The 41,245-nt window shown below is 72.1% G+C and carries 35 protein-coding genes (1 of these 35 cut by a window edge); 21 read left to right on the plus strand and 14 right to left on the minus strand.

The window, feature by feature from the left end; genetic code table 11:
- Window positions 1-461: the 3' portion of a CGNR zinc finger domain-containing protein gene (locus ACTYVM_RS20340; RefSeq protein ID WP_445527269.1), read on the plus strand. 46 nt of this gene lie to the left of the window's left edge; 461 of the gene's 507 nt are visible here — the last part of the coding sequence; its start codon lies off the left edge, out of view; it ends in the stop codon at window positions 459-461.
- 119 nt (window positions 462-580) lie between these two features.
- On the opposite strand, the gene ACTYVM_RS20345 is transcribed toward ACTYVM_RS20340, so the two are convergent.
- On the minus strand, window positions 581-1,924 hold the full coding sequence (locus ACTYVM_RS20345) for a UDP-glucose dehydrogenase family protein (RefSeq protein WP_445527270.1): 1,344 nt from the start codon (window positions 1,922-1,924) through the stop codon (window positions 581-583).
- Window positions 1,925-2,096: 172 nt separating this feature from the next.
- Here ACTYVM_RS20345 and ACTYVM_RS20350 point away from each other — a divergent pair, with 172 nt between their 5' ends.
- Both ACTYVM_RS20350 and ACTYVM_RS20355 read left to right on the plus strand, forming a co-directional pair.
- Window positions 2,097-3,269 carry an acyl-CoA dehydrogenase gene (locus tag ACTYVM_RS20350; protein WP_445527271.1) on the plus strand — a complete coding sequence of 391 codons (1,173 nt, stop codon included), beginning with the start codon at window positions 2,097-2,099 and terminating at the stop codon, window positions 3,267-3,269.
- Window positions 3,270-3,596: 327 nt separating this feature from the next.
- Window positions 3,597-4,139, plus strand: a complete 543-nt coding sequence (locus tag ACTYVM_RS20355) for a carbonic anhydrase (RefSeq protein ID WP_445527272.1) — start codon at window positions 3,597-3,599, stop codon at window positions 4,137-4,139.
- Between the two features lie 79 nt (window positions 4,140-4,218).
- Here the strand turns inward: ACTYVM_RS20355 and ACTYVM_RS20360 are convergent, their stop codons facing one another.
- On the minus strand, window positions 4,219-5,229 hold the full coding sequence (locus ACTYVM_RS20360) for an ArsR/SmtB family transcription factor (protein WP_445527273.1): 1,011 nt from the start codon (window positions 5,227-5,229) through the stop codon (window positions 4,219-4,221).
- 162 nt (window positions 5,230-5,391) lie between these two features.
- Between ACTYVM_RS20360 and ACTYVM_RS20365 the strand changes: the two genes are divergently transcribed.
- Window positions 5,392-5,835 (plus strand): hypothetical protein, encoded by a 444-nt coding sequence (locus tag ACTYVM_RS20365; protein ID WP_445527274.1) that lies wholly within the window; start codon window positions 5,392-5,394, stop codon window positions 5,833-5,835.
- 523 nt (window positions 5,836-6,358) lie between these two features.
- On the plus strand, window positions 6,359-6,721 hold the full coding sequence (locus tag ACTYVM_RS20370; protein ID WP_445527275.1) for a four-helix bundle copper-binding protein: 363 nt from the start codon (window positions 6,359-6,361) through the stop codon (window positions 6,719-6,721).
- A 111-nt stretch (window positions 6,722-6,832) separates the two neighbouring features.
- Here the strand turns inward: ACTYVM_RS20370 and ACTYVM_RS20375 are convergent, their stop codons facing one another.
- On the minus strand, window positions 6,833-8,128 hold the full coding sequence (locus tag ACTYVM_RS20375; RefSeq protein ID WP_445527276.1) for an LCP family protein: 1,296 nt from the start codon (window positions 8,126-8,128) through the stop codon (window positions 6,833-6,835).
- A gap of 119 nt (window positions 8,129-8,247) precedes the next feature.
- Here ACTYVM_RS20375 and ACTYVM_RS20380 point away from each other — a divergent pair, with 119 nt between their 5' ends.
- Window positions 8,248-8,805: an acyl-CoA thioesterase gene (locus ACTYVM_RS20380; protein WP_445527277.1), complete on the plus strand. Its 558-nt coding sequence runs from the start codon at window positions 8,248-8,250 to the stop codon at window positions 8,803-8,805.
- A gap of 40 nt (window positions 8,806-8,845) precedes the next feature.
- Here ACTYVM_RS20380 and ACTYVM_RS20385 read toward each other — a convergent pair whose 3' ends face one another.
- Window positions 8,846-10,336 carry an LCP family protein gene (locus ACTYVM_RS20385; protein WP_445527278.1) on the minus strand — a complete coding sequence of 497 codons (1,491 nt, stop codon included), beginning with the start codon at window positions 10,334-10,336 and terminating at the stop codon, window positions 8,846-8,848.
- A 125-nt stretch (window positions 10,337-10,461) separates the two neighbouring features.
- On the opposite strand from ACTYVM_RS20385, the gene ACTYVM_RS20390 reads away from it, so the two are divergent.
- A complete protein-coding gene (locus ACTYVM_RS20390; RefSeq protein WP_445527279.1) occupies window positions 10,462-11,490 on the plus strand; it encodes a glycosyltransferase family 2 protein in 1,029 nt (342 codons plus the stop codon).
- A gap of 57 nt (window positions 11,491-11,547) precedes the next feature.
- Here ACTYVM_RS20390 and ACTYVM_RS20395 read toward each other — a convergent pair whose 3' ends face one another.
- The 3 genes from ACTYVM_RS20395 to ACTYVM_RS20405 form a co-directional block, all read right to left on the minus strand.
- On the minus strand, window positions 11,548-13,194 hold the full coding sequence (locus ACTYVM_RS20395) for an LCP family protein (protein ID WP_445527280.1): 1,647 nt from the start codon (window positions 13,192-13,194) through the stop codon (window positions 11,548-11,550).
- 93 nt (window positions 13,195-13,287) lie between these two features.
- A complete protein-coding gene (locus ACTYVM_RS20400; protein ID WP_445527281.1) occupies window positions 13,288-15,042 on the minus strand; it encodes an LCP family protein in 1,755 nt (584 codons plus the stop codon).
- Window positions 15,043-15,540: 498 nt separating this feature from the next.
- Window positions 15,541-16,296, minus strand: a complete 756-nt coding sequence (locus tag ACTYVM_RS20405) for a TIGR03089 family protein (protein WP_445527282.1) — start codon at window positions 16,294-16,296, stop codon at window positions 15,541-15,543.
- On the opposite strand from ACTYVM_RS20405, the gene ACTYVM_RS20410 reads away from it, so the two are divergent.
- On the plus strand, window positions 16,240-16,683 hold the full coding sequence (locus ACTYVM_RS20410) for an N-acetylmuramoyl-L-alanine amidase (protein WP_445527302.1): 444 nt from the start codon (window positions 16,240-16,242) through the stop codon (window positions 16,681-16,683). The genes ACTYVM_RS20405 and ACTYVM_RS20410 overlap by 57 nt on opposite strands.
- Window positions 16,684-16,774: 91 nt before the next feature.
- Entirely contained in the window at window positions 16,775-17,857 is a 1,083-nt protein-coding gene (gene manB, locus ACTYVM_RS20415) for a mannose-1-phosphate guanylyltransferase (RefSeq protein WP_400032119.1), read from the plus strand.
- A 163-nt stretch (window positions 17,858-18,020) separates the two neighbouring features.
- Here manB and ACTYVM_RS20420 read toward each other — a convergent pair whose 3' ends face one another.
- The 4 genes from ACTYVM_RS20420 to ACTYVM_RS20435 all read right to left on the minus strand — a co-directional run bounded on the left by ACTYVM_RS20420 (window position 18,021) and on the right by ACTYVM_RS20435 (window position 22,039).
- The gene (locus tag ACTYVM_RS20420) at window positions 18,021-19,022 is read right to left on the minus strand and encodes a DNA-3-methyladenine glycosylase family protein (protein ID WP_445527283.1); all 1,002 of its coding nucleotides are present in this window, start codon (window positions 19,020-19,022) and stop codon (window positions 18,021-18,023) included.
- A 46-nt stretch (window positions 19,023-19,068) separates the two neighbouring features.
- Complete coding sequence (locus ACTYVM_RS20425) at window positions 19,069-20,415, minus strand: coenzyme F420-0:L-glutamate ligase (protein WP_445527284.1); 1,347 nt, start codon at window positions 20,413-20,415, stop codon at window positions 19,069-19,071.
- 2 nt (window positions 20,416-20,417) lie between these two features.
- Window positions 20,418-21,395: a 2-phospho-L-lactate transferase gene (gene cofD, locus ACTYVM_RS20430; protein WP_445527285.1), complete on the minus strand. Its 978-nt coding sequence runs from the start codon at window positions 21,393-21,395 to the stop codon at window positions 20,418-20,420.
- A gap of 104 nt (window positions 21,396-21,499) precedes the next feature.
- Window positions 21,500-22,039 carry a cysteine dioxygenase gene (locus ACTYVM_RS20435; RefSeq protein WP_445527286.1) on the minus strand — a complete coding sequence of 180 codons (540 nt, stop codon included), beginning with the start codon at window positions 22,037-22,039 and terminating at the stop codon, window positions 21,500-21,502.
- 659 nt (window positions 22,040-22,698) lie between these two features.
- Here ACTYVM_RS20435 and ACTYVM_RS20440 point away from each other — a divergent pair.
- The 3 genes from ACTYVM_RS20440 to ACTYVM_RS20450 all read left to right on the plus strand — a co-directional run bounded on the left by ACTYVM_RS20440 (window position 22,699) and on the right by ACTYVM_RS20450 (window position 28,668).
- The gene (locus ACTYVM_RS20440) at window positions 22,699-22,962 is read left to right on the plus strand and encodes a WhiB family transcriptional regulator (protein ID WP_003975777.1); all 264 of its coding nucleotides are present in this window, start codon (window positions 22,699-22,701) and stop codon (window positions 22,960-22,962) included.
- Window positions 22,963-23,278: 316 nt separating this feature from the next.
- On the plus strand, window positions 23,279-27,139 hold the full coding sequence (locus tag ACTYVM_RS20445) for a glycosyltransferase family 2 protein (protein WP_445527287.1): 3,861 nt from the start codon (window positions 23,279-23,281) through the stop codon (window positions 27,137-27,139).
- Entirely contained in the window at window positions 27,136-28,668 is a 1,533-nt protein-coding gene (locus ACTYVM_RS20450) for a DUF5719 family protein (protein WP_445527288.1), read from the plus strand. Before ACTYVM_RS20445 ends, ACTYVM_RS20450 begins: the two co-directional genes overlap by 4 nt.
- A gap of 61 nt (window positions 28,669-28,729) precedes the next feature.
- Here ACTYVM_RS20450 and ACTYVM_RS20455 read toward each other — a convergent pair whose 3' ends face one another.
- Window positions 28,730-29,179 (minus strand): metallopeptidase family protein, encoded by a 450-nt coding sequence (locus ACTYVM_RS20455; protein WP_445527303.1) that lies wholly within the window; start codon window positions 29,177-29,179, stop codon window positions 28,730-28,732.
- Window positions 29,180-29,487: 308 nt separating this feature from the next.
- Between ACTYVM_RS20455 and ACTYVM_RS20460 the strand changes: the two genes are divergently transcribed.
- The 6 genes from ACTYVM_RS20460 to ACTYVM_RS20485 all read left to right on the plus strand — a co-directional run bounded on the left by ACTYVM_RS20460 (window position 29,488) and on the right by ACTYVM_RS20485 (window position 35,323).
- Complete coding sequence (locus ACTYVM_RS20460; protein ID WP_445527289.1) at window positions 29,488-29,910, plus strand: DUF3499 domain-containing protein; 423 nt, start codon at window positions 29,488-29,490, stop codon at window positions 29,908-29,910.
- Window positions 29,911-30,020: 110 nt separating this feature from the next.
- A complete protein-coding gene (locus ACTYVM_RS20465) occupies window positions 30,021-31,385 on the plus strand; it encodes a phosphomannomutase/phosphoglucomutase (RefSeq protein WP_445527290.1) in 1,365 nt (454 codons plus the stop codon).
- 140 nt (window positions 31,386-31,525) lie between these two features.
- On the plus strand, window positions 31,526-31,696 hold the full coding sequence (locus tag ACTYVM_RS20470; protein ID WP_100570979.1) for a Trm112 family protein: 171 nt from the start codon (window positions 31,526-31,528) through the stop codon (window positions 31,694-31,696).
- A 91-nt stretch (window positions 31,697-31,787) separates the two neighbouring features.
- Window positions 31,788-32,915 carry an SIS domain-containing protein gene (locus ACTYVM_RS20475; protein ID WP_445527291.1) on the plus strand — a complete coding sequence of 376 codons (1,128 nt, stop codon included), beginning with the start codon at window positions 31,788-31,790 and terminating at the stop codon, window positions 32,913-32,915.
- A gap of 138 nt (window positions 32,916-33,053) precedes the next feature.
- Window positions 33,054-34,205, plus strand: coding sequence for a mannose-6-phosphate isomerase, class I (gene manA, locus ACTYVM_RS20480; protein ID WP_445527292.1), 1,152 nt, complete (start codon window positions 33,054-33,056; stop codon window positions 34,203-34,205).
- Window positions 34,206-34,342: 137 nt separating this feature from the next.
- Window positions 34,343-35,323 (plus strand): cation diffusion facilitator family transporter, encoded by a 981-nt coding sequence (locus ACTYVM_RS20485; RefSeq protein ID WP_445527293.1) that lies wholly within the window; start codon window positions 34,343-34,345, stop codon window positions 35,321-35,323.
- Between the two features lie 58 nt (window positions 35,324-35,381).
- On the opposite strand, the gene lepB is transcribed toward ACTYVM_RS20485, so the two are convergent.
- A complete protein-coding gene (gene lepB / locus ACTYVM_RS20490) occupies window positions 35,382-36,056 on the minus strand; it encodes a signal peptidase I (protein ID WP_445527294.1) in 675 nt (224 codons plus the stop codon).
- 283 nt (window positions 36,057-36,339) lie between these two features.
- On the opposite strand from lepB, the gene ahcY reads away from it, so the two are divergent.
- Window positions 36,340-37,797, plus strand: a complete 1,458-nt coding sequence (ahcY, locus tag ACTYVM_RS20495; RefSeq protein WP_445527295.1) for an adenosylhomocysteinase — start codon at window positions 36,340-36,342, stop codon at window positions 37,795-37,797.
- Between the two features lie 176 nt (window positions 37,798-37,973).
- On the plus strand, window positions 37,974-38,591 hold the full coding sequence (locus ACTYVM_RS20500) for a hypothetical protein (RefSeq protein WP_445527296.1): 618 nt from the start codon (window positions 37,974-37,976) through the stop codon (window positions 38,589-38,591).
- A 16-nt stretch (window positions 38,592-38,607) separates the two neighbouring features.
- Here ACTYVM_RS20500 and ACTYVM_RS20505 read toward each other — a convergent pair whose 3' ends face one another.
- Window positions 38,608-39,657 (minus strand): RDD family protein, encoded by a 1,050-nt coding sequence (locus ACTYVM_RS20505; protein ID WP_445527297.1) that lies wholly within the window; start codon window positions 39,655-39,657, stop codon window positions 38,608-38,610.
- A gap of 131 nt (window positions 39,658-39,788) precedes the next feature.
- On the opposite strand from ACTYVM_RS20505, the gene ACTYVM_RS20510 reads away from it, so the two are divergent.
- Window positions 39,789-40,796 carry a stage II sporulation protein M gene (locus tag ACTYVM_RS20510; protein WP_445527298.1) on the plus strand — a complete coding sequence of 336 codons (1,008 nt, stop codon included), beginning with the start codon at window positions 39,789-39,791 and terminating at the stop codon, window positions 40,794-40,796.
- The last annotated feature ends 449 nt before the right edge of the window (window positions 40,797-41,245 follow it).

Below are 41,245 nucleotides of genomic sequence, written 5' to 3' on the forward strand. Positions count from 1 at the left end.
CCCTGGTGAACACGCTGGACATTGAGACGGGCGCCGACTCGCTCGACACGGCGGAAGGCCGGGAGCGCCTGGGTGTCCCCGAGGCGGAACTGCCGCAGGCGCGCGAGCTGCGCGAGTCGCTGCGGGCGGTGCTGCTGGCCCACGCCGGCCACCCGCCGCACCGGACGGTGACCCCGCTGGGTGAGCTGCTGGCGGGGGCGCCGCTGCTGGTGACCGTCGACGCCCGGAACGGGTCCGCCAGGCTCGCGCCCGCCGACGACGGCCCCCTGCTCTCGCGGGTCGCGGCCGCCGTCGCCGAGGCCCTCGTCGCGGGCACCTGGACCCGGCTGAAGGCCTGTGAGGCGGCCACCTGCCACTGGGCGTTCTACGACCGCAGCCCGGGCGGCCGCGGCCGCTGGTGCTCGATGCGGGTGTGCGGAGCGCGCGCGAAGATGCGCCGCTACCGGGCGAAGCAGACCTGATCCACGGGGAGTTTCGCCGTTCACACCCGGCCCCGGTGGTGCACAATGCGGACAGACGCCGGTTCGGCCGACTGAGCCTCGGCCGAACCGGCGTCGCCCGTCTGCCGGCGCGCGGGGGCCTACGCGGTCGGGCGTCCCATCGCCCGGTACGTCCATCCGGCCCGCCGCCACAGCTCCGGGTCCAGCGCGTTGCGCCCGTCGAGGACCACCCGGGCGGCCGCGACCTCGCCCAGCGCGGCCGGGTCCAGCTCGCGGAACTCCCGCCACTCCGTCAGGTGCAGGACGATGTCCGCGCCCCGCACGGCCTCCAGCGCGGAGCCGGCGTACCCGAGGGTGGGGAACACCCGCCGGGCGTTCTCCATGCCCTTGGGGTCGTAGACCGTCACCTGGCCGCCCTGGAGGTGTATCTGACCGGCGACGTTGAGCGCGGGGGAGTCCCGTACGTCGTCCGAGTCCGGCTTGAAGGTGGCGCCGAGCACCGCGACCCGCCTGCCGAGGAACGGGCCGCCGCCCAGCGCCTGCCGGGCCAGCTCCACCATCTGCCCGCGCTGACGCATGTTGATCGAGTCGATCTCGCGCAGGAAGGTCAGCGCCTGGTCCGCGCCCAGCTCGCCGGCGCGCGCCATGAAGGCCCGGATGTCCTTGGGCAGGCAGCCGCCGCCGAAGCCGATCCCGGCCCGCAGGAACTTCCTGCCGATCCGGTCGTCGTGTCCGATGGCCTCGGCCAGCTTGGCCACGTCGCCGCCGGCGGCCTCGCACACCTCGGCCATCGCGTTGATGAAGGAGATCTTCGTGGCCAGGAAGGAGTTCGCGGAGGTCTTCACCAGTTCCGCGGTGGGGAAGTCGGTGACCACGAACGGGGAGCCCTCGGCGACCGGCGTGGCGTACACCTCGCGCAGCAGCTTCTCCGCCCGCTCGCTGCGCACGCCGACCACGATCCGGTCCGGGTGCAGCGTGTCCTGCACGGCGAAGCCCTCGCGCAGGAACTCCGGGTTCCAGGCCAGCTCCACGTCCGTGCCCGCGGGTGCGAGTTCGGCGATCGTACGGGCCAGGCGGTCGGCGGACCCCACGGGCACGGTCGACTTGCCGACGACGAGCGCGGGACCGGTCAGGTGCGGGGCGAGCGAGGTGACGGCGGAGTCGACGTAGCTCATGTCGCAGGCGTACTCGCCGTGCTTCTGCGGAGTGTTCACGCACACGAAGTGGACGTCGCCGAACGCGGCGGCCTCGGCGTAGTCCGTCGTGAAGCGCAGCCGCCCGGTCGAGCCGTCGATCCCGGCCACGTGCTGGCGCAGCAGCTCCTCCAGGCCGGGCTCGTACATCGGGACCTCGCCCCGCCGAAGCGTCTCGATCTTCTCGGGGACGACGTCCAGACCCAGCACCTCGAACCCGAGTTCGGCCATGGCTGCGGCGTGCGTGGCGCCGAGATAGCCGGTGCCGATCACGGTGATCTTGAGGCTCATGGGGGGCTCCAGGAGAGACGACGGTGATGCGGTGCCCGAGCATATCGGGGGCATGCGCGGGGCCTTCGCCGGGCAATGTCCCAGCTGTCGCCAAGCTCACGTATCCCGCGCGTGGGCGGGCGCCTAAAATTCGGGTTACTTAACGGTAATTAGCGTTGGAGCGTGAGAGACCTTGGCCGGATCGGCTGACTTCGACCTGTACCGCCCGTCCGAGGAGCACGACATGCTCCGCGACGCCGTCCGCTCGCTGGCCGAGGCGAAGATCGCGCCGTACGCCGCCGCGGTGGACGAGGAGGCCCGTTTCCCCCAGGAGGCCCTGGAGGCGCTGGTCGCCAACGACCTGCACGCCGTGCACGTGCCCGAGGAGTACGGCGGCGCGGGCGCGGACGCCCTCGCCACGGTCGTCGTGATCGAGGAGGTGGCCCGCGTGTGCGCGTCCTCCTCCCTCATCCCGGCCGTGAACAAGCTGGGCTCGCTGCCGGTGATGCTCTCCGGCTCCGAGGAGCTGAAGAAGAGGTACCTGGCCCCGCTCGCCAGGGGCAACGCGATGTTCTCGTACTGCCTGTCCGAGCCGGACGCCGGTTCCGACGCGGCCGGCATGAAGACCAAGGCGGTCCGCGAGGGCGACACGTACGTCCTCAACGGCGTCAAGCGCTGGATCACCAACGCGGGCGTGTCCGACTTCTACACCGTGATGGCCGTCACCGACCCCGACAAGCGCAGCAAGGGCATCTCGGCGTTCGTCGTCGAGAAGTCGGATCCCGGGGTCTCCTTCGGCGCCCCGGAGAAGAAGCTCGGCATCAAGGGCTCCCCGACCCGCGAGGTCTACCTGGACAACGTCCGCATCCCCGCCGACCGCATGATCGGCGCCGAGGGCACCGGCTTCGCCACGGCCATGAAGACGCTGGACCACACCCGCATCACCATCGCGGCCCAGGCCCTCGGCATCGCCCAGGGCGCCCTGGACTATGCCAAGGGCTACGTCAAGGAGCGCAAGCAGTTCGGCAAGCCCATCGCGGACTTCCAGGGCATCCAGTTCATGCTGGCCGACATGGCCATGAAGGTCGAGGCCGCCCGCAACCTCACCTACGCGGCCGCCGCCACGTCCGAGCGTGTCGCCGCCGGAGGCAGGGACGAGAACCTCACCTTCCAGGGCGCCGCCGCCAAGTGCTTCGCCTCGGACGTCGCCATGGAGGTCACCACGGACGCCGTCCAGCTCCTCGGCGGCTACGGGTACACCCGCGACTACCCGGTCGAGCGCATGATGCGCGACGCCAAGATCACGCAGATTTACGAGGGCACGAACCAGGTCCAGCGGATCGTGATGGCAAGGAACCTTCCCTAGCAGGGTTTTTGCAGGTCAAAAGCTGTTTGAGGGCCCGGCGGGTCCTCCGGGGCTTCCCGTCCGTCCGGGCCCTGCGGCCCCCGGTGCCTTCGGCGCGCACCGGGGGCCGTTCGCGTGGGGCCGTCGAACCCGGGAAGCTCTCCCGTGCCGGGCGAGCCCGCCTGGCGAGTGATCCCCTCGTGGGTGATGGTGGGACGAGGGGGGGCTTGCTCGCCTGCCTGCGGTTCATGGCCGAACGGGCCGGCTCGCGCATCGCGGAGACCGGCGGCGCGCACGCGGTGCCGGTCTCGCAGTCCCGGGCTGCCACTGCCTCCTGGAGGAACAGCCATGTCGAACTTCGCCCCGTACCTGGAGTACAACCGGGCTTTCGCGGCCTCCGGTGCCCAGGCCGACGTCCCTGAGGTCCCGTTCGTACCCTTCAAGCAGCTGTACCTGATCATCTGCATCGATCCGCGGGTGGAGCCAGCGGCTGTGCTGGGCGTCCGGCTCGGAGAGGCGATCGTCGCACGTAACGTCGGCGGTCGTGTGACGCCGGCGGTCATCATGGACCTCGCCTGGATCGTGCACCTGCACGAGAACAGGACCCCCGACGCGGACTGGTTCGAGATCGCCCTCGTCCACCACACCGACTGCGGCTCGTCACTGCTCGCCGACGACGATCTGCGCGCCGGCTTCGCCGCCCGCGGCGGCTGGGACGAACGGACCTCCCTGGAGATGGCCGTCCTGGAGCCGTCCGAGACGGTTCAGAAGGACATCGCCACGTTGCGCTCGGCACCCGTGCTCGCGCCGAGCATCGGCAACATCAAGATCGGTGGCTACGCCTACGACCTGGGGACCGGGAGGATGACCACCGTCGTGCAGCCCGGCTGAACAAGGAACCTTCCTTGACGCGACGCTCTCGTCCGCGTGAACGCCGACGGTTCAGGCCTGGCACCGCTGCTCTCCGAGCTTATGCCCGGCTGCGCCGTGCCCCACCGCGCTGACCGGGGTTGGCGTGCAGCAGCGCCGCGCCCAGCGGGGTGAGGGTGTGGAGTACGGCGCTGCCCGTGCGGGTGGAGGTGGACAGGCCCGCCTCCCGCAGCACGGTGGCGTGTTCGCTGGCCGTCGGCGGGGCGACACCGAGACGCCGGGCCAGCTCCCCGGTGGTGCAGCCGTCCTCGATCGCGTGCAGACAGGCGGCCCGCGTGGGCCCGAGCAGGTTCCCGAGGTTCCGGCGCCTGGTGTGGCCGGGGGCGGCCCACCAGCCCGGCCCACGGGAGAGCGGGTAGACCAGCACGGGCGGCAGGGAGGGGTCGATGAGCGTGACCGGCAGCCGCCAGCAGAACACCGAGGGCACCAGCACCAGGCCGCGCCCGGCCAGCCGGATGTCGTGCTCGACGGGGTAGTCCACCTCCAGCACCGGCGGCCGCCACCGCATGGTCGGCCCCAGGCAGGACAGGAGTCCCTCGCCGCCGCGGTCGAGGACGGAGCGCGCCCGCTTGGCCCGCTCGGCGTCGACGAGTGCCTGGACCCGCGGCCAGTAGGGCGCGATCGCGGAGCGGTGGTAGGTGCGCAGTGCCTGCCCGAGCGCGGCCAGCGTCTCCAGGGACCCGTCGGCCAGCGGACGCGACCACGACGGCGCGGTGGGCAGGACCTGAAGCTCCCGGCGTAATCGGCGGCGCGGCGTGGACAGCATCGCGTCGATCCCCGCCTCCATCCCCTGGGACGCCTGCGGCGGGGTCAGGAAGTCGGGGAAGTCGCCCACCGGGGGCGCGAGATGGCGCAGCAGCCTCATCGGCCACGCCGGCGTCCGGCCCAACCTGGCGCGTACGCGTGTCCGCCACGGGTCGAAGACGGCCCGGCCGTGGGCGTTGCCCAGCAGATGGACGCTGAGCACGGTCTCCCACATCGGATCGGGTCTCTCGGCGAACCGGACCCGGTTCAGATCCTCGCTGGTGAAATGCACTCTCAGCACACGCACCCCGTATCCCCCTTACGGTCCCGGTCAGTTTCGCACGGCGCAAACCGCTCGTGACGTGCCTTTTTAGGTCAGATCCGAAGGGCGTGGTGCGTGGCGCCGGCGACCGGCGAAGCTGTGACCGCAAACGGGGGCGGTTCCCCGGAGACAGAGCGGAGGACAGACATGACACTGCGTCACGTGAGGGGCCGGAAACTGGTGACGGCGGCGGCGATGGGGGCCGCGGTGGTGGCCACGAGCGTTCTGGCCGCGGGGCCGGCGGGTGCCGCCACCCCGTGGTGGGGGGACCCGAACAGCTGCACCAATACGGGCACCGCGCGGTCGTCCAACATCAGCAACCGTACGGTCGAGGTCCGTTACGGCACCTGCGGCGGTGCGCAGTACGGCTGGGGCCGCATCACCGGCTACAAGAGCGGGGACTACATCCGCTTCGAGGTCGACACCAACGGCGACCGCAAGCAGGACGGGGCCAGCTGGTACCCCGTCTCCGACCGCAACTACACCGCGGGCTACCCCACGAGCTCGAGCTCGAACCGCGCCTTCCGGGCCTGTTTCGTCACGAGCCAGACGGCCGTGTGCACCGCCTCCAACTCCACTCCCTGGTGGTGACAGGAGCGACGTGACACACGGCGGGCCAGGCAGTCTGCGACGGCCTGGCCCGCCGTGCCCGGCGTCGCCGCACCACGGCGGCGACGTGGGGTTCGGACCGGGCGGTGGACGGCACGCGGCGCGCGGAAGACATGCGTTCGGGCCGAGCTGTGTCAATCAGCGTGGCCCGGCGCAGGCCTGACGCCATGTCCGGCCTTTCGCGGACCCGTGACGGCCGAGCCGCGCGCATCGCCCGGTCGCGCGGCCGCGTGTCGCACTCGGGGCGGATCCGCGGCGGCCCCGTCCAGCGGCCGGATCGCCTTCCCGACCGGTGCACGCCGATTTCTCCGGCAGCCGTCCGGCCGTCTCGTGGCCGCGCGGAGGCCGAAGATCGTCGCCGTCACCCGCGCCGCGGCGGCGTCGGCGGTAAGCCGAACGGGCGTGGCACGGTCCGGTTCTGTGCGGGATGGCGCCGGGCGGCGGGCGGGCGTACGACAGAAGGGAACGGGGCCGCCCCGGGCCCCTTCGCCTTCCAGGAGGAGCCATGACCCAGCCCGGAACCATGACCCCCATGAGCAAGGAGATGCAGGACTGCGTCCAGGCGTGCATGTCGTGCCACACCATCTGCGAGGAGGCCATGAGCGGCTGCCTGCAGATGGGCGGCCAGGTACAGATGCAGATCATGCGCGCGCTCATGGACTGCTCCGAGATGACCCGCATGTGCGCGGACATGATGATGCGCCGCTCGCCCATGGCGGCGGAGATGTGCGCGATGTGCGCCAAGGCGTGTGACATGTGCGCCGAGGCGTGTATGTCCATGCCCGAGGACAAGATGATGAAGCGCTGCGCGGAGGCGTGTCGCCGCTGTGCGCAGATGTGCCGCGCCATGTCGGGCGCCAGGGCGTGACCTGAGTCCGGCCGGACGGCGAGAGTCCCGCGGTGCCGGCCGGCACCGCGGGACTCTCCGGGGTACGGGGTACGGGGTACGGGGTACGGGGTACGGGGTACGGGGTCCGGGTCAGTTGCCCGTGACCGTGACCTTCTGGTCGTTCTTCAGTTCGTCGACGAGCGTCTTGACCTTCGCCTTGTCCCAGACGAGGTTGCCGCCGACGGAGCCGGAGATCGGCATGTTCAGGGAGGTGCCGTCGCCGCCGTTGACGTTCTTCATCGCCCAGAACATGGAGGCCAGGTTCCACAGGCTCATGTCCTTGTCGACGATCAGGGAGTCCAGGCCCGCGCCCATCGTCGGGTAGAGCTTGAACGGGTTCAGGACGGTCGAGGGGGTCGCCACCTCGTGGGCCAGGGCGGCGAGGAACTTCTGCTGGTTCTTCGTGCGCTCCAGGTCGGAGGCGGCGAAGGCGTGCCGGGTGCGGACGAAGGCCAGGGCCTGCGGGCCGTCCAGCTTCTGCTTGCCCGCCTTGAAGTCGGCGCCCGAGTACTTGTCCTTGAAGCCCTTGTCGATGGTGATCTCCACGCCCCCGACCGCGTCCACGATGTTCGCGAAGCCGGAGAAGCCGATCTCCACGTAGTGGTCTATGTGCAGGCCGGTGTTGTACTCGATGGTTCGCACCAGCAGCGTCGGGCCGTCGAAGGCGTAGGCCGCGTTGAGCTTGTTCTGTCCGAGCGGGCCCTTGATCTTGCCGGACTCCGAGCCGCGGAACTGCGGGATCGTGACGTTGGAGTCGCGCGGCAGGGATATCAGCGTGTCGCCGTTGTCACCGACGTGCAGGATCATCATCGAGTCCGTGCGCTTGCCCTCGGCGGACCCGGTGTGCAGCTCCTTCTTCTGCTCCGCGGACATGCCCTCGCGGCTGTCGGAGCCGACGATCAGGTAGTTCGTGCCCTTGCCGGTCTCCGGCCGGTCGATGACCTTGGACAGGTCGACCTCGCGGCGGAGCTTGGAGTCGGCCCAGAAGTAGGTCGCGACCGAGGTCACCACAAGCAGGGTGACCAGGGTGATCACGGACCACTTGAAGCGGCGGCCCCAGTTCGGCGCGGGACGGGGGGCGCGCGCGCCACCGCCGCCCGGTCCCCCCGGTCCGCCGTAGACGTGGCCGGAGCTGTAGCCGTTGTCGTACCCGTCGTAGCCGCCCGGGTCGTCGTATCCGCGGCCGTCGGTGTACGACGGTTGCTGCGGGACGCCGTACGGCGGCGCCGAGGGACCGGGGCCGCCCGGCGGGTACCCGCCGCCCCCCGGGGCGCCGCGCCGTACCTGGCGCATCACACGCGCCCCTTCCGGCGCCGCGCCGGCGCTGCCGCGTCCGTATCGGGGTCCGCGGTCGCCGCCGGACCGTCCCTCGGGCCAATCAGTCATGCGCCCCAGTGTGCAGGGCACCGGTGTGTGCCTTACAAGGGCCGTCAGGAAATCAGGGCACCGCTGTTGCCAAGCTGACACAAACTCCCCGGATGCGGCCTCGGCATAAGGTAGGGGTCATGACAGAGCAGGCCTCCATCGCGGAATCTGATATTCCGGACATTCCGGGCAAACCGACTTCGGCGTCCAGGACCACCCTGAGCCACATCATGACCCACAACGACACCAACCTGCTGGGGACGGTGCACGGCGGTGTGATCATGAAACTGGTCGACGACGCGGCGGGCGCGGTGGCCGGCCGGCACAGCGGCGGGCCCGCCGTCACGGCGTCCATGGACGAGATGGCGTTCCTCGAACCGGTCCGGGTCGGCGATCTCGTCCACGTCAAGGCCCAGGTCAACTGGACCGGCCGGACCTCCATGGAGGTCGGCGTGCGGGTCCTCGCCGAACGCTGGAACGAGTCCACCCCGACCACCCAGGTCGGCTCGGCCTACCTGGTCTTCACCGCCGTGGACGCCGACGGCAGGCCGCGCGCCGTGCCGCCGGTCATACCCGAGACCGACCGGGACCGGCGGCGCCACCAGGAGGCCCAGATCCGCCGCACCCACCGCCTGGCCCGCCGCCGCGCCATCAGGGAACTGCGCGAGAAGCGCGCGGCCGAGGGCTTCGAGGACTGACGCCGGCCCCCGACCGTCACCCCGCCAACGCGTCACCCCGTCAGCCGCACAGCACCTCGTCGCCCGTCACGACCGTCGCGGCACCCTGATCCGGGTCCTCCACCCGCACCGGACGCACCTGGCGGTAGTCGCTGCCCGCGATCACCTTGAGCGTGGCCCCCTGCCCCGGCACGGCCCGCAGCTCACTGCCCGGAAGCGCTGCGGCGAGCGACTTCGCCGAGCGGTCCCAGCGGGGGTCGTACTGCACGACGGTCCGCGCCACGGTGCGCTGCCCGGCGTCCGCGGGCGCCCCCGTGGTACGGAACCCGGCCGCCGCCAGCGCCTGGTCCACCCGCTTGCCGAGCCCGGCCGCGCCGGTGCCGTTCTCCACCGCGACGCGGATCTGCTGCGGCGCGACCTGCACGGTCGCGGGAGGGTGCGCCGGCCGCGGCCGCCGTACGGTCAGCGGCCGGTCCTCGCGCAGCGCCTCGAAGAGCCGGTCGGCCTTGGCCCGGTCCCACTTCACCGTCGAACCGACGCCCTTGACGGGGAAGGACGGCTCGGCGATCGGGACGGTGGTGAACTCCGAGGAGGACGGGGAGAAGTTGCGCATCGCCCGGCCCAGGTCCAGCAGCTCGTCGGTGTGGAAACCCTGGTCCGCCCGCACCGAGCCCAGCACGGTCAGCGCCACGTTCCGGAACTTCATCGGGTTCAGCAGCACCCGGGAGGAGGTCGCCCGCTCGATCAGGGCGGCCAGGAAGCGCTGCTGGCGTTTCATCCGGCCGAGGTCGCTGGCCCCGTCGACGTGCCGGGAGCGGACGTACTGAAGGGCCTGGCCGCCGGAGAGCGTGTGCGTGCCCGCGGCCAGGTCCAGGCCGGAGTAGCTGTCCTTCATCGGCTCCGCGGTGCAGATCTGCACCCCGCCGAGGACGTCCACGGTCCGCATGAAGGTGCTGAAGTCCACCTCCAGGTAGTGGTCGATCTTCAGCCGGGTCAGGTCCTCGACCATGCGCACGGTCAACTGGGGCCCGCCCTCCGCGTACGCCGCGTTGAGCTTGCCGGGGTGCGGTCCGTACCGCCGGCCGGTGTTCCCGTCGACGCGGTCGGGCAGCTCGGCGTAGGTGTCCCGGGGCAGACTCACCACGCTGGCCCGCTGCCGGTCCTGCGACACGTGCACGATCATCATCGTGTCGGTGCAGTGGCAGGCCTCGCCGCCCAGCCGGTACTGGCGCCGCTCCTGCTCGGTGATCCGGTCCCGGCCGTCGGTGCCGACCAGCAGGACGTTCATGCCGTGGCCCGCCCGCGGGCGGTTCTTCATGTCCTTGAAGGGGTCGACCCGGGCGATGTCCGCGTCCAGGCTGGAGACCACCGCGTGCCCGATCCCGGCGGAGGCGAGCACCACCACCGACAGCGTGGTCGCCGCCCGCATGGCCCAGCGCGGCCTCCGGCGCGGTACGGACGCGGACGGGACCCGGGCCGGCCGCGGCGGTGCGGTGCGGGGCCGCGGGGCGCGCGGCGACCGCGGGCGGGGCCGGGACGGCGTGGTGGGCATGGGGACACCTCCGCGTAGGCGTGGGTGGGCACCGTGAGCACCGTAGGGCCATACGATCTGCTGACCGGCGCAGTGACTCCCGCGGCGCGCACCGGTGTCCCCCATTCGCGGTAACGTGAGGACCGATGAACGCCAAGCCCGACGTGCGGCTTCCCGCCGTTTCTGTGATCATGCCCGTCCTCAACGAGGAACGGCACCTGCGCGGAGCCGTCGAAGCGATCCTCGCGCAGGAGTACGGCGGCGAGATGGAGGTGGTGATCGCCCTCGGCCCCTCCGCGGACCGCACGGACGAGATCGCCGCCGAACTCGTGGCCGAGGACCCGCGCGTGCACACGGTCCCGAACCCCACCGGCCGCACCCCCGCGGCGCTCAACGCCGCGATCAAGGCCTCCCGCCATCCGATCGTGGTCCGCGTCGACGGCCACGGGATGCTCTCGCCGGACTACATCGCCACGGCGGTACGCCTCCTGGAGGAGACCGGCGCGCAGAACGTCGGCGGCATCATGCACGCCGAGGGCGAGAACGCCTGGGAGCACGCCGTCGCCGCCGCGATGACCTCGAAGATCGGGGTGGGCAACGCCGCCTTCCACACCGGTGGCCAGGCCGGCCCGGCCGAAACGGTCTACCTGGGTGTCTTCCGCCGCGCGGCCCTGGAGCAACAGGGCGGCTACAACGAGGAGTTCATCCGCGCCCAGGACTGGGAGCTCAACTTCCGCATCCGCGAGGCGGGCGGCGGGATCTGGTTCTCGCCCGAGCTGCGGGTGTCCTACCGGCCCCGCCCGAATGTCAGGGCCCTCGCCAAGCAGTACAAGGACTACGGCCGCTGGCGGCACGTCGTCGCCCGCTACCACCAGGGCTCCATCAACCCGCGCTACCTCGCCCCGCCGGTCGCGGTGTGCGCCATCGCGGCCGGGATCGTGGTGGGCGCGGCCCTGACCCCGTGGGCCCTGGTCGTCCCCGGCGGCTACCTGGCGGCGATCGTCGCCGGATCGGTCCCCGCGGGCAAGGGCCTTCCCCTGGCGGCACGGCTGCGCATCCCGGTGGCCCTCGCCACCATGCACATGTCCTGGGGCTGGGGCTTTTTGACCAGCCCCAAGTCGCTGGCCAGGAAGGTCATCGCCGCCCGGAGGCCGGCGGTCACCACCGCCGGCTGAGCGTTCGCGCCGAGACGTCCGAGGGCCCCTCTCCCCGGGAGAGGGGCCCTGTTCGCGCTACCAGCGGTAGGGCGCGTACACGTCCATGCACTGGCTCTTGTCCGAGCCGTTGATGGCGTCGGAGTTCTCGGGCAGGTCGCCGGCCTTCGGGGTGGCCTCCTTCGGATAGGTGCTCCCCGTACGCCAGTCGGCGCCGACGACGACCGTGACACCGGAGACGTCGGTCGACTTCCGCACCGAACTCAGCGGAATCCCGAGGGCCTTGGCGACGCTCTGCGCGTCGCCCTCCAGGTCGCCGCTCGGGTAGCGCACGAGCGTCTCCTCCTCCGACAGCGCCGGCGAGGTGTCCGCGGCGGCCCGGGTGAAGCCCTTGCCCGCCAGCTCCTGGACGATCTCACGCGCCCGGCCGCCGACCGGGTCCTGCGTGGCGGTGCGGGTGGCGTTCTGCACCAGGACACCGAGCCGGTCGGCCGGGACCGAGGGGGTCCTGTCCGCCGCGCTCCCGTCCGTCCCCTTCTTCGCGTCCGGCGCCGGGCCCTTGTCGTCGAAGGGCACGTCGTCGCGGAGCATCTTCCACACCTTCGTGGCGGCGGCGCCGTCCGGGAGGACGTGGTTGTCGTCCTGCGGGTCGGGGACGTTGGGCATCGTCGTCATGGTGATGCGGTCGGTGGGGACCGTCTTGAGCTGCATGGCCAGGTGGTACAGCTTCTCGACGGTGCCGATCTCCTCGGAGACCTCGAGCGACTTCGTGGCCGCCTCCGCCAGGCCCATCAGCCGGCCGGAGTCGGTGAAGACGTTCTGGCTCTGCAGGGTGCGGATCATCGAGTTCATGTACATGTGCTGGGCCCTGGCCCGCAGCAGGTCGCTGCCCCAGGCGTGCCGGGTGCGCAGCCACTGGAGGGCCTGTTTGCCCTTGACCTTGTGCTTGCCCGCCGTCAGCTTCAGACCGGAACCCCCGGGAGCCGCGGGCGTGGGGTGGTCCCACACGTTCTGGTTCACACAGACCTCGACGCCGCCGATGGCGTCCGCCATCTTCACCACGCCCGCGAAGTCGATCGTCATCCAGTGGTCGATGTACACACCGGTGAGGCTCTCCCAGGTGGCGAGCGTGCAGCCGGAGCCACCGCGGGCCAGCGACTCGTTGATGATGGCGTTGACCGGCGGATAGACCTTGCCGGTCTCGGGGTCGGTGCACTTGGGGATGGCGACCCGGGTGTCCCGCGGGATGCTCACCACGGCGGCGCTCTTGCGGTCCGCGGCCAGGTGGATGAGCATCTGCACGTCGCCCCGCGGCGGGGTGCCGCGGGTGTTCCGGCTGCCGCCCAGCGCGACGTTCGCGTCGGAGTTGCGGCTGTCAGAGCCGATCAGCAGGATGTTCACGGGGGTCTGGCCGGCCGCGTTCGGCTGCGTCCTGTGCGCCTTGGAGTCACTGCTGCTGCGCTCGCCCTTGCGGATGTTGCCGTTCAGATGCTGGTAGTAGAGGTATCCGGCGCCGGCCGTGCCGAGTATGACCAGCGCGAGCACCGTCGACGACCAGCGCAGTACGCGCCGTACGGGGCTCCTGCGCCCGGCAGCGCGCTTCCTCCCGCCGCGTCCCCCTCCGCCGTGCCGGCGACGGCCGTCCGGTGCCCTGCCCTTGGGTGGCGCGGTGGGTATCGCTTCCTCGACCGCCGACCCCTCCCCGCGCAGACTGCTCTGCGTCACTCCCCGTCCTCCCACCCAGGTGCCATGCCATGAAACAGGCCTGTCATGCGCGGTGTTAGACGCATGACAGGCCCAAAAGGTGGTGCTGTGCGCTCAACTTGCGCACTGAATCTTGTCCGCCGTGGACTTGTCCTCGACATCCGGGGCCTTCGTCGGAGCGGTGAGCGGTACGCCCGCCCCCTTGAAGTCCTTGCCCAGCGTCAGCGTCATCGTGGGCATCCCCTGGGAGTTGGTGAAGCTCTTGCCCGGCTTCAGCGCGGCCCCGGACAGTCCCATGAGGGCGGCGAGCTTGCGGGCCTGCGGCGCCTGGTCGGGCGCGTACTCGAGCGTGGTCTTGGGGATGTCCGTGGGCGCGTTGGCCGCGTTCTCCGACTTGAGTACGCCCACGGAGGTCTGCAGCCAGGTGACGGTCTCACCGGCGGAACCCTGGGCGGCCCCTCCGTTGAAGACCCGGACCCGCACCTCGGAGGCCTCGGACTGGGTGCCCTTGAGCCGGGCGGCCGCGGCGCTCTTGTCGGCCTTCTGCTTCTTCTTCACCGCGGTGAAGGAGACGTCGTTGTTGATGGCGTCGAAGATCTCCGGGGCGGTGCTCTTGTTGACGATGACCGTCGCGCGGACCTTTTCGGCCGGGTTGTCGAGCACCGGCACCGTGAGGAAGGTGATGTTCTTCGTCGGCACCTTCTTCAGCTCCAGCGCCACGTCCTTGAGGGTGCTGACCTTGCCGATGCCGGTGTCGACGGTCAGCGCCTTGGTGGCGGCGTCGGCCAGGTCGTACAGCTTGGTCGGGTCGGTGAGCGTGTCCCCGGAGGCCATCTTGCGCATCAGCGAGCTGAGGAACTGCTGCTGCACCTTGATGCGGTCCAGGTCGCCCTTGTTGCCCCAGGCGTGCCGGGTGCGCACGAAGGCCAGTGCGTCCTCGCCCTCGACAGTGGACTCACCGGCGGGCAGGTCCAGGTGCGAGGCCTTGTCCTTCACCGCGTGTTCGAGGCACACGTCGACCCCGCCGACCGCCGTGGTCAGCGTCTTGACCGCGTTGAAGTCGGCCATCATGAAGTGGTCGGGCTGAATGCCGGTGACCTCTTTGACCGTGCGCATCGTGCAGCCCGGGTCGCGGCCGAACTGGCCGAGGCTCGTGTTGAAGCGCTCGTGGTCCGTTCCCGGGATGACCTTCGTGCTGCCGTCGGGCTGCTTGGTCGGGCAGTCCGGCACGTCCACGATCATGTCGCGCGGGATGCTCAGCGCGGTCGCGTTCGTACGGTCCTTGGAGACGTGCAGCAGGACGTTGGTGTCGGCATGACCGATGCTGCCCTTGTCGCCGTAGCCCTCGTTGCCCTTCCCGGTGCGCTTGTCGGTGCCGATGATCAGTATGTTGAAGGCCTCGTCCTTGCTGAAGCCGTTCTTGCCCGCGCTGCCCACGTCGGTGGTGGTGACGTTGCCCTCGAGGTGCCTGAGGACCAGATAGCCGGCCGTGCCGACGCCGATCAGGACGAGCGCCATGGTGCCGCCGGTCCACATCAGGACCTTCTTGGTCTTCGTCTTCTTCTTCTCCGGCCGGCGTCCCCGCCGTCCGGGCGGCGGCTCGTCCGGCGGCGCCGACCGGCGGCGGCGCGGTGCGGGCACCGTCTCGGCGGGGGCGGCCTCGCGAGCCTGCTGCCGTCCCGGTGCTGCCGGGTGCCGCTCGGACGCCCTGCCCCCGCCCCTGCCGGCGGAGGGTCTACGAGGTCCCGGGACCGCCGACTGCGGAGCGGAAGAGCTCAGTCGCAGTTCGTATTCACCGGTGTCCGGATTGAGTACCCACTGGTCTGCGGGGTCGATGTTGTCCGCCCGCCCACGGCCTTGCGCGTCCACGGTTGTCCGAATCCTCCGTCGGGGCCACGCGGCGCCTTGCCCCTCTTGGCGCCAGGTCTGCTTCGCACAGTGCGCGACCCCAGGAAGACCTCGCGGCCAGCCGCACCGGATCGCTCACACTATCCGGCTGATTCAACATCGAGCGACGGCGGTGACAAATTCCACTTCCCTACAAGGGGGCAATCCGCCCATTTCCGTGGACAGAAGTTCGCCTTTGGCCGTGGCTTTACCCGCAGAGGCCCGAGTGGGCGGTGGTCGCCGGTCGAACGACGCCGTCGGCGAGGGTGCGCACCGCGCATCGCCGGAGCTTCCGGGTGCGGTGTGCGCAACTCCGCGGGAAATACACACCGTAGTCGTGCGGCTGCGCACGCGAATCCCTTTCCGGTCCGGAATCGGAATCGCGGCGGCCGAATTCGCGCCGTTCGCCCCGAATCCCGCATTCAGTGGGATTCGGGGCGAACGTGGTGTGCGGAGAGCCGGGGGCGGAGCCCGGTCGTGTCATCTGGCCGTGGCCGTGACCCGTTCGGAATCGATGCGCTTGGCCAGGGCGTCCTCGGGGAGACGGTCGAGGTTGCGGCACAGGACCACCGAGGCGCCGGCGGTGAGCGGCGCGTACAGGCCCGCGCTGAGGCCCTCCCAGGTGTCGTACGGCAGCGCCGACAGCAGGCGGGAGCCGGGCCCGGTCAGGTTCAGCTCCGGGGCGTCGCCGCGGGCCCGCTCCACGACCTCAGCCGCCGTGTACTCGGCCCCGGCCACGATCAGCGCCGGCTCCTCCGGGTCCACCGGTGCGAAGGGTGCGAACGCGTCGCCCTGCCCCGGCACCTCGACGGCGTAGTCCAGGAAGCCCTCCGGCGGCTGCGGGAACCGCCCGCCCAGCGGCCGCAGCGCCAGCGCCACCCGCTCACCGGAGCACGCGCGGGCCGCGTCCAGGGTGTCCGGTCCGCTGACCACGACGTCGGCCGCGCCCGCGGTCCCGTCGACGTCGGCCACCACGCCCACCGACGCGCACGCCAGCAGCCACACCGCCGTCTGCCAGTGCGCCGGCAGCATGAGCGCGACCCGGTCGCCGGGTCCGGCGCCGAGGTCCCCCTGGAGGAGGTTCGCGGTCTTGGCCACCCAGTTGGAGAAGGTGGCCACGGACAATTCGACGCGTTCACCCGTGGCGTCGTCGTAGAAGGTCACCAGCGGGCGTCCGGGATCCGCGGCGAGCGCGGAACGCAGCAGGTCGGCAGGGGTGCGTTCGGTGGCGTTCACCCGGGCAAGCGTACGCGGCGCCGGTCCCGCCCACCGCGTGGCGGGCCACGGGCGGGTGAGCGGCGGGCACCGGACACCAGGGGGTTCAACAGCGACAGCATGGGGATCGCCGTCCTCGGCACCTACAGCACGTCCAAGCCCTCCTCGGCCGCCGTGACGGCCCTCGCACGGCTGACGGCGTGGAAACTCGGCCGCTACGGGATGAATCCGCGCGGAAAGACATATCTGACGTCCGCGGGTGGCAACCTCTACCAAAAAGGAAAGAGGGTACGCCTGAACGTGATCTCCGGCCACCGGGACGCCCTCCGCACCGACTGCCCGGGACGGCGGCTCTACGGCAAGCTCGGTACGGTCCGCTCGGCCGCGGCGCGCTACCAGGGCCGCTGAGGCCGAACGACGACGTACCGAGGACGGACCGAGGACGGACCGAGGACGGACCGAGGACGGACCGAGGACGAACAGGAAGCGGAGACAACAGGTGACAGAAGCGATCCTCCTGGTCGGCGGCAAGGGCACCCGGCTGCGCCCCCTCACGGTGCACACGCCGAAGCCGATGGTGCGGGCGGCGGGGGTGCCGTTCCTCACCCACCAGTTGGCGCGGGCGAGAGCGGCGGGCGTCGAGCACGTCGTGCTCGCCACCTCCTACCTGGCCGAGGTCTTCGAGCCGTACTTCGGCGACGGCTCCTCGCTCGGGCTCCACCTGGAGTACGTGACGGAGGTGGAGCCCCTGGGCACGGGCGGCGCCCTCCGCAACGTCGCCTCGCGCCTGCACTCCGGCCCCGACGAGCCGGTCCTGATCTTCAACGGCGACATCCTGACCGGGCTGGACATCCGGGCGCTGGTGCGCACCCACGAGACGACGGGCGCGGACGTCTCCCTGCACCTGACGAGGGTGCCGGACCCTCGCGCCTACGGGCTGGTCCCGACCGACGGGACCGGCCGCGTCCTGGCCTTCCTGGAGAAGCCGCAGACCCCCGAGGAGATCGTCACCGACCAGATCAACGCGGGGGCGTACGTCTTCCGGCGCTCGGTCATCGACGCGATCCCGCAGGGCCGGCCGGTGTCCGTGGAGCGGGAGACGTTCCCCGAACTGCTCGCGGCGGGCGCCCACTTGCAGGGCATGGTCGATTCCACCTACTGGCTGGACCTGGGCACCCCGGCCGCCTTCGTACGCGGCTCCGCCGACCTGGTCCTCGGCCGCGCGCCCTCCCCGGCCGTACCCGGTCGCTGCGGCGACCGCCTGATCCTGCCCACGGCCGTCGTCGCCCCCGGCGCCAAGCTGACCGGCGGCACGGTGGTGGGCGAGGGCGCGTTCGTCGCCGAGGGCGCGCGGGTGTTCGGCAGCGCGATCCTGCCCGGTGCCGTCATCGAGCCCGGTGCCGTCGTCACCGATTCCCTCATCGGCACCGGCGCCCGCGTCGGCACCCGCTCCGTCCTCAACGGCACGGTCATCGGCGACGGCGCGGTGGTCGGCGCCGACAACGAGCTGAGGGACGGCGCGAGAGTGTGGTGCGACGCGAGGATCCCGGCCGGGTCCGTGCGGTTCTCCTCGGACCAGTAGCCGACCGGGGGAGGGGAGAAGGGGAGGGGGAGGGGAGCGGGACGCGTCGAACACGACCCGGGTGTCTGCCAACGCGGGCCTGCGACGCGGGCGTCTGCCCGAGGGGACTGCGACGCGGCTGTCCGCCCACGCGGGTGAGCCGCCCGGCTCACCCGCGCCCGGCTCACAGGCGCCCGATGTCACCCTTCGGCATGCGCGGCGCCCGCCGGGGCGGCACCCGCCCGCTCATCAGGATCAACCGGGCCGCCCGGTGCCGCTGTCCGGCGTACGGCTCCAGCAGGCGCAGCATCTTTGCGTCGTCCGCGTTCCGGTCCCCGGCCAGCGCCCACCCCACGATTCCCGGCAGATGCAGATCGCCGGCCGTCACGGCGTCCGGCGCGCCATGACTGCGCTGCACGGTCTCCGCCGACGTCCACGGCCCGATGCCGGGCACCAGCTCCAACCGCTCCCGGGCCCGCGCCGGAGGCATCCGCGCCGCCTCCTCCAGTCGCGCGGCGACCCGCACCGCCCGCAGCACGGTCGACGCCCGCTTGTCGTCGACCCCGGCCCGGTGCCACTCCCACGACGGGATCAGCGCCCATGTCCGCGGCGCCGGCATGACGTACATGTGCGCGGGGGCGGGTCCGGGCGCCGGCTCCCCGTACGTGCGCACCAGCGCGCGCCAGGCGGCGTACGCCTCGAGCGTCGTCACCTTCTGTTCCAGGACCGACGGGATCAGCGACTCCAGCACCAGCCCGGTCCGCGTCAGCCGCAACCCCGGCCGCCGGTGCCGGGTCAGCGCGAGGAACCGGTGCCGCGGTACGAACGCGGACGGGTCGTCGGCCGCCCCGAGCAGCTCGGGCAGCTGCTCCAGCAGCCATGCGGCTCCCGGCCCCCAGGCCTCGCCGCGCACCTGCCCGTTGCGGGCGGACACGCGCAGCGTCCCGGGCCCGAGCGGTGTGCGGCCGGTGCGCCATACCGAACCGTCGGGCGTCGCCCGGAACGTCGGATCGCCCGGCCCCCGCCGTAGCGGTCCGAGCACGAGCCCCAGGTCCAGCGGCCCGTCCGGCGTCCAGGCGCGGACCCGTCCCGGCGTCGCGGCCTGCCGGGGCACGGCCGCGGGCACGCCGGCCCGCCCGCCGCGCACGGTCGGACGCGGGGGCCGCGGAGCGAAACGTCCTGCCACGAATAAGATCCAGGGTTGCCTTGAGGTGCCGTACGAGCCTATGCGCTCACAGGGACACGACGAACGCCTCCGCGTCGCGCTCCGGCCGCGGTCCCGGCCGCTCCGCCGGATGCCCGACGGCGACCGCCCCCATCGGATCCCAGTCCGCGGGCAGCCCCAGCACCTCGCGCACCACGTCCCGGCAGAACATCGTCGAGGACACCCACGCCGAGCCGAGCCGCTCCCCGGCCAGCGCGACCAGGAAGTTCTGCACCCCGGCCCCGGCGGCGACCACGAACATCTCCCGCTCGGCGCCGTCCCGCCGCTCGTCGCCGTACGCGTGCGAGCCGTCCATGACGAGGCACGGCACCACGAGGTACGGCGCGTTGCGCAGCACGTCCCCGCGCCGGATCCGCCGGGCGATCGACTCCTCGCTCTTTCCGTCCCGCCGCAGGTCCGCGATCCAGGCCTCGCGCATCGCGTCGAGCAGCCGGGTGCGCGACCGCGCGGACTCCAGGAGCACGAACCGCCATGGCGTGGTGTGGTGCGGCGCGGGCGCGGTCACCGCCGCGGCCACCGCCCGCCGTACCGCGCCGGGGTCGACGGGCTCGTCGGTGAAGGACCGCACGGTACGCCGCTGGGTCACCGCCTCCCGCACGGCCTCGGAGGTCCCCAGCCGGAACATGTCGTCGCGGGCGTCACGCACCATGGCCCGCGCTCCTTCCCCGTGCTCCCCGCCTTCCCCGTCGTCCTCGACCACCACGTGCCGCAGCCCGCGGACCACGGCGACGGGCAGCCCGGCGGCCTTGCCCTTGACCAGGTCGCCCGCGGCGGCGAGTTCGTCGGCGGTGGCGACGACGGTGGCGCTCAGCGGGTTGCCGTGCGCGTCCGCGCCGCCGCGCAGGTCGTCCAGCACGCGTACGCCCGCGGCACCGATGGCGACGTCGGTCAGTCCCGCGCGCCAGGGCCGCCCGAAGGTGTCGGTGACGAGCACGCCGACGCTGACGCCGAGGGCGTCGCGCAGCCCGTCCCGGATCGCGCGCGCGGACGCGTCCGCATCCTCCGGCAGCAACAGGACCGTGCCGGAAGGGGTGTTGGACGCGTCGACTCCGGCGGCCGCCATCACGTGTCCCTGCCGGTTCTGCACGATCCGCAGTGGTCCGCGCCGGGCCACGACCCGTACGGTCTCGGCGTCGATCGCGGCCTCCCGGTCGGCCGCCCGGACCAGCCGCCCCTCGGCCTTGGAGACGATCTTCGAGGTGACGAGCAGCACGTCCCCGTCGGCCAGAGCAGGCTCCGCGCCGGCGATCAGCTTGGCCAGATCGTCCCCCTGCGCGACCTCGGGCAGCCCGGGCACCGCCCAGACCCGGAACTCCGGCGCGGCGGCCGGCGACTCCTCCGTCGTGCCGCTCATGCTCAGCGCACCTCCTCGGCCAGCGCGAGCGCCTCGCCCGCCATCCGGGCGGTGGCGTCGACGTCGGTCATCATCAGCGGCACCGCCCTGCACCGGATGCCCGCGGCCTCGACCCGCTCGACCGAGGCCTCGTCGACGGTGTCGACGAGCCAGCCGTCCAGCAGTCCCGAGCCGTAGTGCTCGGCCACCGCCGCGGCCGTGGACTCCACGCCGACCGCGGCGAGGACCTTGTCGGCCATGCCGCGCACGGGCGCGTCCCCGACGATGGGCGACAGGCCGATCACCGGTACCCCGGCCTCGGCGATGGCCTCCCGGATACCGGGCACCGCGAGGATCGTGCCGATGGAGACGACGGGGTTGGAGGGCGGGAAGAGGATCACGTCGGCCTCGGCGACGGCCTCCAGCACGCCGGGCGCCGGCTTGGCCTGTTCCGCGCCGACCGGCACCACCGCCTCAGCCGGCACCGAGGCCCGCAGCCGCACCCAGTACTCCTGGAAGTGGACGGCCTTGCGCTCGCCGGAGCCCGGGGTGGCGCCGCTGTCGGGCAGAGTGACCGCGACATGCGTCTCCACCCGGTCGTCGGTCATGGGGATCAGCCGCACCCCCGGTTTCCACCGGTCGCACAGCGCCTCGGTCACCGCGCTGAGCGGATACCCGGCGCCGATCATCTGGGTGCGCACGATGTGCGTGGCGAAGTCGCGGTCGCCCAGGCCGAACCAGTCCGGTCCCACGCCGTACGCCGCGAGTTCCTCCTTGAGATGGAAGGTCTCCTCGGCCCGTCCCCAGCCCTGCTCCTCGTTGATGCCGTCGCCGAGCGTGTACATCACCGTGTCCAGGTCCGGGCAGATCTTCAGCCCGAAGAGGTGGATGTCGTCGCCGGTGTTGCCGATGACCGTGACGTCCGCGTCCGGCACGGCCCGCTTCAGACCGCGCAGGAACCGGGCACCGCCGATGCCGCCTGCCAGAACCACAATCCGCATGGAAACAGTGTGTCAGCCGCCGGGCCGACTCGTTGCGACCTGTGGACGAAGCACGGAGCACGGAGCACGGAGCACGGAGCACGGTGGCGCGTCTCCACCGCGGTTCAGGCGCCGGCCGCGCCCGCCGGGTCGGAGGGGACGCCCGCGCACCGGGCGGCGGTGCGGGCCGCCCCGGCCGAGGAATGGGGATGCATGGGCATCTCGGTCAGACCGGGGAAGTACACGTGCAGGCTGACCGCCGGCTCCAGCGTGTCGTTGACGACCTCGTGCGCGTACCCGGGAGCGAGCACGTGCTGCGTGCCCACGCCCAACGTGCGCGTGGCCCGCGCGGTGCGCTCGGTCAGCTCGCCGTCCAGGACCGTGAGCACACCGGAGGAGGGGCCGTGGTCGTGCGGTCCGCTGCCCTGTCCGGGCACCCAGGACAGCAGCCACACCTCGTAGCCGGGCCCGGTGCGCAGCCGGTGGTACCAGCGGGTCGTCGCGTCGTAGCGGACGAGGTGCGCCCACTGGGCGCGGTCGGCGGCGATGGACCGGGCCAGGCCGACGAAATCGGCCACGGTGGAGGGGTGTTCGCGGGGAGCCTGGAGCAGGTGCGGGACTTCGAGGATGTCGCCGGCGATCTTCAGGTCGCTGTCGCTGTTCATGACGGTGGGGTGGTTCCTCGGTGAAAGGAGGTCAGAGGGCACGGGTGCCGGAGCCAGGGGCCCGGACGACGGCTGGAGCACGCGTGACGCGCGTGGGGCTCAACAGCCGCAACAGCGACAGCCGCAGCGAACGTGGGCAGCACCGAGGGACCCGGCGGTGCGGGTCGTGGTGAGTACCGAGTTCGCGAGCATGCCCTCTAGGACAGCGGCTCACACCCCCACTGTCAACTTGACGCCCGGAATGTGGGACACGGTTCACCTCATCCGGTTCATCTCACCGCTGAAAGGTTTGCTCGCGGGGGTACCAGGACACATGGCGTCCATGCCGGGCACGCGAGCCGCCGTTGCGATCCCGTGATCAGACCGTGATCCAGGTCGCTTCGGTGTATGTGTCGGAACGAGATCGAAGTCCAGGCCGTCCTTCTCCGTGCGGGCTCCGTGCGGAGCGCGAGGCCGTCGGGGCCTCGATCATGTGTCAGGGTTTATCCCGATTTGAACACTTTCCGCATGGGCTTGGTTCCGCAGAGTGAATAAGGGGCTCAATAGCAGATCTCGGCTTGACTCGCCCGGAGCAGCACACTTGTAATTTCACTCGTGTCGTTCAGCCGGACAGATAACGGCTGCATCACGGGGACGCGAAAGACAGACGAGGGGCGCACATGACCGAGCTGGTGCAGCAACTGCTGGTCGACGACGCGGACGAGGAACTCGGCTGGCAGGAGCGCGCGCTGTGCGCCCAGACCGACCCCGAGTCCTTCTTCCCCGAGAAGGGCGGCTCCACCCGCGAGGCCAAGAAGGTCTGCCTCGCCTGCGAGGTCCGCTCCGAGTGCCTTGAGTACGCCCTCGCCAACGACGAGCGCTTCGGCATCTGGGGCGGCCTGTCCGAACGGGAGCGCCGCCGCCTGAAGAAGGCGGCCGTCTGACCGCGACCCCCCTGGCCCGTGCCGCCCTCGACCCCGTCCGAGACGGCGTCGAGGGCGATGTCGTTCGGGCGCGGGCCGAAGTCCCCGTGAGCCTGCCACGATGACCGCCGGAGCACGGCTCTTGACGCCGAAGGCCGCGCAGACGGCGCGCAGATGGGGTCCGCACGGTGGCCCGGCTGATGCGCGCCGGGTTGTCCACAGGCGGCGGACCGCCGTCGGGGCCAGCCGATAGTGTGGTGGCTCGTCCGACACGCCCCCCTGCCCCCTTTGGGTACGGGCGTCCACCGCAGTCCACCGAACCGGGGCCCGTATCTCGATGTCCGTGCACAGCCATGCGGCAGCCCACTACGACGGCGCTGCCCCAGCGCCCGACCCCGCGCCCGCGACGGCGTCCGCCCAGGCCGGCACACCGGAGTACCCGCGCCACGTCGTGACCGCCGTGCTCGTCTCCCACGACGGCGCACGCTGGCTGCCCGACGCGCTCGCCGGCCTGCTCGGCCAGGAGCGCCCCGTCCAGTACGCCGTGGCCGCCGACACCGGCAGCGCGGACGAGTCCGCCCAGGTGGTCACCGACGCCCTCGGCGCCGACCGCGTACTGCACCTCGCCCGGCGCACCGGCTTCGGACAGGCCGTCGAGGAGGCCGTCCACAGCGCCCCGGTCCTCACCCCGGACGACCTGCCGTACCTCAAGCGCCCCAGCAGCTGGGACCCCGTCACGCGCACGTGGCGTGACGATGCCTACGACCTGCCCGAACTGCCCCACGGGGAGCCGGTGCAGTGGCTGTGGCTGCTGCACGACGACTGCGCTCCCGAGCCCGAGGCCCTGACCCAGCTGCTGCGCGTCGTGGAGAACGAGTACGAACTCGGCCGCGACGACGTGGCCGTCGTCGGCCCCAAGCTGCGCGGCTGGTACGACCGCAGACAGCTCCTCGAAGTGGGCGTCAGCATCGCCAACTCCGGCCGCCGTTGGACCGGCCTCGACCGGCGCGAGCAGGACCAGGGCCAGCACGACCACGTACGGCCCGTGCTGTCGGTGTCCACCGCCGGAATGCTGATCCGGCGTGACATCTTCGAGGAGCTGGGCGGGTTCGACCGCCGGCTCCCCCTGATGCGTGACGACGTCGACCTGTGCTGGCGCGCCCACTCCGCCGGCCACCGCGTCCTGATCGCCCCCGAGGCCGTCGTACGGCACGCCGAGGCGGCCTCCCGCGAGCGCCGCACCGTCGACTGCGTCGGCCGTACCGCCGCCTCCCCGCACAAGGTCGACAAGGCCGGCGCCGTCTACACCCTGCTCGTCAACACCCGTACGGCAGCACTGCCCTGGGTGCTGCTGCGCCTGGTCCTGGGCACCCTGCTGCGGACCGTCGCCTACCTCGTGGGCAAGGTGCCGGGACAGGCCGTCGACGAGATCCGCGGCCTGATGGGCGTCCTGCTGCGCCCCGAGCGGATCATCGCGGGCCGCGGCAGACGCGGCAGGCCGCAGATCGACAAGGGCGAACTGCGGGCGCTGCTCCCGCCGCCGGGCGCCACCATCCGCGCCACGGTGGAGCAGGTCGCCGGAAACCTGACGGGCGGCTCCGACGCCGAGGCGTCCTCGGCCGGCCGGCACGGCGGCGCGATCGAGTCCGGGCCCGGCGGCGACGACGCCGACTTCCTGGAGATCGAGCAGTTCGCCCGGCTCAAGCGCATCGCCCGCAAGCCCGGTCCGGTGCTCTTCCTGGTGCTGCTGCTCGTCTCCCTGGCCGCCTGCCGCGGCCTGCTCGGCGGCGGCGCGCTCTCGGGAGGCGCCCTGCTGCCCGCGCCCGCGGACTCCGCCGAACTGTGGTCGCGCTACCTCGACTCCTGGCACCCGGTGGGCGCGGGCGGCACCCCGTCCGCGCCGCCGTACCTGGCGATGGTCGCGACGCTCGCCTCCCTGCTGCTCGGCTCGACCGGCCTCGCGGTCACCGTCCTGCTGGTCGGCTCGGTGCCGCTGGCCGGGTTCACGGCGTACTTCGCCGCCCGCCCGCTGGTCCCCTCCCGCCTGCTGCGCGCCTGGGCCGCCGTCGCCTACGCCTTCCTGCCCGCCATCACCGGCGCGCTGGCCGGCGGCCGCATCGGCACCGCCGTGCTGGCCGTGCTGCTGCCGCTGATCGCCCGCGCCGGCGTCGCGGCCGGCGGCCTTGCCAAAGCCCCCGGCAGCCGCGGCAGTTGGCGTGCCACCTGGGCGTTCGCCCTGCTGCTGACCGTCACCACCGCGTTCACTCCGATCGTGTGGCCCATCGCGTTCCTGCTCGGCCTCGCCGTGCTGGTCGTGCGCCGCGACGACATCGTGGCCCACGGGCTGCGTTTCCTGGCCCAGTTGGGCACCCCGCTGCTGGTCCTCGCGCCCTGGTCGCTGTCGCTGCTGCCGTTCGGCTTCTTCCACGAGGCCGGCCTGGAGTACGGCGCCTCCGCCGCCTCCGCGCTCGACCTGCTCGGTGCCGGCCCCGGCGGCCCCGGCACGATGCACGGGCTGATGCTCATCGGCATCGTCCTGGCCGCGCTGGCCGCCCTGCTGCGCTCCGAGCGTCAGTTCGCGATCTGGACGGCCTGGGTGGTCGCCCTGGTGGCGCTCGTCTTCGCCGTGCTGTCCAACGGCTCCACCTGGGCCGGCCCGGCCACCCTCGTCTACGGCCTCGCCCTTCTCGCCGCCGCCGTGCTCGGCGCCGACGGGGCACGCGCGCGCGTGGCCGAGCAGAGCTTCGGCTGGCGCCAGCCGGTCGCCGCGCTGATCGCCTTCGCCTCGGCCGCTGGGCCCCTGCTCGTCGCCGCCGGCTGGATGATCCGCGGCGCCGACGGCCCGGTGGAGCGACGCGACCCCGTGCAGGTGCCCGCGTTCGTCGCCGAGGAGAGCGGCACCCGCGACCAGGCCCGCACCCTGGTCCTCGACAGCCACTCGCCCGCCCACGTCGGCTACATGCTCGTACGCGGCTCCGGCGCCCGCATGGGCGACGCCGAACTCGCCGCGGTGAACGGCGGGAACAAGCAGCTGGACAAGGTCGTCGCCAACCTGGTCGCCGGCTCCGGCGCCGACCAGACCGGCCAGCTCGGCGGTTTCGCCGTGCGCTACGTCCTGGTCCACAAGGGCGCGCCCCGCGACATCAGCCGCGTCCTGGACGCCACACCCGGCCTGACCCGGCTCAGCCAGCAGGACGGCAGTGCCCTGTGGCGGGTGAACCAGGAGGTCTCGCGCGCCGCCATCGTGTCCGCCGCGGACTCCGGTGCCACCCAGCCCGTCGCCGCCGGACCCGTCGAGATCCACACCACGATCCCGTCGGGGTCCGAGGGCCGCGTGCTGCGCCTGGCCGACTCCGCCGAGGCGGGCTGGACGGCCACCCTGGACGGCAGGCCGCTCACCCGCACCACTGTCGACGGCTGGGCCCAGGGCTTCCAGCTCCCCGCCTCCGGCGGCAGGCTGGACGTCACCTTCGAGGACCCGTTCAGCCACACGGCCTGGCTGTGGGCCCAGGGCGCCCTCGCCGTCGTCCTCGTCGTACTCGCCCTGCCCGGCCGGCGCCGCGACGTCGACGACGACCTGCCCGAGGAGGAGCTCGTGCCCGCCCAGGCCGTCGCCGGCGAGGGCCGCCGGGCCCGCAGGCTGCGGGCCCAGGCCGAGGCCGACGCGGCCGGACACGAGGGGTTCGCACCGGAGGAGCCCGGAGACGAGGGGTTCGTACCGGAGCCCGGACACCAGGGGTTCGTACCGGAGCCCGGACACCAGGGGTTCGTACCGGAGGACTCCGTCCAGCAGGAGTTCGCGCCGGAGCCGGGCGCCGTGCCGCCCCCCGCCCCGGACGAGGCGCCCGCCGCAGTCCCGCACCAGCAGTCCTACGACGAGTGGGACACCAGCGCCTACGCGGGAGCCGCGAACGAGTACGGCGCCTACGGCGAGGGCCAGTTCCAGGGCGACGGCCAGTTCCAGGGCGAGGCCCAGTACCAGGACGACGGCCGGTTCCAGCAGTACCCGGCGGGCGGCTACGACCCGGCGTACCAGGCCGACCCCTACCAGGGCGGCCAGTACGGCTACGGCGGCCAGCCCCCGGCGGCGCCCTACGACCAGACGACCTACCACCAGGGATACGAGGAGCCGTACGACCCGGCTCAGCACCACCCGCACGGCAACGGCAATGAGCGCCCCGACGGGAGCCAGCAGTGAACCGCACGACCCTGTCCCTGATCGCCGGCGTGACCGCGCTCGCCGCCGTCACCGGATTCGCCGCGCTGGACACGCCGGACGCCGCGGGCGCCGGCACCGCCACGGCGGCCGCGCAACTGCCCGTCGAGCGCACGACCCTGGTGTGCCCGAAGCCGAGCAGCTCCGAAATAGCCGACACCACGTACACGTCCTTCACCCCCGCGACGACGGGCACCGGCGGTTCGGGCAAGGCCCAGCTCCTGCCCGCCAGCGAGCAGTCGGACACGGGCGACGGCACGGACAAGGCCAAGGACGGCTCCACGGGCGCGACCAAGGACGGCGGAAAGAACAAGGCCGCCAAGTCCGTCCTGGAACCCAAGGAACCCGGCACTCCCGTCACCCGCGACACCTCGGGCAGTGACGCGCCCGCGCTGATCGGCACGGCCGAGGGCAAGTTCGCGCCCGGCTGGGCGGTGCAGCAGACCACCGAGGTCGCCGCGGGCGCCGGCCGCGGAGTGCTGGGCGTGACCTGCATCGCGCCGGACACCCAGTTCTGGTTCCCCGGTGCGAGCACGGCCGCCGCCCGGGCCGACTACATCCACCTGACGAATCCGGACGACTCCCCGGCCGTCGTCGACATCAGGCTCTACGGCACGGAAGGCGTCGTGAAGTCGGCCGCCGGTGAGGGCATCACCGTCCCGGCGCACTCCAGCGAGCCGATCCTGCTGTCCACGCTCGCCGACTCCCCGCAGGAGGACCTCACGGTGAACGTGAGCGTGCGCAGCGGCCGGGTCGGAGCCGCGATCCAGGCCCTCGACGACCGTCTGGGCGGGGACTGGCTGGCGGCGTCCGCGGACCCGGCGGGCAGCCTCGTGCTCCCGGGCATCCCCAAGGACGCCACGGACGTGCGGCTCGTCGCCTTCACGTCCGCCGACTCCGACGCCGACCTGAAGGTGCGCCTCGCCTCCCCGTCCGGGCTGATCACGCCCGCCGGGCACGAGACGGTCCACCTCAAGGGCGGGATGACGATCGCCGTCGACCTCGGCGAGGTCACGCGCGAGGAGGCGGGGTCGCTGGTGCTGACCCCGACCTCGCGGTCCGTGCCCGTGGTCGCGGCACTGCGGGTCCTCCGGGGCAAGGGCGACCGGCAGGAGACGGCGTTCATCCCGGCGACCGGCCCGGTCATGACCCGGGCGACCTCGCCCGACAACAGCGCCAAGGGCTCGACGCTGTCGCTGACGGCTCCCACCGCCACCGCACAGGTCAAGGTCACCGCGTCGGCGGGCAGCGGGGGCGGCACGGCCGTCTCGAAGACGTACACGATCAAGGAGGGCACGACCCAGGACATCGCCCCGTTGGTGCCGTCCGGTCTGAAGGGGACGTACGCACTCACGGTGGAGCGGATCTCCGGCGGCCCGGTCTACGGGGCGCGCACCCTCACGGCGTCGGGGGAGAGCAACCCCGGCTTCACGATCCAGACGCTGCCGGACGACCGGGGGATGGTGGCGGTGCCGCACGCGGAGCAGGACCTGTCGGTGCTCCAGAAGTGAGCCGGGCGGTCCGAGGGCGCCCCGGCGGTGTGCTGGGGCGGTCCTCGCCGTGCCGGGGCGGTCAGTCCTCGCCGTACCGGGGGTCGACCGTCTCCGGGGTCAGTCCCAGCAGCTCGGCCACCTGCTCGACGACGATCTCGTGCACCAGGGCGGCCCGCTCGTCGCGGCCCTTGGTGCGGATCTCCACCGGCCGCCGGTAGACGACCACACGCGCCCGCCGCCCCTCACGCGACGCGACCGTGCCCCCGAGCGGCACCGCCTCGTCGTTCCAGGTCTGCCCGGGACCGTCCAGCCGCGGCACCTCCACCACGAAGAAGTCGATGTCGGCCAGTTGCGGCCAGCGCCGCTCCAGGCGGTCCACGGAGTCCTGCACCAGATCCGCGAACGCCTCGGCGCGGCTCGCGGCGAGCGGCACCTGCGGCGGGGCGATCGGTCCGCGCATGCCGCGGCCGTGGCGATCACGTCGTCGGGGCCCGGGGCCGGCGGCACGGGGCGGTACACGGTTGTCCATCACTGGTGAAGGGTAGTCCCCGGCGTCCCCGCGCGCCCGGTCCCGCGCGTCATCCCGGACACGGCGCCACGGGCCGCGCCGGACGGTGTGCCACGGCCTGTGTCCAAGTGAGCATTTCGGCCAAGCTCGGGCTCGATTCCGTATCTCTCCGGAGCCGTCAATATCAAGGGGATTGACTGATTTTGTGCCTGGTCGTGACCGGATCCGGCGGGCTCGAGATCCCGACCGGAGGCGTCCATGCAGGTCAGCGAAGTGTGACAGAAGGTGCGTCCGGGGCGTTTCGTGCCGCGACACGGCTGAGTGACCTGATGGAGAGTCGTCGCGGCCCGCTCAAGAGTGCGGTACCGTCCAACGTCGTGAGCCTTGTACGTCGCTGTTCGCGCACCGCTTGCGGCCGTCCCGCCGTAGCGACGCTGACGTACGTCTACGCCGATTCGACCGCCGTCCTCGGCCCGCTCGCCACCTACGCCGAACCCCACTGCTACGACCTGTGCGCCGAGCACTCCGAGCGTCTCACCGCCCCCCGCGGCTGGGAGGTCGTCCGGCTCCTCGACGGCTCGGCTCCCGCGCGGCCCAGCGGTGACGATCTGGAAGCGCTAGCCAACGCCGTGCGCGAGGCGGCCAGGCCTCAGGAGCGGGCGGCCGGGGCCGGCGGCGGCGCGCGGAGCGCCGACCCGATGGAGGTCGCTCGCCGCGGCCACCTGCGCGTGCTCCGCTCGCCCGACAACTGACTCCCCCGCCGCGAAACCCCTCCGTCACCCGGGCCCTCGCCCTCCGCTGCCTCGTGTTCGCGCGCCGGCGGTAGTTTGTGGTGACCGATGGGACCTCAGAAGGGCTGGCCGTGACTGCTGATCTGTCGCAGATCGTGAAGGCGTACGACGTACGCGGAGTGGTCCCGGACCAGTGGGACGAGTCGCTGGCCGAACTCCTCGGGGCGGCCTTCGCCCAGGTGACCGGCGCCGACGCCCTGGTGACCGGCCACGACATGCGGCCCTCCTCGCCGGGCCTGGCCCGTGCCTTCGCCCGCGGCGCGGCGCGGTACGGCGCCGACGTCACCGAGATCGGGCTGTGCTCCACGGACCAGCTGTACTACGCCTCCGGCGCCCTGGACCTGCCCGGCGCGATGTTCACGGCCTCGCACAACCCGGCCAGGTACAACGGCATCAAGATGTGCCGCGCGGGCGCGGCCCCCGTCGGCCAGGACTCCGGGCTGGCGGAGATCCGCGAACTGGTCGAGCGATGGCTCGCCTCCGGCGCCCCGGAGCCGGCCGCCCGGCAGGGAACGGTCGGCCACCGCGACACGCTGCACGACTACGCGGCGTACCTGCGCTCCCTCGTCGACCTGGACTCCCTGCGCCCCCTCAAGGTCGTCGTCGACGCCGGCAACGGCATGGGCGGCCACACCGTCCCGACGGTCTTCGACGGCCTGCCCGTCGACCTCGTCCCGATGTACTTCGAACTGGACGGCACCTTCCCCAACCACGAGGCCAACCCGCTGGACCCGGCCAACCTGGTCGACCTGCAGCAGCGGGTCCGCGCGGAGGGCGCCGACCTCGGCATCGCCTTCGACGGCGACGCCGACCGCTGCTTCGTGGTCGACGAGCGCGGCGAGCCGGTCTCCCCCTCCGCGATCACCGCGTTGGTCGCCGCCCGCGAGCTGGCGAAGAACGGCGGCAAGGGCGTGATCATCCACAACCTCATCACCTCCTGGTCGGTCCCGGAGGTGGTGAAGGAGAACGGCGGCACACCCACCCGCACCCGCGTGGGCCACTCCTTCATCAAGGCCGAGATGGCGAGGACCGGCGCGATCTTCGGAGGCGAGCACTCCGCGCACTACTACTTCAAGGACTTCTGGAACGCCGACACCGGCATGCTGGCCGCCCTGCACGTCCTCGCGGCCCTGGGCGGCCAGGACGGCCCCCTGTCGGCCCTCGTCGCCCAGTACGACCGCTACGCCGGTTCCGGCGAGATCAACTCCACGGTCGACGACCAGGCGGCACGCCTCGCCGCCGTCAGGTCGGCCTACGCCGGCCGGGCGGACGTCACCCTCGACGAACTCGACGGGCTCACCGTCACCGCCGCCGACTGGTGGTTCAACGTCCGCCCGTCCAACACCGAACCGCTGCTGCGGCTGAACGCCGAGGCACGCGACGAGACGACGATGGCCAAGGTGCGGGACGAGGCCCTGGCGATCATCCGGGGCTGAGAAGCCTTCCACCCCCCACCAGGGCGGCGGCGCGGCGTGCGGGCCCCGGCCCGGCCCCGTCACGCCGCCTCCACCGGCGGTACGCTGACCAGGCACGTACGACCGCACCGACGCATACCCGCCCGCCGAAGGGAAACCCCATGCCGCTCGAAGCCGGCCTCCTGGAGATCCTCGCCTGCCCGGCCTGCCACGCCCCGCTCAAGGAGCAGGAAGCCGAGCTGGTCTGCACCGGGCAGGACTGCGGTCTGGCCTACCCCGTCCGCGACGGCATCCCCGTCCTGCTCGTCGACGAGGCCCGCCGCCCCGCGTGACGCGGGCTCCTCCGGAAGAGGCCCATCGCCTCGCCCGCCGCCCGCACGAAGACGACCCGGCGCTCGGTGCCCGATCGGGAGGCTGCCGCCCATGCTCGACGAATCGCTGCTCGACGCCCCGGAGGGGCTCGCCGAAGCCGACCGCCGCGGACTGCTCCGCGGTGCCGCCGAGGCCGGCGCCCGCGTCCGGACCGCCGCCCGGAACGCCGCCGAGGCCGGCGTGCGGGGCCTCAGGCCCGACGGCCGCCCCCGGGCCGTCCTGATCGCGGGACCCGGCGCCGCCGCCACCCACGCCGCCGACCTGCTCGGCACGCTCGCCGGCGCCGGCAGCCCCGTGACCCGGCTGGCGCCCACGGGCGTGGCCTCGGCCGCCGGAGCCCTGCGCTGGGAACTGCCCGGCTGGGCCGGCTCCGTCGACCTGCTGCTGATCGCCACCCCGGACGGCACCGAGCCGAGCCTGTCCCTGCTCGCCGAGCAGGCCTACCGGCGCGGCTGCACGGTCGTCGCCGTGGCCCCGGCCGGGACCCCGCTCGCCGAGACCCTCGAGGGCGCCCGCGGCCTGTTCATCCCCATGGCCACGGCCCCCTACGACCACGGCGAACCCCTCGCCGGATCCGCCCCGGGCGTTCTGTGGGCACTGCTCACCCCGCTGCTGGCCCTCCTGGACCGTGTGGGCCTGCTCAGCGCGCCCCCCGACGCCCTGGAGAAGGTCGCCGACCGGCTGGACCACATCGCCGAGCGCTGCGGACCCGCCATCGTCACCTACAGCAACCCGGCCAAGACCCTCGCCGCCGAACTCGCCGACGCGCTGCCGGTCATCTGGACCGAGGGCGACTCCGCGGGCCCCGCGGGACGCCGGTTCGCCGCCGGACTCGCCGAACTGTCGGGCATCCCCGCGATCGTCGCCGAACTGCCCGAAGCCCTCGCCGCGCACAGCGCGCTGCTCGCCGGTCCGCTGGCCGCCAGCGCCGACCCGGACGACTTCTTCCGTGACCGCGTCGAGGAGCGGCCCGCCCTGCACGCGCGCGTGGTGCTGCTGCGGGACCGCCCGCTGGGCGGCCTGACCGCCGCGCCGGCCGCCCGGGACCTGGCCCTCAGCCACGACACGCCGATCAGCGAGCTGGAGCCGGACCCCGGCGACGAGATCGAGACCCTCGCGGAACTGATCGCCGTCACGGATTTCACCGCCGTTTACCTGGCGCTCGCCTCCGGCACCTGATCTGTCCTTGAGCGCAGACGACAACAGCTCAGAACAGAGAACAGCCAAGAACAGCCGAGAACAGCTCAGAACGGCTGAGCACAGCTGAGAACGCCGAGCACAGCCCAGAACCGCACAGAGATCCGCAGAGAGAAGCGCATGGACCGCCTCGACAACACCATCCGCCCCTACGCCTGGGGCTCCACCACCGCCATCCCGCACCTGCTGGGTGTCGAGCCGAGCGGCGAACCCCAGGCGGAGCTGTGGATGGGGGCCCACCCGGGCGCACCCTCCCGCACCCCGCGCGGCACCCTCGCCGAGGTCATCGAGGCCGGCCCGGAGGAGGAACTGGGCGCCAGGACGGTCGCGAAGTTCGGCCCGCGCCTGCCCTTCCTGCTCAAGATCCTCGCCGCCGGAGCCCCGCTCTCCCTCCAGGTCCACCCCGACCTGGAACAGGCCAAGGAGGGATACGCCGACGAGGAGCGCCGAGGCGTCCCCGTGGACGCCCCGTACCGCAACTACAAGGACGCCAACCACAAGCCCGAACTGGTCTGCGCACTCACCGAGTTCGACGGCCTGTGCGGGTTCCGCGCGCCGAACCGGGCCGCCGACCTGCTGGACGCCCTCGGCGTCGACTCCCTCAAGCCGTACATCGACGTGCTGCGCGCCGGCCCCGAGGAAGCCGCCCTGCGCGAGGTCCTCACCGCCCTGCTCACCGCCGACCGCGAGGAGATGGCCGGCACGGTCGCCGAGGCCGCGGCCGCCTGCGCCCGCCTCGGCGGCGACCACGCCCCCTACGCCGGCATCGCCCGCCACTACCCCGGCGACCCCGGCGTGCTGGCTGCGATGCTCCTCAACCACTTCCGTCTCAAGCCGGGCGAGGCGGTCTTCCTCGGCGCCGGCATCCCGCACGCCTACCTCGACGGACTGGGCGTGGAGATCATGGCCAACTCCGACAACGTCCTGCGCTGCGGCCTGACCCCCAAGCACGTCGACGTCCCCGAACTTCTGCGCATCGTCCGCTTCGAGGCCCGCGACCCCGGCGTCCTGCGCCCGGAGGCCGGCCCCGACGGCGAGGAGGTCTACGACACCCCCGTCGACGAGTTCCGCCTGTCCCGCTACGTCCTGACCGAGAACGCCACCGCCCGCGACCTCACCCTCGACACCCCGCAGATCCTGCTCTGCACGGCCGGCTCCGTCCGGGCCGGCGAACAGGAACTCGCCCCGGGGCAGTCCGTGTTCGTCCCGGCCGGCGAAAAGACCGACGTGTCCGGCACCGGCACCCTGTTCCGGTCCACGGTCGTCGTATGACCGCACGGGCGGCGGCCCGAGAGGCCGCCGCCCGGGTACCGCCGCCCGACCGGACTGCGACAATGTCCCATTGGCCGTTGGCCGATGACGGGTCAGGACCGCAACCGAGCACGACGGCGAAGGGACGACACGAACAGATGAGCGCGTCAGGCGGTACCCGGGCGATCATGGCGGCACTCGGCGCCAACCTCGCCATCGCGGCAGCCAAGTTCGTGGCGTTCGCCTTCAGCGGCTCCTCGTCGATGCTCGCCGAGGGCGTACACTCCCTCGCCGACTCCGGCAACCAGTTCCTGCTGCTGATCGGCGGCAAGCGGGCCCAGCGCGAGGCGACCCCGCAGCACCCCTTCGGCTACGGCCGCGAGCGGTACGTCTACGCCTTCCTCGTCTCCATCGTCCTGTTCTCCGTCGGCGGCATGTTCGCCATCTACGAGGGCATCGAGAAGATCAGCCACCCGCACGAACTGGAGCACTGGTACTGGCCGGTGGGCGTCCTCCTCTTCGCGATCGTCGCCGAGGGCTTCTCCTTCCGCACGGCCGTCAAGGAGGCCGACGCACTGCGCGGCAAGCTGTCCTGGCCCCAGTTCATCCGCCGCGCCAAGGCGCCCGAACTGCCGGTCGTGCTCCTGGAGGACTTCGGCGCGCTGATCGGTCTCGTCCTCGCCCTCGGAGGTGTGGGCCTCTCCCTGCTCACCGGCGACGGCGTCTGGGACGGCATCGGCACGGTCTGCATCGGCGCCCTGCTCGTGCTGATCGCCCTCGTCCTGGCCGCCGAGACCAAGTCCCTGCTGCTCGGCGAGGCCGCCGGCACCGACGTGGTCCGGCGGATCGAGACCGCCACGGTCGACGGGGACACCGTCACCGGTGTCATCCACATGCGCACGCTCCACCTCGGCCCCGAGGAACTGCTCGTCGCCGCCAAGATCGCCGTCCAGCACGACGACACGGCCGCCGAGGTCGCCGCCGCCATCGACGCCGCCGAGGCCCGCATCCGCGCCGCGGTCCCCATCGCCCGCGTCATCTACCTGGAACCGGACATCTACAGCGAGGTCGAGGCGGCCAGGGGCCCTGACCGCGAGGCCACCCCGGGCGGCCCGACACCGCACCCCACCGGACACTGAGTCCCCAAGCCGTGACGGCGCCCGCCGATCCTTCTGCCTCGGCGGGCGCCGTCCGCGTTCACGCCCGCACGGGCGCCGGCGGCACGGGCGGCACCGCCTTCCGCCGCCGTACGGCCAGCGCCGCGATCCCCAGCCCGAGCCCGACCAGGACCGAGACAACCCCCGCCAGCATCCCCACGACGATCAGGACGAGGGCGGTGTGACTCCGGGTGACCCGGCCTTGGACGGCCGAGACGGGCACCGTCCCGCCGTGGTCGGCGGCGAAGAACCGCGAGTCGTTCGAGTTCGCCCGATAGTCGCCCAGCAGGAACAGGCGCCCCTTCGGAACCGTCACGTCGTACGCCTTGTGCGCCCCGTCGGCGTCGCCGTCCTTCACGTACGGCTCCTGGAGCGGCTTGCCGTTCACGATGACCTGCGCCCCTCTTCCCCCACCCGTGCAGCACACCACGTGATCGCCACCCACTCCGATGACCCGGTTCATCACGTTGGCGGTGACGCCGTAGCGGTCCGGCGCGGAGAACAGCACGACGTCACCGCGCCGCACCTGGGTGCCGTCGACCCGCTCGAAGAAGACCCGGTCCCCGCGCGCGTACGTCGGAGACATGCTGGAGCCCTGTACGACGGATCCCCCGTACGCCGCCCTCGCGTACCCGAAGGAGCCGAAGCCCAGCACCAGTCCCACCACTCCCAGCACCATCGCCGCGGCCCCGAGTCCTCGCCCTCTGCCAGACATCCGTCCCCTCCCCACGCGGCCCGTCCGCGGCGCTGAGGGTAGCGAAGTGTCCTGACACGGACTGGGGCCGACCCGCTCTCCGGTGTAGCTTGGGACGGAGCCAGACGTCGCTGCTGATGGCGGTCGGGCGGCCCGAGGACGGGCCGGCCGAGGGAGAGAGGGCCTCCGACGGACTGCGCTGCGCGCACGCGGGCATGCCTGTGTCCTCTTCGGGCACCGCTGTGTCCACCGCCGCGCAGGTCAGCCGTACCCACCTCGCCCCAACCCCGAGGAGCAGCACCCCATGACGACTGTCGAGAACCGACAGGACTTCAAGGTCGCCGACCTGTCCCTGGCCGAGTTCGGCCGCAAGGAGATCTCCCTCGCCGAGCACGAGATGCCGGGCCTGATGGCCCTCCGCGCGGAGTACGCCGAGAAGCAGCCGCTCAAGGGCGCCCGCATCACCGGCTCCCTGCACATGACCGTGCAGACCGCCGTCCTGATCGAGACCCTGACGGCCCTCGGCGCGCGGGTCCGCTGGGCGTCCTGCAACATCTTCTCCACCCAGGACCACGCGGCAGCCGCCATCGCCGTCGGCCCCGACGGCACCCCCGACGACCCTCAGGGCGTCCCGGTCTTCGCCTGGAAGGGCGAGACCCTCGAGGAGTACTGGTGGTGCACCGAGCAGGCGCTGACCTGGCCGGACAGCACCACCGGCGGCCCGAACATGATCCTGGACGACGGCGGTGACGCCACCCTGCTGGTCCACAACGGCGTCGAGTACGAGAAGGACGGCAAGGTCCCCTCGCCCGACACCGCCGAGTCCGACGAGCACCGCGTCATCCTCCAGCTGCTGACCCGCACCCTGGGCGAGAACCCCCAGAAGTGGACCCGGCTGGCCTCCGAGATCCGCGGCGTCACCGAGGAGACCACCACCGGCGTGCACCGCCTGTACGAGATGCAGCGGGAGGGCACCCTCCTGTTCCCGGCGATCAACGTCAACGACGCCGTCACCAAGTCGAAGTTCGACAACAAGTACGGCTGCCGGCACTCCCTGGTCGACGGGATCAACCGCGCCACCGACGTCCTGATCGGCGGCAAGACCGCGGTCGTGTGCGGCTACGGCGACGTGGGCAAGGGCTGCGCGGAGTCCCTGCGCGGCCAGGGCGCCCGCGTGATCATCACCGAGATCGACCCGATCTGCGCCCTCCAGGCGGCGATGGACGGCTACCAGGTCACCACGCTGGACGACGTCGTCGAGACGGCCGACATCTTCGTCACCACCACCGGCAACAAGGACATCATCCTCGCCTCCGACATGGCGAAGATGAAGCACCAGGCCATCGTCGGCAACATCGGCCACTTCGACAACGAGATCGACATGGCCGGCCTCGCCCGGATCCCCGGCATCGTCAAGGACGAGGTCAAGCCGCAGGTCCACACCTGGACCTTCCCGGACGGCAAGAAGATCATCGTGCTGTCGGAGGGCCGCCTGCTGAACCTGGGCAACGCCACCGGTCACCCGTCGTTCGTGATGTCCAACTCCTTCGCGGACCAGACCCTGGCCCAGATCGAGCTGTTCACCAAGCCCGACGAGTACCCGACCGGCGTCTACGTGCTGCCCAAGCACCTCGACGAGAAGGTCGCCCGCCTCCACCTGGACGCCCTCGGCGTCAAGCTCACCAAGCTGCGCCCCGAGCAGGCCGCGTACATCGGTGTGGAGGTCGACGGCCCGTACAAGTCGGACCACTACCGCTACTGACCGCCACCGAGCCGCACCCCGCGTCTCAGCCAGGTCCCTGAGGCAGGCCCCCGCACCCCCGTGTCGGGGGCCTGCCCCTTTTCGACCGGACCGGCTCGACCGGGCCGGCGGCCGTCACGCCCGCCTGCCCGCGGCGGCGAGGCGGCCGGACCACCCCGTCACACCCCAGGACCCCCATGCCCCGCGGCCGATATTCGCTCCACGATCCGCACGATCACACCCCCTTCGCCGAAGAGCACTTCCAGTGCGCCCCCGGCCCCTCCGGCTGGCGCTACGTATCCCAGGTGACCACCCCCTCGGGCGCTCATCACGGCTCCGTCGACCTGGCCCTCGACGATCTCGGCCGCCCCATCCGCCTCGAACTGCACGCGGGGAGCTGGCAGGTGCGCGGTGCCGCCCTCGACGGCGTCACCTGGGTCCGCACCGACCCCACCGGCAGCCATGCCACCGAAGGCACTGCGCGCGCCCACGCCTTCACCGGCACGTCCCCCGCGTTCCTCATCGCCACCGCCCGTCTCCTGCGCCTCACCCCCTCCGCCGCCGCGACCCGCGTCCGCCTCGTCGCCCTCACGGATCCGGTCCTCGCCCCCCGCACCGTGGACCAGTCCTGGGCTCTGGTGGAAAGAGAAGCACACGCCACTGACAACGGCCCGCTGACCGTGGACGAATACCAGGTCACAGCCCTGGACACGGGCGAGCAGTACTCCGTGCACATCGCCGGGGACGTGGTTCTGGCGGCCCCCGGCATCGAGCTCGAGGACCTTCAGTCGCCCCCGTCGGTCTTCGGCACCTGACGCATCGGCCGGCGCATCAGGCCGGAGGCGCGAACCCGGTGCCGGGACGCCCGGTCCGCGCGCTGTCCCCGGAAGCCGCCTGACGCGGCGGGAGGTCTGCGGGCGGGGCGCCCTGGGACGAGGCGTCCTGAGGCGCGGCGGGTGAAGCAGCGCCGGACACTGCGGGAGTCGCCGAGTGCTCACCGACGCCGTGGACAGGCGGCTGCGGCACGCCGTACGCCGGCAGCTGCGGCGGCGGGAAGCCGGGAACACCGGGCGCCGCACCGGGCCCGGTGACCGGGACGCCGCCCCCTCCGGCGGACGCGCCGGCCACGAAGTCGCCGCCGAACGCACGCCGGGCCTCGCGTGCCTGCCGCTCCTGCAACACCGCCGCCAGATACATGGCCGCCGGAACCTCCGGCGGTGCCGGAGTCCCGGTGCGGGCGGCGAGATCGGCGGCGAGCCGTTCGGCCATGTTCCAGCCCACCTGCGGATCCAGGTTCTGCATCCGCGTCAGGTACTGCCGCACCGCCAGCCACAGTCCGTCGGGAACCGCCGACAGATCCAGCGCCGAGAAACGCCCCGCCAGCCAGGGCGGCGGCGGAGGCACGGCGGTCGCCCGCCCGTCCGGCACACGCTCCCGCACGACCAGGGTGCCCGCGAACACGTCACCCAGCCGACGCCCCCGAGCCGACACCAGCGACGCGATACAGGCGACGACCCCGAACGTCATCAGAATCTCGACCACACCGATTGCCCCACGCACGAGCGCGTGCCGGAACCGGATCGGCCCGCCGTCGTCCCGGACCACCCGCAGCCCGCAGGCCATCTTCCCCAGAGACCGCCCGTGGCTGAGCGTCTCCACGGCTATCGGCCCGCCGACCAGCACGAGCAGGAACGTCGCGATCGACACCGCGACCTGCGCGGCCTCGTCCAGGGAGGACGTGGACGCCAGGAGGACCAAGGACACGGCGATGTAGACCACCACCGTCACGACGAGATCGAGGGTCACCGCCAGGGCCCTGCTGGGCAGCCTCGCCGGGCGCACCTCCAGCGCCACGGCCTCACCCGTCACCAGCTCACTCACGCCCGTCGTCCTTCCCCTGGCCTGCCCCGAGAACGGCCAGTCTGCCAAGCTGAGGGCGGCCGCGCCGCAAGAAGACAAGCTGATACAGCCGACGAGTTGTCGAACAACCAGCCGAGGAGCAGGCAGACACGATGGACCTGGACGTCTTCGTCTCCGCCCACCGAGCGGAATGGGACCGCCTCGACACCCTGCTCCGCCGTCGAAGCCGACTCAGCGGCGCGGAGGCCGACGAGCTCGTCGGCCTCTACCAGCGCACCGCCACCCACCTCTCCCTGATCCAGTCCAGTGCCCCCGACCCGCAGCTGACGGGCCGGCTCAGCCAGCTCGTGGCCGGGGCCCGCAGCGCCGTGACGGGGACCCGCCGCGCCTCGTGGCGGGACGTCACCGGCTTCCTGCTGGAGGGGTTCCCCGCGGCGGTCTACCGGGCCCGCCACTGGTGGGTCCCCACCGCGCTCCTGTCCACCGTCGTCGCCGCGCTCCTGGGCTGGTGGATCGGTACGCACCCCGAGGTACAGGCCGCGATCGCGGCCCCCAGCGAGCTACGGCAGCTCACCCGCCCCGGCGGTGAGTACGAGACCTACTACTCCAGCCACCCCGCGGCCGCCTTCGCCGCCCAGGTCTGGACGAACAACGCGCAGGCCGCCGCGATGTGCCTGGTCCTGGGTGTCTTCCTGGGACTACCGGTCCTGTGGATCCTCTTCCAGAACATGCTCAACCTCGGTGTGGGCATCGGCCTGATGTCCTCGGCCGGCCGGCTCGACACCTTCCTGGGGCTCGTCCTCCCGCACGGGCTGCTCGAACTGACGGCGGTCTTCGTCGCCGCGGGTACGGGACTGCGCCTCGGCTGGACAGTGATCGATCCCGGCCCCCGATCCCGCCGCACGGCTCTCGCCGAAGAAGGCAGAGCCGCGGTGGGCATGGCGATCGGCCTGGCCCTCGTCCTCCTCGTGTCAGGCGCCATCGAAGGCTTCGTGACGCCGTCGGGGCTGCCCACCTGGGCCCGCATAGGGATCGGTGTCGTCGCCGAGCTGGCCTTCCTGGCCTACGTCTACGTCCTCGGCGGTCGGGCGGCACGGGCCGGCGGCACAGGGGACGTAGCGCCGATCGAGCGAAGCGCGAGCGTGCCGACCGCCGCCTGATGTGCGTTCAGGCCCGCCGAGCTGCTACTGTCCTCTTCGCCGCACCGGAGCCGTTGACACGGGTCGGGTGGGGAGGTAGATTCAAACAGTTGCCCGGAGATGGACACAGTCCACGAGGGTGGCAGTGAGTATCTATCTGCTTCTGTGCACATCGATAACATCGATCATGAAGAAGCCTCTCCCGATGAATCGGAAAACGAGGGCCGGTCAGACCGGCTCAAAAGTTCTGATAAAGTCGGAACCGCCGGAAAGGGAAACGCGAGAGCGGAAACCTGGAAAGCACCGAGGAAATCGGATCGGAAAGATCTGATAGAGTCGGAAACACCGAAGGGAAGCGCCCGGAGGAAAGCCCGAGAGGGTGAGTACGAAGGAAGCGTCCGTTCCTTGAGAACTCAACAGCGTGCCAAAAATCAACGCCAGATTAGTTGATACCCCGTCTCCAGCATCTG

Source organism: Streptomyces cyslabdanicus, assembly GCF_052663305.1.

Bases quoted from the DNA above. Each gene is read 5' to 3' on its own strand.
- ACTYVM_RS20345 (WP_445527270.1), bottom strand. From the start codon at position 1,924: ATGAGCCTCAAGATCACCGTGATCGGCACCGGCTATCTCGGCGCCACG.
- ACTYVM_RS20355 (WP_445527272.1), top strand. From the start codon at position 3,597: ATGTCGAACTTCGCCCCGTACCTGGAGTACAACCGGGCTTTCGCGGCC.
- ACTYVM_RS20365 (WP_445527274.1), top strand. From the start codon at position 5,392: ATGACACTGCGTCACGTGAGGGGCCGGAAACTGGTGACGGCGGCGGCG.
- ACTYVM_RS20370 (WP_445527275.1), top strand. From the start codon at position 6,359: ATGACCCAGCCCGGAACCATGACCCCCATGAGCAAGGAGATGCAGGAC.
- ACTYVM_RS20375 (WP_445527276.1), bottom strand. From the start codon at position 8,128: ATGACTGATTGGCCCGAGGGACGGTCCGGCGGCGACCGCGGACCCCGA.
- ACTYVM_RS20380 (WP_445527277.1), top strand. From the start codon at position 8,248: ATGACAGAGCAGGCCTCCATCGCGGAATCTGATATTCCGGACATTCCG.
- ACTYVM_RS20385 (WP_445527278.1), bottom strand. From the start codon at position 10,336: ATGCCCACCACGCCGTCCCGGCCCCGCCCGCGGTCGCCGCGCGCCCCG.
- ACTYVM_RS20390 (WP_445527279.1), top strand. From the start codon at position 10,462: ATGAACGCCAAGCCCGACGTGCGGCTTCCCGCCGTTTCTGTGATCATG.
- ACTYVM_RS20425 (WP_445527284.1), bottom strand. From the start codon at position 20,415: ATGAGCGGCACGACGGAGGAGTCGCCGGCCGCCGCGCCGGAGTTCCGG.
- cofD (WP_445527285.1), bottom strand. From the start codon at position 21,395: ATGCGGATTGTGGTTCTGGCAGGCGGCATCGGCGGTGCCCGGTTCCTG.
- ACTYVM_RS20435 (WP_445527286.1), bottom strand. From the start codon at position 22,039: ATGAACAGCGACAGCGACCTGAAGATCGCCGGCGACATCCTCGAAGTC.
- ACTYVM_RS20440 (WP_003975777.1), top strand. From the start codon at position 22,699: ATGACCGAGCTGGTGCAGCAACTGCTGGTCGACGACGCGGACGAGGAA.
- ACTYVM_RS20445 (WP_445527287.1), top strand. From the start codon at position 23,279: ATGTCCGTGCACAGCCATGCGGCAGCCCACTACGACGGCGCTGCCCCA.
- ACTYVM_RS20455 (WP_445527303.1), bottom strand. From the start codon at position 29,179: ATGGACAACCGTGTACCGCCCCGTGCCGCCGGCCCCGGGCCCCGACGA.
- ACTYVM_RS20460 (WP_445527289.1), top strand. From the start codon at position 29,488: ATGGAGAGTCGTCGCGGCCCGCTCAAGAGTGCGGTACCGTCCAACGTC.
- ACTYVM_RS20470 (WP_100570979.1), top strand. From the start codon at position 31,526: ATGCCGCTCGAAGCCGGCCTCCTGGAGATCCTCGCCTGCCCGGCCTGC.
- ACTYVM_RS20475 (WP_445527291.1), top strand. From the start codon at position 31,788: ATGCTCGACGAATCGCTGCTCGACGCCCCGGAGGGGCTCGCCGAAGCC.
- manA (WP_445527292.1), top strand. From the start codon at position 33,054: ATGGACCGCCTCGACAACACCATCCGCCCCTACGCCTGGGGCTCCACC.
- ACTYVM_RS20485 (WP_445527293.1), top strand. From the start codon at position 34,343: ATGAGCGCGTCAGGCGGTACCCGGGCGATCATGGCGGCACTCGGCGCC.
- lepB (WP_445527294.1), bottom strand. From the start codon at position 36,056: ATGTCTGGCAGAGGGCGAGGACTCGGGGCCGCGGCGATGGTGCTGGGA.
- ahcY (WP_445527295.1), top strand. From the start codon at position 36,340: ATGACGACTGTCGAGAACCGACAGGACTTCAAGGTCGCCGACCTGTCC.
- ACTYVM_RS20500 (WP_445527296.1), top strand. From the start codon at position 37,974: ATGCCCCGCGGCCGATATTCGCTCCACGATCCGCACGATCACACCCCC.
- ACTYVM_RS20510 (WP_445527298.1), top strand. From the start codon at position 39,789: ATGGACCTGGACGTCTTCGTCTCCGCCCACCGAGCGGAATGGGACCGC.